The organism is Nonomuraea antri, assembly GCF_013283785.1.
Taxonomy (GTDB): domain Bacteria; phylum Actinomycetota; class Actinomycetes; order Streptosporangiales; family Streptosporangiaceae; genus Nonomuraea; species Nonomuraea antri.
Map to the genome: position 1 here is coordinate 1 of NZ_JABCPZ010000072.1, position 43,774 is coordinate 43,774.

Here is a 43,774-nt window from a genome sequence, read left to right on the forward strand (position 1 = left end):
CGCGCCTCCCTGGCCTACAGCGCACCCCCCGGACCCTCGCAGCCCGCCTCCCGGTGGCCGGGCGCCGACCGCATTGCGCCGACCCCCACCGCACACCACCTCGCCGACCCGGCGCCCGAAACCCCGGCGGGGCGCTGCACCCGGAACCTCAGCGCGTCCCCCGGAACTCGCCCCCGGGATCCGCAGCGCCCCTGGGACCCACAGCGCGCCTTCCGGGACCCCGCAGCACGTCTCCCTGGCCCGCAGCACCCCCGGACCCCGCAGTACGCCCCTTGGGAGCCCGTTCAGGCGCACGCCGTCTGAGGCCCGCACACCGGGAGGCGCAGGTCCCCGAAGGCCCGTACCCGATGGGGGCGCAGGTCCTCGGAGGCCGCACGCCCAGGAGGCGCAGGTCCTCAGGGACCCCTCCGAGGGGCGCGACCCGTAGGTGACGCCCCTCTGGCCCCGGAAGGAGCCCCGGTCAGCGGGTGGCGGCGAGGATGTGGGTGGTGGCTTCGGCGAGGGGGATCTCCTGCTTGGTGCCCGCGACCCGATCCCGCAGTTCCACCACCCCCTGCGACAGCCCCCGCCCGATCACCACGATCGTCGGCAGCCCCATCAGCTCGGCGTCCTTGAACTTGACGCCGGGCGACACCCCGGCCCGGTCGTCGACCAGGACGCGCAGGCCCTGCGACTCCAGTTCGGCGGCCAGTTCCAGGGCGGCCTCGATCTGGTTCTCCTTGCCGGTGCCGACGATGTGCACGTCGGCGGGGGCGACCTCGCGCGGCCACACCAGGCCCAGCGAGTCGTGCTGCTGCTCGGCGATCACGGCGACGGCGCGCGAGACGCCGATGCCGTACGAGCCCATCGTGATGCGGATCGGCTTGCCGTCGGGGCCGAGGGCGTCGAGGCCGGCGGCGTCGGCGTATTTGCGGCCGAGCTGGAAGATGTGGCCGATCTCGATGCCGCGGTCGATGGACAGCGCGGACGAGCAGCGCGGGCAGGCGTCGCCCGCCCGGACCTCGGCGGCCTCGATGGTGCCGTCGGGGACGAAGTCGCGCCCGGCCACCACGTGCGCGGCGTGCTTGCCCGCCTCGTTGGCGCCGGTCACCCAGGAGCTGCCGGTGACCACGCGAGGGTCGACCAGGTAGCGGATGCCGAGCTCCTTGAGCACCTGCGGCCCGATGTAGCCGCGCACCAGCCCGGGGTGCTTGGCGAAGTCGCCGGCCTCGAAGATGGCGGGCTCGCCGGGCGCGAGCGAGGCCTCCAGCCGCTTGAAGTCGACCTCGCGGTCGCCGGGCACGCCGACGATCAGGGTCTCGACCTTGTCGGAGCCGGGGGTGGTGACCTTGACCACGACGTTCTTGAGCGTGTCGGCGGCGGTGATCGACAGGCCGTGGTGCTCGTTCACGTACGACACCAGCGACTCGATGGTCGGCGTGTCAGGGGTGTCGAGCACGCGCAGCGGCTCCAGCCCGTCGAGCGGGCGGGCGGCGGGCGCGGGCGTGGTGACGGCCTCGGCGTTGGCGGCGTAGCCGCAGGAGTGGCAGGCCACGAACGTGTCCTCGCCGGTGGGGGTGGGCGCGAGGAACTCCTCGGAGGCCGAGCCGCCCATAGCGCCGGACGTGGCGAACACGATCTTGTAGTCGATGCCCAGCCGGTCGAACGTCTTGATGTAGGTCTCGCGGTGCCGCTCGTAGGAGTGCTTGAGACCGTCGTCGTCGAGGTCGAAGGAGTAGGAGTCCTTCATCAGGAACTCGCGCCCGCGCAGGATGCCCGCCCTGGGCCGGGCCTCGTCGCGGTACTTGGTCTGGATCTGGTAGAGCGTGACCGGGTAGTCCTTGTACGAGGAGTATTCGCCCTTGACCATGTCGGTGAAGAGTTCCTCGTGGGTGGGGCCGAGCAGGTAGTCGGCGCCCTTGCGGTCCTGCAGCCGGAACAGCGTGTCGCCGTATTCGGTCCAGCGGCCGGTGGCCTCGTAGTATTCGCGGGGCAGCAGGGCGGGGAAGAGCACTTCCTGGCCGCCCATCCGGTTCATCTCCTCGCGGACGATCTTGGCCACGTTCTCCAGCACCAGCTTGCCGAGGGGCAGCCACGAGTAGATGCCGGGGGCGACCCTGCGGACGTAGCCGGCGCGGACCAGGAGCTTGTGGCTCGGCACTTCCGCGTCTGCCGGGTCGTCCCGCAGGGTGCGAAGAAACAACGACGACATGCGCAGCAACACGGCTACTCCTTGCTCGGGCCTGGATGTGAAGGACTACAGGCTATCGACTCGGAGCGACCGCCCGCTCGGGCTTAATCCGTCAGGACGGCGGGCGCCGGACGGGTCAAGGCAGCGGGATCGCCGCCGCCGCCTGCGCGGCCAGCGGGATCCATCCGGCGGAGACGCCGGTCATGCCCATCGCGAACAGCCCCGCGAACAGGGCGGTGAGCGCGACGGCGCACACCCGTCCGGCCAGGTTCCTGCGCAGCGCGACCACGAGCGCCACGGACAGCCCGCCCACCACGATCGCGGGCACCGGCCAGAACGCGGGCTCGGTGTTGATCGATCCGGGCGTCGCCCGGTCGAGCACGTCGGCCAGCAGCATCGCGCCGACGGCGCCGGCGGCCAGGTCGCCCCAGCGGTCGTTCCTGCGCGTGACGTAGCCGAGCAGGCCGAGTCCGACGAGCAGGACGAGCGTCCAGTTCAGCCCGGCGGCGCTGCCGCCGATGATGTCGAATCCGACGTCGCCGCGCACCGCGCTCGCGCCCATGGCCGCGACCAGCGTGGTGACGGCCGCCAGGAACGTGGTCAGCAGCGCCCAGCCGAACCCGGACGCGGTCGCGCCCACGGTCAGCGACAGGGCCAGGTAGACGTAGGGGTCGTAGAGCTGGCCGAGCCACTCGGGGCCCTTGCCCGCGGTGAGCATGCCGACGAGTCCGACGACCAGTCCACCGAGGAAGGCCGCCAGCAGGTGACGTTCGATGCCGCGCTGCCGCCTGTCGTATTCGGCGTAGTCGGCATAGTCCATTGTGGTCTTGTTCATCTCCATTCCCTGGTCAACCCCTCCCCCCGAAACCTGTAGGGATGACCACCATCAGATTATGCGAGCCTACAGAAAAGGCAAATTTCGGTCATGCCATATGTAAGGAAGCAATCGCTTGGTTAAGATCGTGCCGTGCCCCATGCCGTAGACGTGCCACTCGCCGACGAGCTGCGTGCCGTCGTCCGCGCCTATCTCGCCGCACATCCCGACGCGTCCTGGCGGGCGCTGGCCAGGGACGTGGGCGTGGCCGGCCTGCTCGTCCCCGAGCGGTACGGCGGCGCCGGCTGCGGCCCGGCGGAGACCGCGGCGGTGGCCGAGGAACTGGGCCGGGTGTTGTCACCGCACCCGTTCCTGCAGACGGCGGTGCTGGCGGTCGAGGCGGTCAAGGCCGCCGACCCGGACACCGCCGCGCGCCTGCTGCCCGCGCTGGCCGAGGGCACGACGACGGCGACCGTGATCCTGCCCGGCGACGGCGATCTCCGCCTGGAGTCGGGCCGGCTGAGCGGGACCGTCCCCTGCGCCCTGCCCGGCGAGCTGGTGCTCGTGTACGCCGGCGGCCTCCTGCTGACGGCCGAGCCGTCGCACCGGGTGCCGCACCGGACCATGGACGAGAGCCGCCCCCTGGCCACGCTGGTCTTCGACGACGTCATCACGCGCCGGGCCGGCGACGGCGGATCCTGGTCGCGGGTGCGCGACCTGGGCGTCGCGGCGCTGGCGGCCGAGCAGGTGGGCGGGGCCGCGCGCTGCCTGGAGATGGCCACCGAGTACGCCAAGCAGCGCCGCCAGTTCGGCCGGCCGATCGGCTCGTTCCAGGCGATCAAGCACAAGCTGGCCGACGTGCTGCTCCAGGTGGAGTCGGCCAGGTCGGCGGCCGGGTCGGCGGCCGAGTCCGAGTCGTACGCGGCGATCGCGGGCTCGTACTGCACCGAGGCCTATCTGGCCGCGGCGGGCGAGAACATCCAGGTGCACGGCGGGATCGGCATCACCTGGGAGCATCCGGCGCACCGCTATCTCAAGCGGGCCACCTCCGACGCGCAGCTGTTCGGGCCGCCGCGGGCGCATCGCGGGCGGCTGGCCGCCCACGTGTTCCCGGACTGATCAACCGCCGAGCAGTTCCTCCCACGGCTGGCGGGCGTTCGTCCTGCGGGTGGTGTCGAGCGCCTCGGCCAGCCGCCAGAACCCCTGCTTGGAGCGCACCTTGGCGGTGCCCATCGGGTCGATGGCCCGCAGCTCGAACCGCACGCCCATCACGTCGAGCACGGCCGAGGCCGCCCCCGCGGGACCCGCCACGACGACGGCGGCGCCGTCGAGCTCTGGGTCTCTCACCTGCCCGGCCAGCAGGTCGGCCACCTCGGAGGCGAACGGCCCGTCGCGCCATTCGAGGTGCCAGCCGTGGTCAGCGCCGCGCCACCAGGTCAGGTCGCGGCACGACTCGATGAAGTCGGCCTGGGTGGCGAGCGCGGCCATCACCCGGCCGAACGCCTCGTACCTGCGTCCGCTCGCGAGCGAGAAGTCGTCGTCGCCCTCGGCAGGGTGCCCGCCGTCCTTGGGCCTTCGCGGCGCGTGCTTTCGCCTCACGAGCATCCACTCTGATCGCGGACGCGCCCTTCCCGCAAGTCTTCCGCGCTGATACTCTCTACCAAGCGAGCGCTTGGTTCACTACTTTCGCCGGAGGCGCGATGACGTCCCTACGGATCAGCCTGGGATATGAACTGGAGGTCCGCGGGCGCACCCGCGAAGTCGAGCAGCAGGCGTTTCAGAACGTGATCGACCAGGTCGTGCTGGGCGACCGGCTGGGTTACGACACGGCCTGGTTCGTCGAACACCACTTCACCAGGGGCTTCTCCCACTCCTCCGCCCCCGATCTGGTGCTGGCCGCCATCTCCCAGCGCACCGAGCGCATCCACCTGGGGCTCGGCGTGGTGCTGCTGCCGTTCCAGTCGCCGATCCGCACCGCCGAGCGGGTGGCCACCCTCGACGTGCTGAGCGGCGGACGGGTTGAGTTCGGCACCGGCAGGGGCGCGTCGCCGCTCGAATACCAGGCGTTCCAGCGGCCGTTCGAGAAGTCACGCCAGATCTGGGAGGACTCGCTGGAGGCCACGCTGGCCATCTGGCGCGCCGACGGCGAGCCGATCAGCCGCTCGAACGAGTTCTTCGAGATCCCGGACGTCGCCGTCTACCCGCGTCCCGCGCAGCGGCCGCACCCGCCGGTCTGGGTGGCCTCCACCTCGCTCGAGGGCTACCTGGCCGCGGCCGGGCACGGCTACAACCTGCTCGGCATGACCATGCTGAAGGGCATCGACGACGTGGCCGCCGACATCGCGCAATACCGACAGTGCCTGGCCGACAGCGGCTTCGACCCCGATTCGCGCAGGGTCGCGCTGATGATCCCGTGGTTCGTGGCGCCCACGCGCGAGGAGGCCAACGCGAGCGCCGCCGACGCCGTCCTGTGGTACATCCGGCGCCAGGTCAACCTGGTCACCCCGCCCGACTACTACGACGCCCGCCACGCCACGCACCGCGTGCTCGGCCAGCTCGCCGCCGGGATGCCGCCGGAGGAGGCGATGGCCACGCTGCGCGAGCACCTGATGGTCGTGGTGGACGACGTGGCCGGCTCACGCAAGGCGCTGGCCAGGATCGCCGAGGCCGGCGCCACGGACCTGATCATCCAGGCCCAGGTCGGCGGCATGGCCCACGAGCGGGTGTGCGAGTCGATGGCCCTGTTCATGAGCGAGGTGGCGAGCTGATGGCCGACCTGCACGGCGCGGCCCCCGCCGGCCGCTGGCTGACCAGGGACGATCTGGCCGCCGCCGCGGGCACGGCCACCGGGCTGCTGCTCGTGCCGCCCGACGTGTCCAGCGTCTTCCCGCTCGGCCCCGAGGACCGGGCGGCGGCGGCCGGGCTGACCGGCGCGGCGCTGCGGGCGGCCGGGATCGGCGCGGCCGACCGGGTCGTGGTGGCGCTGGCCGAGCCCGCCGCCGCGCTCTGGACGTCCGCCGCCGCCGACGTGGCCGGGGCCGCCGCCGCGCTGGGCCCGCGCGGCCGGATGCGCCTGCACCACGCGCTGACCACGCTCGGGGCCACCACCCTGGTCTGCACCCCGACGGGCGCGATGGACCTCCTGGCCCGCCTGCATCTGGAGTTCCTGCTCGACCCGCTGGACCTGGGTCTCAGGCACCTGGTGCTGACCGGCGAGATCGCGTCGAAACGCACGCTCGCCCACCTGGCCGGGGAGTTCGGCGCCCAGGTCACGGAGGTGTTCGCGAGCCCGTTCAGCGGCGGCGCGCTGGCCTGGCGGCGGTCCGAGACCGACCCGCTGACCCCGCTGGTCGACGGCGTGCTCGGCCTGGCCTGGCTGGACAAGGACGAGTTCCTGCCCCTGGACGCGCGCTCCGACGCGCGCTCCGACGTGCCCGCCGAACTGGTCGTCACCCCGTTCGCGCACTCGACGCTGGGCGACGCGGTGCTCAGGACCGGGCACGCGGCCTGGCCCGACGGCTCAGGTCTGCCCGCCCCGGCCCACACGGTCGGCGAGCACGTGCTGGTCAGAGGCGTGTGGCTGGCGCTGCCCCGGCTGGAGAAGGCGCTGGCCAGGATCGACGGCGTGGCCGGCTGGAACCTGACGATCGCCAGGCAGGGCACGCTCGACTCGGCCGCGCTCACGGTCACGTTCAGCAGGCGGAGCCTGGTCGGGAACCCGATGTGGAAGTCCAGGATCCGGCAGGCGATCAGCGGCCTGACCCCCGTGACGATCGCCGTGGAGATCGCCCAGGACATCGCCGAGAGCCCCGTCCCCGGCACCGTGACCGACCTGCGCGGCCAGCACCTCGGCCGGGACCGGGCCCTGATCACCTGAATCCACCCGGGCGAAAGGCGGCGCCACCATCCATGGAACAGATGCCGGACTGGGGGACGCTCCCCCGCATGCTGCGCGACCAGGCCGCCCGGTATCCGGACGCCGTCGCCGTGCGCGACGGCGACGGCGTGATCACCATGTCCGGGCTCAGGGACGCCGCCGCCGAGGTCGCCCGCGGCCTCCTCGCGCTGGGTGTCGAGCCCGGCGACCGGGTGGCGCTGTGGGGGGTGAACGATCCGTCCTGGGTGCGGCACGCGTTCGGCGTCTGGGACGCGGGCGCGGTGCTGGTGCCGCTGTCGGCGCGGTTCAAGGGCATCGAGGCGGCCGAGGTCATGGCCAGGACGGGCGCGAAGGCGCTGATCACCGGCCCGGGGCCGGGCGCGGAGCCGCTGGCCGGGCTGCTGACGCCGGCCGAGCGCCCGCCGCACGTCGTGGCGCACGACGCCGGTCCAGGACTGCCCGCACTCGGCGCCGCGGTGAGCCGCGAGGCCGCCGAGTCCAGGGCGCTCGCCGTCGGGCTCGGCGACCTGTGCGAGATCATGTCCACCTCCGGCACGACGGGCACGCCCAAGGGCGTCATGCTCGACCACGCCCAGGTCCTGCGCGGCTACTGGGACTGGTCCGAGATCGTCACGCTGAACGAGCACGACCGGTATCCGGTCATCGCCCCGTTCAGCCACGGGTTCGGGCTCAACGCCGGGCTGGTCGCCTGCGTGCTGCGGCGGGCCACCATGATGCCGATCCCGGTCTTCACCCCCGACGCGCTGATGTCGCTGGTCGGCCAGGCCCGGGCGACCGTCCTGGCCGGACCGCCCACGCTGTTCCACCGGCTGCTGGACGAGCTGGAGCGCGGCGATCGGGACGTCTCGTCGTTACGGGTGGCGATCTGCGGCGCCGCGTCCGTGCCGGCCGCGCTGATCACCCGGCTGGTCGAACGGGTCGGGCTGGACCGGATGATCAACGCGTACGGGCTGATGGAGGGCACCGTCGTGTCGATGACCAGGGCCGGCGACCCGATCGAGGTGATCGCCACGACCACCGGCAGGGCCGTGCCGGGCATCGAGATCAAGGTCGTGGACGACGCCGGCGAGCCGGTGCCCACCGGCGAGCGCGGCGAGATCCTGCAGCGCGGCTACGGCGTGATGCGCGGCTACTGGAACGAGCCGGACAAGACGGCCGAGGTCATCGACGCCGACGGCTGGCTGCACACCGGCGACATCGGCGTCCTGGACGAATCGGGCAACCTGGCCATCGTCGATCGCAAGAAGGAGCTGTTCATCGTCAACGGGTTCAACGTCGCGCCGGCCGAGGTCGAGTCGCTGCTGTTGCGCGAGGGGTCTCTCGCCCAGGTGGCGGTGATCGGCGTGCCCGATCCGGTGTCGGGCGAGACCGGCTGGGCGTACGCGGTGCCCAGGCCGGGCACGCGCTTCGACCGGGACGGCCTGCTCGCCTGGGCGAAGGAGCACATGTCCCACCACAAGGTGCCGAGACGGGTCATCGTGGTCGACTCCCTGCCCACCAACCCCAACGGCAAGGTGGACAAACAGGCACTCCGAACACGGGCGCGGAAAGAGGCGTGATTCATCAGAGCGTTTGAGGCATCCGGGGAGTAGGTTGGAGTTGCGCCTTCTGCCCCGGGAGCTGCCATGTTGCGCCTATTGGCCGGGGAGGCCGCACGGAGGTTCGGGGAACGCGCGGCTGTCGTCACCGGCTCCGACCTGCTCACCTTCGCCGATCTCGATCGGCTGTCCGACGACGTGGCCGCGGGCCTGGCACACCGCGGCACCCGCATCGGCGATCTCGTCGTGCTGGCACTGCCCGACGGCCCGGAGTTCGTGATCTGCTACGTCGCCGCGGCGAAGATCGGCGCGGTGACCGCGGGCATCGGCACGCAGCGCCTGGAACTCCTGGCCGCCCTGGATCCGGCCCTGATCGTCACCGCGCCCAGCGTCCTGCCGCCGCTGCCCGGGCTCGACGTGGTGACGCTGCCCGTCGACCGGGCCCGCCGCGTCAGGAACGCCTACGACCCGGTGCGGCTGACCGGGCTGCGCCGCACCGAGCCCCCGCCGCCGCCCTTCCCGCCCGATCCCGGCCGTCCCGTGGTGATCGCGTTCACGGCCGGGCGCACCGGCCCGCCCAAGGGCGTGGTGTTCGGCAACCGCCAGCTGGAGGCCATCCGGGCGCACGGCGCCGGCGCGCGATGGGGGACGGGCGACGCCCGGCTGGTGCCGCACCCGCTCGGGCAGCTCGGGTTCGCCACCCGGCTGCCGGTCTTCCTGCAGACCGGGCGCACCTGTCACGTCCTGCGGGAATGGCGTCCCGAGGAGGCGCTGCGGGTGCTGCGCGCCCAGGGGATCGGGGTGCTGCAGGGCACGCCGTACCAGCTCGCGCGCATCCTGGCCGCCGACGTCGATCTGCCGCGGCTGGCGCTCATCCTGATCGGCGGCGCGCCGCCCGACCCCGAACTGGTCAGGGCGCTGCGGGCCAGGTACGGCGTGCCCGTCTGCAACCGGTACGTGTGCACCGAGGCCGGCATCGGCCTCGGCACCCGCCCCGACGACCCGCCCGAGGACGCGGAGGTAAGTGTGGGCAGGCCGCGCGGCGGGGTTGATGTGTCCATCAGGGACGCCGAGGGCCGGGTACTGCCAGATGAGGACCAGGGTGAGGTGTTGCTCCGCTCCGGTGCGGTGATGAGCGGATATGTGGGAAAGATCCGCGGCCGCCGAGTATTCGCCCGCGACGGGTTCATCCGCACCGGCGACCGGGGATACATCGATCACACTGGCCGGCTGCGTCTGGTAGGACGCGTCCCCCGTGATGAGGAATCGCCGGCATAGGGAGGCAGCGTGGCGTTGCGCGTGGCGGTCATCGGTTCGGGCCCCGCCGGGATCTACACGGCCGAGGCCCTGGTCAAGCAGTCTGCTGAGCCCGTCCACGTGGACGTGCTCGAACGGCTGCCCACGCCGTACGGGCTGGTGCGCTACGGCGTCGCGCCCGACCACACCTCGATCAAGTCCATCGCCAACTACCTGCGGCGGGTGCTCGAACTCCCCCAGGTGCGCTTTCTCGGCGGCGTCACGCTGGGCGAGCACGTGTCGGTCGACGACCTGCTCGCCGCCTACGACGCGGTCGTCTACGCCACCGGGGCGATGGTCGACAGGCGGCTCGGCATCCCCGGCGAAGACCTGCCGGGCAGCGTGGCCGCGACCGACTTCGTGAACTGGTACTGCGGGCACCCGGACGTCGATCCGTCCAGGTTCACCCTCGACAGCCCCGAGGTGGCGGTGATCGGCGTCGGGAACGTGGCCGTCGACGTGGTCCGCGTGCTGGCCAAGACCGCCGACGAGCTCAGCTCCACCGACGTGCCGCACGACGTGCTGGAACGCCTCGGTGAGAGCCAGGTCAAGGCCATCCACATGATCGGCAGGCGCGGGCCCGAGCACGCCAAGTTCACCCTCAAGGAGCTGCGCGAGCTGGGCGAGCTGACCAACGCCGACGTGTGCGTGCGCCCGGAGGAGGCCGTGGTGCTCGGCGCGGACTTCCCGCGCCAGATCCGGGGCAACATCGACGTCCTGCAGTCGTGGGCGGCGCGCTCGCCGGTCGGCCGGCCGCGCCGCCTCGACGTGCGGTTCTGGCTGCGCCCGGTGGAGATCCTGGGCACGGACCGGGTCGAAGGGCTCAAGCTCGAACGCACCAGGCTCTCGCCCGAGGGCCGCGTGGTGGGCACGGGCGAGTACGAGACGCTCCCGGTCGGGATGGTGCTGCGCTCGGTCGGCTACCAGAGCGTGCCGCTGCCCGGGGTGCCGTTCTCCGAGGACACGATGACCGTCCCGAACCAGGCCGGACGGGTACGCGAGCGCGAATACGTGGCGGGCTGGCTCAAACGCGGTCCGACCGGGGTGATCGGCACGAACAAGTCGGACGCCGCGGAGACCGTCCGCACGCTGCTCGCCGACCTGGCCGGGCGCGAGCCCGGGGCCACGACGTCCATCGACGCGCTGCTCACCTCGCGCGGCGTGCGGGCGGTGACCTACGACGAGTGGCTGGCCATCGAGGCCGCCGAGGGCGAGCTGGCCAAGACGCTCGGCCGGGGCGACCGCGTCAAGCTGGTCGGGCTGGAGGCGATGCTGCGCGCCTGCCGCCCCTAGGCTTGTCCGCATGCGTGTCACCGTGGGCGATGAGAGCGTGCCCGGCTTCGCCGATGTTCACCGGGTCCAGCAGGCCCGCTATCCCCTGAGCGAGCCGGGATGGCAGCCGGTTCACACCGTCTACGTGCCCGCCGACCGCTTCCACGCCGGCACGGTCGCCGAGTGGGGCGATCGGGCCGCGACGCTGGCCAAGGCGCATCTGGCCGGCCCGGCCGAGCTGGCCGAGGTGTTCGGCGTCCCCGCCGGGCTGGCCGCCGACGTGCACGACCGGGTGCTGCGCAAGCTCGGCCGCGAGCCCGTCGAGGACGTCCGCGTCGACTTCGAGGACGGCTACGGCGTGCGCCCCGGCGACGAGGACGGCCACGTGGCGCAGGCGGCCGCCGCGGTGGCCGAGCTGCACGCGGCCGGGGCACTGCCGCGACGCTGGGGGCTGCGGGTCAAGTCGTTCGCTGACGGCGACCCCGGGCGCTCGGTGCGCACCCTCGACGGCTTCCTGACGGGAGTGGTCGACCGGGCCGGCGAGCTGCCCGCCGGGTTCACGGTGACGTTCCCGAAGGTGCTGATGGAGGAGTACCTGGGCCAGTTCGCCGGCTTCCTGGAGCGGCTGGAGCGCGGGCTCGGGGTGCGGCTGCGGTTCGAGATCCAGGTGGAGGCGCCGCAGACCCTGCCGTTCCTGCGTGCCGAGCTGGCCGGGTCGTTCGGCGGCCGGCTGGCGGCGGCGCATTTCGGCGTCTTCGACTACACCGCCGCGATCGGGCTGCCGCCGCACGAGCAGCGCCTGGACCACCCGGCGTGCGACCACGCCAGGCACGTGATGCAGACGGCGTTCGCGGGCACCGGGGTGGAGCTGTCGGACGGCTCGCTGGCCGCCGCGCCCGCCTCCGAGGCCGCGTCCGACGTGCACGCGCTGTGGCGGCGGCACGCCGAGCTGGTGCGCCACTCGCTGGCGCACGGCTTCCACCAGGGCTGGGACATGCATCCGGCGCACCTGGTGAGCCGCTACGCCACCGTCTACGCCTTCCACCTGGCCCGCTACGACTCCTACCGGGAGCGGGTGCGCGCCTGGGAGGAGCAGCGACAGGCCGGGGGCGGAGTCATGGACGAACCGGCCACGATCAAGACCATGGCCGCCGCGCTGCGCCGCGCGGACCTCGCCCTGTCGTAGGGCTAGTCGCGCTCGATCATGGTGCGCCACTGGCGCACCAGGCGGGCCTCGACCGGGTCCGACCAGCTCTCCCGCACGGCCGAGCCGACGTGGAAGGCGCGGATGCCGTAGTCGAGCAGCGTCGGCACGTGCGGCGGCTTCAGCCCGCCGCCGGCCAGGATGATGGAGCCGTCGCCGGCCTCGGCGCGGGCCTTGAGCACCGGCAGGCCGGCGCCGACGCCGTCGGGCGAGCCCGAGGTCAGCACGGTCGCCAGGTTGGGCAGCAGCCGCACGGCCCGCCAGGACGCCTGCACGTCGGCGGCGTGGTCCACGGCCCGGTGGAAGGTCCAGGGCAGCGGCGAGACCGCGTGGATGAGCGCCTCCGTGGCCGCCAGGTCGACCGTGCCCTGATCGTCGAGGAACCCGAACACGAATCCGGCCGCGCCCGCCTGGGCCAGCGCCTTGGCGTCGCGCCGCAGCCGGTCGAGCACGTCGGGGTCGGCGGTGAATCCGGCGGCGGGGCGGAGCATCACCATCTGCGGCAACGGGCACTCCGCGGCGATGGCGGCGACCGTTTCCGGCGCGGGGGTGAGTCCGTCGGCCGCCATGTCGGCGACGACCTCGAGACGGTCGGCGCCGCCCTGTTCAGCGGCCACGGCGTCGCGCACGTTCAGCGCGATCACCTCGAGGAGGGATCCGGTCATGCAGGAGAGGTTATATGGTGTTCTGTCCCTTTGGGCCGTAGATCACCACACCCTCTGCGCCGCGCGGCCCGGCCCGGGGCCCGAACGGGTCGGGTGAGGCCCCGGGCGAGGGCGTTCTCGCGGGTCAGGCCGCCTGAGCGCTGATCAGCTCGGCGGCGGTGAGGTCGCGGAAGGCCGTGGTCGGCACGTCCGCGCTGGGCCGTTCGAAGAGCGCGCCCGAGGCGCGGTGCGCCAGGTCCACGGTCCGGACGTGCCTGAACCCGCGGCCGCGGTAGTAGTCCTGCAGCCGCGGGTTGGCCTTGGCGCAGTCCAGGCGCAGCCAGGGAAGGCCGGCCGAGTGCGCGGTGGCGCAGGCCCAGTCGAGCAGCGCGTCACCGAGCCCGCTGCCGGACCAGGGCCGGGCGACGGCGAGTTTGTGCACGTAGAGGGCGGCGCCCGGGTCGTCGTCGAGGGTCCAGAACTCCGGGTCCGCGTGGTCGTCGAGCGCTATGGTGGCCACCGGAGGGGCGTCCTCGTCGGGGTCGAGATACCGGAGTTCGTCGTCCAGGAGGAACAGCACGCGCTCCTCGATCAGCGGCACGATCCTTTCGGCTCCGAAGCCGCGGCGCGGCCACTGCCGCACCCCCTGCGAATAGAGCCATTCAGCGGTGTCCGCGAGCAGTTTGATGATGCCCGGAAGGTCCGCTGGCTCCGCTCGTCTGAGTGCGAGCGGATGAAGCAGGGTGTTTGTGTGCATGATTAAGCCCTTCGTTGCCGATGGTATCCGCATTGACACATAGCGTGATGACGCAATGTCGCGGAGGGGCTGAATGGGTCCCTAACCCGATATATATGGATAAATTGGGATTTAGGGGAGTATGCACGAACTCCCCTAGGCCAGCGAGGCGGCTTTCTCGCTGCACCCGGCCGGCGGGATCACCCCTTCAACCGAGCCCGTCAGCGGCGATCGAGCTCGTATCTGATCAAATGCTTGTCGGCGGGTAGCACCGACACCGCGACACGCACAGGCATGTCAGCCCCGTCGAAGCCGACTCGGACGTACACCATGACCGGTGTGCCGAGTTCGAGTTGGAGGCGCTCGGCCTCCTCCTGGTTGGGCATCCTCGCCCAGATGTCGTCGACGACGCGCACCTGAGCGTGCCCGAGCTCCTCCAGGACCCGGTTCGCCCCTCGGGCGATGTCGCCGGGCCTGGCGATCTCGGAGTCCGCGACCAGGTCACGGGGAAAGTAGGAATCGTTGGTGTTGTACGGCTGGCCGTCCACGAACCGCAGACGCCGGCGCACAACGGCCAACTCCCCGTCGGCCAACTCCAACCTGCTGGCGATCTCCTCGACGGGAGAAACCGTCAGCACTTCGATGTATTGAGAAGGAGCGCGGCCTTCCTGCGTCACGGCGAAGGCGAAGGCCTCCCGAAGCTCCCCTGTTGGTTGCGGCTCTAGCTCCCGCTGCGGATAGATCAGCAGCGGTCTACGGTCTCTGACCACGGTACCGCGCCGCGGCGTGCGCGTAACGAGCCCTTCATTGACGAGCTCTCCCAGGGCCAGTCTTACTGTGTTCCTGCTTACCCCATGGTCTTCCATGAGTTGCGCCTCGGTCGGCAGCTGCGCCCCGGGGCCGAGGACACCCGAGTAGATGGCTCGTCTCAATTCCGAAGCCACCTGCTGATACAGCACCGACCTTGCCACTTTCACCCCTTTTGTTCCAACAATTTAGACGATCTGGTTCTAGCAGGCCACAACCCCTTGACCGAACCCCCTCGGCCGGAGCACCATCCATTCGTTGGTACAAATCCATCTAAAGGCCGGTGAGGGGGTGAGAGCCAGGTGTTGCCGGTCCGCACGGGTACGCCATACCTGCCCTGGCATGACCCTCGTGAAGCAACACGTTTACTGCGTTACGCGTTGCGACGCCAGGGATTCACCCACACCTTCCAGAGCAATGGCAACGGCATGTCCGTGCTATCGGTGTTGACTGAGCTGACCGTGTGGTGCAAGGACGGATCCTTTGTCTGGAACGAGGAGGGCGCCCCCGTCATGCACCCCAGCGATGACCCGGTTGGTGCAGCTCAACGCATCGCCGCACGTTACCGGCGCCCGGAGCTCTCCCGCTCCCCCACCGTCTCCGTGCGCGAACCAACGGTCTAGGACTCCATCCCTCGCCGGAGTCCTGGAGTCGCCGCGCACGGGGCAGGAAGCGCGTCCTGGCGGGTCCCCCACGCCCGCCAGGGCGCGCCTTCCTCCATCGCGATCCCCTGCTCAGGGCGGGCTTCTCGCCGCGAACGGCCAATTCGCGCACACCGCGGACTCGCCGGCCCGCGATGGTCTCACGGCCGAACCTGTCGCCACGTCGGTACCGCTCACGTCTGCCGCCAATGTCCGGGTGCCCGCGAGGCACCCACAGTCACATCATCGACCCATTGCGCCCAACCAGTGGGCCGCTTCGTGAGGGTGGGACAATTGGGTTTACGCCGTCCATCCTTACTCTTCTTGAGCATGGTCGAGCGGCCGCCAGTTCACCAGCGTCAGGTCATCACCGGCATCGGTGAAGCAGGCCCGCACCCGCCCGCCGTAGCGGGGCTCACCCTCGCCGAGCCAGTTCCCGTGGACCAGCGCGCCGGGCACGGCGGCCAGGCGGACCATCACCACCACGTACGGCCCGCCGGCGCCCGGCAGGAACGCCTGGTGGCTGACGATCCAGCTCTCCACGACCCCCTCGGGCTCGACCGGCTCCCACCGCCACGCCTCGCCGCGGCAGGCGGCGCAGAACGCCCGCGCGGGAAAGCGGCGCAGCCCGCAGGACGCGCAGCGCTGGACGGCGAACTCGTGCCCGGCCACGCGCTCCCACCAGGCGGCGGAATCACGGTCGGGCACCGGGCGGATCACGGCCATGGGCTAGGACCTCTTGAGGATCAGCGCCGAGGTGGCGGGCAGGATGTAGCCGGGCTGGGCGGTCGACAGCGCCACTTCGGCGCCGGGCACCTGGCGGTCCCCGGCCTCGCCCCTGAGCTGCGCGACCGCCTCGGCGATGTGGTTGATGCCGTGGACGTAGCCCTCCGACAGGAAGCCGCCGTGCGTGTTGACCGGGAGCGTTCCGTCCAGCGCGGTGGCGCCCGAGGCGACGAACGGCCCGCCTTCGCCCTTGGCGCAGAACCCGTAGTCCTCCAGCTGGACCACCACCGAGTAGGTGAAGCAGTCGTAGATCTCGGCCACGTCGATCTCGCCGGGGCCGAGCCCGGCCTGGGCGTACAGGCGGGGGGCCAGGGCGGCGGCGGCCGTGGTGGTGGGGTCGGAGCGCGCGGACGACAGGTGCGAGGTGCCGCCGCCCCAGGCCGCGGCGCTGATCGTCACCGGCGGACGGCGCAGCGCGCGGGCCCGCTCGGCCGTGGTGACGACCACCGCGCACGCCCCGTCGGTCTCCAGGCAGCAGTCGAGCAGCCGGAACGGCTCGGCGATCCAGCGGCTGCCGAGATAGTCGTCGAGCGTGATCGGCGTGCGCATGAGCGCGCGGGGATTCTTCGCGGCATTCGCCCGCTGCGTCACGGCCAATTGCCCGAAATGCTCCGCTTTAGTGCCATATTTCAACATGTGGGCGCGGGCGTACATCGCATATTGCTGCGGCGGCGCGAAATATCCGTACGGCGCCTGATATTGGATCTCCGGGCTGACCGGCAGCCCGCGCCCGGTGCCGCCCATCCGGAACTCCGAGCGGGCGTTGATGGCCCGGTAGCAGACCACGGTCTCGGCCACCCCGGCCGCCACGGCCAGCGCCGCCTGCCCGACCACGGCGTGCGAGACGCTGCCGCCGCCGAACTGGTCCAGGTGCCAGGTCAGGTCGTCCAGGCCGAGCGCGGGCGCGACCAGCGAGGGCGCCGCGGAGTCGCCGACTCGGTGGGTGGCCAGGCCGTCCACGTCGTCCGGGGCGAGCCCGGCGTCGGCCAGCGCGGCGAGGATCGCGCGGCAGGCCAGGGTGAGGGTGCTGACGCCGGAGTCCTTGGTGAACGGGGTGTAGCCGACGCCGGCGATGGCGGTCCTGTCGCGAAAATCAAGCAAGCGCTTGGCCACATCGTCACGGTAGGCGGCGGCTTCGCGTCACGTCAACGGATCCGGCATATGGCTTGACACGGTTTCCGGGATCCGCCTACCGTCCAAGCAAGCGCTTGGTAAGATACGGAGCACCCGGTGGATGAGGAGCCGACCATGAGCACACACGCTGCCCGGCTGATAGCGCTGGAAGCCTGCCGTGGCCTCCCCAAGCCCCATCAGCGCAGAACTCTCAACGGAGCCGCCATGCCGACCGGCCCGACCCACCAGAGCGCCAACGGCCACACGGACGGCCAAGGGGTCGACAGCCGGCGATTCAGGCAGGTGCTGGGCAGATTCGCCACCGGCGTGGTGGCGATCACGGCACTCGACCCGGTCGACGGCCGGCCCTGCGGCCTGGCCGCCAACTCCTTCACCTCGGTGTCGCTCAGCCCGCCGCTGGTGGCGTTCTGCGTAGCGCACACGAGCACGAGCTGGCCCCGGGTCCGCGGCGCCGCGGTCGTCACCGTGAACGTGCTGGCCGAGCACCAGCAGCAGGTGTGCGCGCAACTGGCGAGCAAGGGCGGCGACAAGTTCCGCGACCTGGACTGGACCGGCTCGCCCGGCGGCAACCCGGTGCTCGACGGCGCGCTGGCCTGGATCGACTGCGCGGTGGAGGCCGAGCACCCGGCCGGCGACCACGTGATCGTGGTGGCCCGGGTGCTCCAGCTCGACACGTACGCCGACGGCGGCCCGCTGGTGTTCTTCCGCGGCGGGTACGGCGGCTTCGTCGAACCCTCAGGAGACGTCGTTGAGCCTGCGTGAGCAGGCGCGGGCCTGGCTGGAGGAGAGCCTGTCCGGCGAGTTCGCGCACGCGCGCGGCCTCGGCGGGCCCGGCCGCGAGCACGAGGGCCACGAGATCAGGCACGCGTGGGAACGCCACCTGGGCCGGGCAGGCTGGACCTGCCTGGGCTGGCCGGAGAAGTACGGCGGCCGCGCCGCCTCGCTCGACGACCAGGTCGCCTTCCACGAGGAGTACGCCAGGGCCGACGCCCCCGCCAGGGTCGGCCACATCGGCGAGGGGCTGATCGGCCCGACCATCCTGGAGTTCGGCACCGAGGAGCAGAAGGACCGCTTCCTGCCGCCGATCCAGCGCGGCGACGAGCTGTGGTGCCAGGGCTACTCCGAGCCCGAGGCCGGCTCAGACCTGGCGAACGTGCAGACCAAGGCCCACCTGTCCGGGGACGAGTGGGTGATCACCGGGCAGAAGGTGTGGACGTCCCTGGCGCACGTGGCCGACTGGTGTTTCGTGCTCTGCCGTACCGGCCGGGACCGTTACCGGGGGCTGTCGTACCTGCTGGTGCCGATGCGCCAGCCGGGCGTTCAGGTGCGGCCGATCGTCCAGCTCACCGGGACCTCGGAGTTCAACGAGGTGTTCTTCGACGGCGCGCGCACGGCGGCGGGCCACATCCTGGGCGCGCCGGGCGAGGGCTGGCGGGTGGCGATGGCGACGCTCGGCCACGAGCGCGGCGTCTCGACGCTGGGCCAGCAGATCGGGTTCAGGCGCGAGCTGGACCGGGTGATCGAGACGGCCAGGCGCACCGGCGCGGCCGACGATCCCGTCCTGCGCGACAGGCTCGTGCGGGCCTGGCTGGAACTGGAGATCATGCGGCTCAACGCGCTCAGGATGTTGCGCGAACGCGGCCCCGAGGTGTCGATCGCCAAGCTGTACTGGTCGGAGTGGCACCGGCGGCTGGGCGAGCTGGCGCAGGCCGTGCAGGGCAGGGCCGGGCTCGTGACGGACGACGGGCTCAACGACCTGCAACGGCTCTACCTGTTCAGCCGGGCCGACACGATCTATGCCGGATCCAGCGAGATCCAGCGCAACATCATCGCCGAGCGCACCCTGGGACTGCCACGCTGAGCAAGGCCACGCTGAGCCGAGGCCGCCGAGTCTCAGTTCCCGCTGATTGGAGCACGGATGCCCCCGTCCTACCCGAAGGCGCACGGCCTGCTCGACGGCAAGGTCACGCTGGTGACCGCGGCCGCGGGCGCCGGCATCGGCTACGCCACCGCCAAGCGTTGCGCCGAGGAAGGCGCCACGATCGTCGTCTCGGACCGGCACGAGCGCCGGCTGAGCGAGGCCGCCGAGTCGCTGACCGAGCTCACCGGCGTCAAGCCGCTGGCCGTCCCGTGCGACGTGACGTCAGAGGCGCAGGTGCTCGCGCTGTTCGACGCGGTGGTCGAGGCGCACGGGCGGCTCGACGTGGTGGTCAACAACGCCGGTCTGGGCGGCACGGCCGAGCTGGCCGACATGACGGACGAGCAGTGGCACGCGGTCGTCGACGTGACGCTCAACGGCACCATGCGCTGCACCAGGGCCGCGCTCCGGCACATGATCGGCCAGGGCTCCGGCGTCATCGTGAACAACGCCTCGGTGGTCGGCTGGCGGGCGCAGCGCGGCCAGGCGCACTACGCCGCGGCCAAGGCCGGGGTGATGGCGCTGACCAGGTGCGTCGCGCTGGAGGCCGCCGAGCACGGCGTCCGGGTCAACGCGGTCGCGCCGTCGCTGGCCGTGCATCCGTTCCTGGCCAGGGTGACCAGCGAGGAGCTGCTGGCCGAGCTGGCCGCGCGTGAGGCGTTCGGCCGGTCCGCCGAGCCGTGGGAGATCGCGAACGTGATCGTCTTCCTGGCCAGCGACTACTCCTCGTACATGACCGGCGAGGTCGTGTCGGTCTCGTCACAGCACCCCTGATATCTTGGCCGCCAAGATATAGTGGAGTCGTGAATATAACGGAGCCCATGTTCCTGGCGCTCACCGCGCTGGTGGACGAGCCTCGCCATGGCTACGGGATCGTCCAGGAGGTCGACCGGCTCTCCCAGGGCCGCGTGCAGCTCAAGATCGGCACCCTGTACGGCGCGCTCGACCGCCTCGCCGCCGAGGGGCTGGTCGAGCTGGACCGCGAGGAGGTGCAGCAGGGCCGGCTGCGCCGCTACTACCGGCTGACCGACGCCGGCGCGGGAGCCCTGCGCGAGGAGGCCGAGCACCTGGTCGCCAACGCGGCGGCCGCCACCGCCCGGCTGAGTGCCAGGGCCGCGGGCGGCGCCGCGGCCACCCGCCCGGGCCGCGGCGGCGCCGGACGCCCGCTCTTGAGAGGTCTGCTGGGAGGCACCGCGTGACCATGTCTCTTCTCGAGCGGCGTTACCGCTCGGTGCTGCGCCTGCTGCCCGCCGCCTACCGCGCCGAGCGGGAGGAGGAGATGGTGGCCGCGTTCATGGAGATGTCCGGCGACGCGCCGGACGAGGAGAACCTCCGGCCGCGCTGGGGCGAGATCGCCAGCGTGGTGGCGCTGGCCACGCGGGTGCGCCTGGGCGGCGCGGGCTCCGCGCCGCGCTCCTTCGCCTGGGGCGCGACGGTCCGCCTGATCGCGCTGCTCGGCCTGGCCTTCCAGAGCGTCTACGCCGTGTTCACGATCGCCGACCTGATCCGCGCGGGTGCGCTGCGAGCCGGTTCCGAGGCCGTGCTCACGCCGGGCTCCACGGTGGTGCTGCTCAACTTCGGCAAGATCACGCAGCTCGGCGGCGGGGCGTTGATCTGCTCGGCGGTGGCCTTCATCGCGATCATGCGTGGTCGCGTCCGGGTGGCCAGGATCGCCGCGCTGCTCGGCCTGCTCCCCGCGCTGATCCATCCCTTCACCCAGCCCGGCTGGCCGTGGATCGACCCGTTCTGGCCGTCCGACCTGGGCTATCTGCTGAGCGTCGCGGTGCCGGCGATCGCCCTGCTGCTCGGCTTCCACGCCGACGTGCCGCCGCTGCGCAGCCCGTGGTGGCTGACGCTGCTGCCGGTCGCGATCGGCGTGGTGTTCGACGTGGTCACGCGGACGATCCTCTCGTCGCACTGGGCGCTGTCCGACCTGCTCACCCGCTGGACCGGCGACCCGGAGGCGATCGCCTGGTCCTATCTCTGGCTGGATCCGCAGGGCCTGGCGATCGTCGGCCTCGTGGTCACCGGGGTGGTGGTGCTCGCCCGGCGGTGCGGGCCGTCCTGGGCGCTGGCGCTGGCCGTGCTGGGGGTGCCGCTGCTGACGTTCCGGCTGTCGCTGATCGTGGCCACGGCCCCCGAGGGGCCGAACGCGGTCCTGTGGACGACGGCGCTCGCGCAGTCCGTCCTGGTCGCCGCGCTGATCGCGCTGCTGACGGCGACGGGGCTCAAGGCGCTGCCAGGCAAGGTGCGGCCGGGTGCGGCGGTCAGCGGGCCCGCACCGGTGCCCTGACCGGCGGTCAAGGGGAGAACCCTCTGGTCCGGAGGAGCGTGACGACTTACTGTCCCGGGTATGGGCACACGCTCCTCCTTTCTGCTCGACGTCCTGATGACCGAGTTCGGCGAGTCGATCAAACGTGACCCCGCCTCCTTCAGGCGGAAGTTCCGGAAGATGGCGGCCTCGCCGTTCGCCTTCTACCGGGGCAGTGCCTGCCTGTTCTACGCGGACCTGAGCGGCGCCTTCGCCGACCGCTCCTACCTGGACGAGCGCACCAGCCGGGTCTGGATCCACGGTGACCTACACGCGGAGAACTTCGGCACCTACATGAACGCCTCAGGCGTGCTGGTGTTCAACGTCAACGACTTCGACGAGGCCTACGTCGGCCCCTACATCTGGGACCTCAAGCGCTTCGCCGCCAGCGTCGCGCTCATCGGCTACGCCAAGGCCCTGTCCGACGACACGATCGGCGACCTGGTGCGCGACTTCGCCGGGGCGTACCTGGCCGAACTGACCGGGCTCGCGCACGGCGGGGACGACGCGATCGGCTCGCTCACGCTCGGCACCACCGGCGGCGTGCTGCACCGGGTGTTGCAGACCGCGCGGCTGAACACGCGGGTGGCGATGCTGGACGTCGAGACCGTGATCGACGACTACGACCGGCGGTTCGCGCTGATGGAGGGCCGCGAGCCGGTGGACGACGACACCCGGCGGGCCGTGACCGCCGCGTTCGAGGACTACCTGACGACGTTGCCGACGCCGTCCAACCCGGTGGAACACGTGATCAAGGACGTGGCGCTGCGCAAGGGCGTGGGCATCGGCTCCGCCGGGCTGCCGTCGTACAACCTGCTGCTCGAAGGGCGCTCGCAGGCGCTGGAGAACGACGTCATCCTGTACATGAAGCAGGCGCAGGCGCCCGCCGTAGCGCGGCACGTCGCCGACGAGCGGGTGGCCGGGTACTTCCTGCACCAGGGGCACCGCACGGCCGAGTCGCAGCGGGCGCTGCAGGCGTACGCCGACCCGTGGCTCGGGTACACGACCCTGCACGGGATCGGGCAGCTGGTGGCGGAGGTGTCGCCGTACTCGGCCGACCTCGACTGGGACGACGTCAACGAGCCGGACGAGCTGCGCTCGATCGTGCGCGACCTGGGCCGCGCGGTGGCCCGCATGCACTCCGTGGCCGACGACGAGTCCAGCCACGACCTGGTGGACTTCTCAACCGAGGAGGCGATCGTGGCGGTGATCGGCGGCGACCGGGCCAGCTTCACCGGGATGCTGGTGGACTTCGCGCACCGCTACGGCCTGCGGGCCCGTGAAGACCACCAGCGTTTCGTCGACCTGTTCCGCAACGGCGGCCTGCCCGGGGTCTGACACGCGGATAGAAGGACGGCCGGGTGGGCAGCGGAGGGGGGTCTTGGAAGGAGGACCACCGTGAAACGCCATCTCCTGGGGTTATTGCTGGGCACCGAGGAGGACTGGCCGTCGGCGTTCGAGACCGTGCTGCGGCGGCTCGGGCCGATCGAGGGGGTGGGCCGGTTCGACGTGGAGCGCATCACGATCGAGCCGTTCGACCTGCGTGACCGGCCACGGCACGACCTGGTGATCGACCGGCTGGCGTACTGGTACTACCACCCGCGCGAGTGGCTGAAGAAGATCGCCATGATGGACGACGTGTACGTGCTGAACAGCCCGTTCACGTTCCAGTCCATGGAGAAGCACACCGCCTACTGCGCGATGATGCGGCTCGGACTGAAGGTCCCGGAGACGGTGCTGGTGCCGTACAAGAACCCGGTCGACAACGCGCGTTACGCCTACACCGCGACGCGCTACAACCGCTCGTTCGACCTGGACGCGGTCGCCGAGCGCATCGGCTATCCGCTGTTCATGAAGCCGTACGACGGCGGGGCGTGGCGCGGGGTGTCGCTGGTGCGCGACCGCGACGAGCTGCACCGGGCCTACGACCAGAGCGGCGAGATGCTCATGCACCTGCAGCGGGCGGTCGAGGGATACGACGCGTTCGCCCGTTCACTGACGATCGGCGCGGAGACGATGGTCATGCGCTTCCGCCCGGACGAGCCGATGCACGCCCGCTACGCCGTGGACCACCAGTTCCTCAGCCCGTCGGTGGGTGAAGAGGTGGTGACGATCGGACGGCTGGTGAACGCGTTCTTCCGATGGGAGTTCAACTCCTGCGAGACGCTGATCAAGGGCGCCGACGTCCATCCGATCGACTACGCCAACGCCTGCCCCGACGTCGCGCTGACCAGCCTGCACTACTACTTCCCCTGGGCGATCAAGGCGCTGGTGCGCTGGAGCGTCTTCTGCGTGGCCACCGGCCGCCGGCCCAGGATCGACCTCGACACGCGCGACTACTTCGCGGTCACCGGCTCGTACGAGGAACGGCTGGCGGAGTACCGGCGGCTGGCGGACAAGTACTTCGAGACCGACCGGTACCGGGAGTTCTGCGCCGAGCGGCTGTCCCATCTGGACGAGGTGGTGCTGGAGTGGGTGGCCGGGCCGGACTTCGACCGGCTGCTGGTGGAGACGGTGACCGGGATGTATCCGCCGCACGAGCGGGAGCTGTTCATCGAGCACTTCCGCGGCCTGCTGCGGCTGTGGGTGAAGGACAACGGCTACTGACGTGACGGCGGGCCGGACCGATCGGCCGAGGCCGCCGCCGTGACGACCGACCGGTTGGTATGGCATGCTTCCGGAACATGACTCTGTTCTCGGTGGAAGGCAAGACCGTCGTCGTCACCGGTGGCTCGCGGGGCATCGGCCGCATGATCGCGTCGGGGTTCGTGGCCGCGGGCGCGAACGTGTACATCTCCGCGCGTAAAACGGCCGAGGTCGAGAAGACCGCCGCCGAGCTGGGCTGCGTCGCCGTGCCGGCGGACCTGTCGACGTCCGACGGCGTCGCGGCGCTGGTCGACGCGGTCGGCGGGCCGCTGCACGTGCTGGTGAACAACGCGGGCGCGACCTGGGGCGCGCCGCTGGAGGAGTACCCGGAGCACGCCTTCGACAAGCTCTGGGACATCAACGTCAAGGGCGTGTTCCACCTGACGCGGCAGTTCCTGCCCCGGCTGCGCGAGGCGGCGAGCGCCGACGACCCGGCCCGGGTGATCAACATCGGGTCGATCGACGGGCTCAGGGTGCCCGCGCTGCCCAGCTACGCCTACTCGTCCACCAAGTCGGCGGTGCACATGCTCACCCGGCATCTGGCCAGGCACCTGGCCGACCAGCACATCACGGTCAACGCCATCGCGCCGGGGCCGTTCGAGTCGAAGATGATGGCCTTCGCGCTGGACGACCCGGACACCCGGCAGATCATCGCCTCGAACGTGCCGCTCGGGCGCATCGGCCGCCCCGACGACATGGCCGGGGCGGCGATCTTCCTGGCCTCGCGGGCCGGCGCCTACCTGACCGGGACGATCATCCCGGTCGACGGCGGCATCTCCTGCTGACGCGCTGTCGGCTGCCGGTCGAGAGCCGACCCGTCAGCCGAGGAGTTCGCCCAGGGCGCGGGCGAAGTTGGCGGGGGCGTGCGGCTCGTAGCGCAGGAACAGGTACGGCTCGGTCAGCTCCACCTCGATCACCACCGGAGTCCCGTCCGGCAGCCTGACCAGGTCGATCCTGGCGTACAGCAGTTCACGCGGAATGGTCGCGAGCACCTTCTCGGCCAGCTCGACCTGGTCGGGCGCGGGCGGGCGGAGCTGGGCGCGGGCGTTGTCCTCGTAGGTCATGCCGGGCGCGAGCATGGGGTTGCGGCGCACGGCGTGGCTGAAGCGGCGGTTGAAGTACAGCAGCGAGGTCTCGCCCTCCGACTCGACCATGTCGAGGTACGGCTGGACCATCGGCGTGCGCCCGGCCGCCTCCAGCGCGGCGGCCCTGGCCCGGGCCTCGTCGCGCGAGGTGGTGCGGGTGGTGTCGCGGGCGCCGGCCGAGATGGCGGGCTTGACGACGTACTCGTCCCAGGACGGCAGCCCGTCGGACGACCAGTGCGTCGGCACGGTCGGCACGCCGAGGTCTCGCAGATACGTCTTGTCCGTGTTGGTCTCGATCACCGAGACCGGGTTGAGCAGCCGCGTGCGCGACTCCACCGAGCGGGCCCAGTCGAGGAACTCGGCACGCCGGTCGATGTAGTCCCAGACCGATCGGACGACCACGGCGTCGTAACCGCTCCAGTCGACCGCGGGGTCGTCCCAGCGCTCGATCCGCCCCGCGATGCCGGCCGCAGCCCAGGCGGCGAGCGCGTGGTCCCGCTCGTCGTCACTGCCATCACGGTCATCGAACGTCACATATGCACAGATAGCCATCCAGAGATGCTAATACGCCGCGAGCCAGGCCAATTCGGCCTGGCTCGCGTCATCCGCTGACCAATCGTGGGCGATCGTCCGGCGGGTCCTCGGGGGCGCGTCCGTGCTCTGGCGGATCACGGCGCGCCGGGGTGCGGCCTAGTCGAGCCAGGCCGAGACGTCGATGTCGCTGCCGTCGGCGGCCGTGGTGGCGTTGCCGTTGACGTTGTTCACGTTGGTCGCGCCGTGCCCGCCGACGTTGCTCAGGACGACCTCGCTGATGTTGTTGCCCGACTGCGAGGACTCGTGGTTCGAGCCGGCGTTGCCCGCGTGCGTGTCGGCGTGGGCCGGCGCGGCCAGGAGCGTGACACCGGCGGCGGCGACGACGATACCGGTCGCGCAGAGCTTCTTGATCATTTCGAGGTCCTTTCGATGAGGGTTGCGATCGAACTTCTGACTGATGGGAAGGTCCTGGTCGTCAGTAGAAGATGTAGGTCACCGCGAAACCGCCGTCGGCGGCGGTGGTGGCGACCCCGTTGACGTTGTTCAGGTTGGTCGAACCGTCGTCGCCCTCGTTGTCGAGGACGATGTCCGACAGGTTGTTTCCGGACTGCCAGGATTCGCTGTTTCCGCTCCAGTTGCCGGACCAGTCATCGGCCCGGACATCGGCATGGGCGGGCGCGGCGAACAGTGCGACACCGGCTGCCGTTGCCACGACGGCCGCCGTTCCGCACAGCTTCTTGATCATTCCGCTCCTTCGCCAGGCGGGGTACCTGTGAGACGACCGGACACCGGGGCCCCTTGGTGCTCAGCCGTCCCTGTGACCTTATAACTAAGAGTTGTCGATCGATAGCTCTAAGTAATTAGAATTTTGTTCCGCCTTTGTCGCTGACAGACCCTGTCAGTGAAAGGGGTCTACCGTCCGGGCATGATCTATGAGTTGCGCCGCTACACGCTGCACCCGGGACGACGTGAGACGCTGATCGAGCTGTTCGAGCGCGAGTTCGTGGAGCCGCAGGAGGCGGTGGGCATGCGCATCGCCGGCACCTTCCGGGATCCGGACGCGCCGGACACGTTCCCCTGGATCCGCGGATTTCCGGACATGGCCACTCGGCACGCCGCGCTGACCGCGTTCTACTCCGGCCCGGTCTGGCGGGCGCACCGGGACGCCGCCAACGCCACGATGATCGACTCCGACGACGTCCTGCTGCTGCGCTCGGCCATCCCGATCCCCGCCTGGGACCGTCCGCCCGTCGGCGCGAACGAGACGCCGGCCGCCCGCTACGTCGCCACGATCTACCACGTCGAACCAGGGCACGTGCCCGGCTTCGCCGAGTTCTTCGCCAAGACCGCCGTGCCGGTGCTGACCGAGGCGGGCGTGCCTCCGTTCGCCTGCCTGGAGACCGAGCACGCGGAGAACACCTTCTCCGCGCTCCCCGTCAGGGCCGGCGAGAACGTGTTCGTCTGGCTCGCCCGCTTCGCCGACCCGGGCGACGAGCGGGAGATCGAGCTGCCGGGATTGGAGTCCCGCCTCACCGCTCCCCCGCGCCGCCTGCGCCTCGCCCCGACCGCTCGCTCGTCGATGCGCTGAATCGCTACGCTTTCCAACCTCGCACGGGCTCGCGGAGTTATTCCAGTACATGGACCGATATGAGGGGTTCCACGAGTTCGTGCGGGCCCGCCAGCAGTCGCTGATGCGCACGGCGTATCTGCTCACCGGGACTCCCATCTCGCCGAGGACCTGCTCCAGACCGTCCTCACCCGGGTCGCCGGGCACTGGCGCAAGCTCGCCGACGGCGGCAACCCCGAGGCGTACGCGCGCAAGGCGCTGGTCAACCAGACCATCTCCTGGCGCAGGCGCCGGCGGCCCGAGCTGGCCGGCGCCGGGCTGCCCGAGCTCACCGAACTGGCCGAGCCCGGGCAGCCGCACGACGAGGCCACCGTGCGCCGGCTGGCCCTGCGCCACGCGCTGGCCGAGCTCACCCCGAAGCAGCGCGCGGTGATCGTGCTGCGCTTCTACGAGGACCGCACCGAGCAGGAGACGGCCGAGCTCATGGGCGTCGCGGTCGGCACGGTCAAGAGCCAGACGAACTACGCGCTGGCCAAGCTGCGCGCGCTGACCCCGCAGGAGGCGTACCGATGAACAGCACGCTGCGTGACGATCTGCGCGACCTGGCCGAGCAGGCGCCGGCGGTGAACCTGGCCGAGCGGGCCGTCAAGGGCGCGCGCAGGAGGCGCGCGGTGCGGCTGGCGGTGTCCGCGGCGGCGGCCACCGCGCTGCTGGCCGGCGGCGGCGGCGTGCTCGTCGCCGAGCTGCGGGCCGAGCCGCCGATCGTCATGATCCCGCCGGAGACCACCGCGCCGCCGCTGCCCGCCGAGGGCGTCGGCCCGCTGCGGCACCTGTACCGGACGCAGCGCGGTGACCGCGTGCCGCCGGAGAAGCCCTCGTGGCGGCTCGTGACGCGCGCGGGCGAGACCTACGAGCTGCGGGTGGACGACGGGCCGCTCCAGGTGACCGCGGACGGCCGCAGGATCGCCTACTACAGCGGGGAACGCCGCGCCGTGGTCGTGCGCGACCTGGCCAGCGGCCGGATCTGGACCTCGCCCAGGCGCGGCGCCCCGGACGTCACGCGGGAGCCCGTCCTGCGGCTGTCACCCGACGGGCTGCGGTTCGTCGCCACCGGCTGGAGCGGCGCCGAGCCGGACGCGCTGGTGGACGTGGAACGCGGCACCACGACCAGGCTCAAGCGCGGCTGGTGGCCGGTGAGCGTGGCCGACGGCGCCGGTCCCGTCGTGCTGGCCAGGCCCTTCGACAGCACCACGCGCGTCCAGGTGCTCGGCCACGACCCGATCACCGTCGACGCGTTCACCTACGAGTTCAGCGCGCTCGCCCCCGACGGGCGCACGCTGGCCCGGCTCGGCCAGTCCTACGACCGCGACCGGACCCCGATGATCCAGAAGGACGGGACCGTCGTCACGTTCGACGCGCTGTCCGGCGGCGGCGAGACCCGGGTGCCGATCTCCGGACTGGCGGAGGGGCTGCGCCCGACCTGGCTGGGCGCGTGGCTGAACGACGCCGAGCTGACCGTGGTGGCCACGTCTCCCGAGCCGGTCCGGCGGGCGGAGCGGCCCCGGGCGTACGCGCTGAACGTGCGGACGGGCGCGACCAGGGAGCTGTTCACGCTGCCCGCGGAGAGCGGGGTGGTGATGCCCGGCCTGGTGCGGTAGCGGCAGACTGGGACCCATGGACGTGGTGATTCTGTCGGGGCCGCCGGGGGCGGGGAAGTCCACGGTGGCCCGGTTGCTGGTCGATCGGGCCGAGCGCGGGGTGCACCTGCACACCGACGACTTCTACCGCTACATCCGCAAGGGCTACGTCGAGCCGTACCTGCCGGAGGCCCGGGTGCAGAACGAGACGGTCGTCGACGTCCTGGCCGGGGCCGCGGCCGGGTACGCGGGTGGCGGCTACCACGTGGTGGTCGACGGCGTGATCGGCCCGTGGTTCGTCGGGGCGTTCCTGTCGCACGCCCGCGGGCGGCTGCGCTACGTCGTGCTGCGGCCCGACGAGGAGACCACACTGGCCAGGGCGACCGCCAGGAGCGCGGACGAGCTCACCGACCCGATGCCGGTGCTGCACATGTACCGCCAGTTCGCCGAGTTGGGCGCGCTGGAGCCGCACGTCTTCGACTCGACCGGGCTGACGCCCGAGGAGACCGCGGCGCGGCTGTCGGAACGGCTGGCGGCCGGCGACTTCGTGCTCGACCGCGTGCCCCAGCCGTAGGGGTTCGCGGGCCTTAGGGGTTCGCACGCCGCAGGGACCACAGGTCGTGGCGTTCAGGCGCCGTAGACCGGTTCCGGGTGCGGGGCGGCCCGGAGCAGACCGTCGACGGCGGCGCCGACGTCCGCGGGCGACCAGCGTTCCGCGCGTTCGGCGCGCGGGCCGTGCCGCCAGCCGGTGGCCAGCGCGATCGTGCCGCCCTCGACCTCGAAGACGCGGCCCGTCACGTGCCCCGAGCCGGCCGAGCCGAGCCAGACGACCAGCGGCGCCACGTTCGCCGGGTGCATCGGGTCGAAGCCGGTCGGCGGCCGTTCCATGGTGGCGGCGAAGACCTCCTCGGTCATGCGGGTGCGCGCGGCGGGGGCGATGGCGTTGACGCGCACGCCGTACCTGGCCAGTTCGGCGGCGGCGACCTGGGTGAGCGCGACGATCCCGGCCTTGGCGGCGGCGTAGTTGGCCTGGCCGACGCTGCCCATCAGGCCGGCGCCGGAGGAGGTGTTGATCACCCGGGCGTCGACCCGCTCGCCGGCCTTGCTGCGCTCGCGCCAGTGCCCGGCCGCGTGGCGCAGCGGCAGGAAGTGGCCTTTCATGTGCACTCTGACGACGTCGTCCCAGTCCTGTTCCGTCATGGAGACGAGCATCCTGTCGCGCAGGAATCCGGCGTTGTTCACCAGGGTGTCGAGCCTGCCGTAGGCGCTGAGCGCGGTCTTGACCAGGCGGGCGGCGCCGGCCCAGTCGGCCACGTCGTCGCTGTTGGCGACCGCCTGGCCGCCGAGGTCGCGGATCTCCTCGGCCACCTCCAGCGCGGGGTCGCCGCTGGCGCCTTCGCCGGTTCGTCCGGTGCCGAGGTCGTTGACCACGACCTTGGCGCCCTGTCTGGCGAATTCGAGCGCGTGTTCCCTTCCGATGCCGCGTCCGGCGCCTGTCACGATCACTACTCGGCCATCGCAGATTCCCACACAGACCTCCCGGAAAGGGCCAAGCAGCAGGATCATGCAGAAATATCAGGAATCGGCGTGGGAAACCAGGTGTTGCCAGGCGGGGATTTCGCCGCCGCCGTCCACGGTCACCTGAGCGCCGGTGATGTAGCGGGGGGCGGCCGCCAGCCACAGGCACGCCTCGGCCACGTCGGCGGGGGTGGCGATCCGGCCGGCCGGGACGCAGGCGCCCATCCCGTCGCCTTCGCCGTAGTGCGGCGCGGCGGTCTCGGTGGCCGCCAGGCCGACCACGAGCGTGTTGACGCGGACGTCCGGCGCCCACTCCGCGGCCAGGCAGCGGGCCAGATGGTGCAGCCCGGCCTTGGCCGCGCCGTAGGCGGAGGTGCCGGGCGACGGTCGGGCGCCACTGGCGCTGCCGATCATCACGATCGACCCGCCCGAGGCGGCGAGCAGCGGGTACGCGCGCTGCGCGACCAGCAGCGGCGCGGTGAGGTTGAGCTCGACGACCCGGGCGTGCAGCCGGGGCGAGGTGGACGCCAGGGGCGCGGGCGGCGAGCCGCCGGCGTTGTTGACCACGACGTCCAGCCGGTCCAGGCCGGCGAACAGCCGCTCGACGTCCTGCGGGTCGCGCACGTCGGCCTGGACGAACCTGGTGCCGTCCACCGCCGCCGGGCCGCGGGCGCAGATCACGACCTCGGCCCCGGCCGCGTGGAAGGCGCGGGCGATGCCGGCGCCCAGCCCCTTGGTGCCGCCGGTCACCAGCACGGTCTTGCCGGCGTAGTCGTAAGTCACGGTCACGGGTGCTACCGTACCAAGCAAGCGTTAGGTGCATCTAGGGGGTCCGGTGGGAATCACCCTGCGAGCAGGCCCGGTGGCCGAGATCGTGATGGACGTGCCGCCGGTCAACGCGCTGACCGTCGCCGGATGGCGTGAGCTGGCGCGGACGGTCGAGCGGGCCGGGCGCGACCCGGCCACCCGCGCGGTCGTGCTGCGGGCCGAGGGACGCGGGTTCAACGCGGGCGTGGACATCAAGGAGATGCAGGCGAGCGCCGGGTTCGAGGCGCTGGTCGGGGCCAACAGGGAGTGTTACGCGGCGTTCGCGGCGGTCTACGAGTGCGCGGTGCCGGTGATCGCCGCGGTGCACGGGTTCTGCCTGGGCGGCGGCGTGGGCCTGGCCGGCACCGCCGACATCGTGCTGGCCAGCGACGACGCCTACTTCGGCCTGCCCGAGGTGGACCGGGGCGCGCTCGGCGCGGCCACCCACCTGAGCCGGCTGGTGCCCCAGCAGCTCATGCGGGCGATGGTCTACACCTGCAGGAACGTGACGGCGGCCGAGCTGCACGCGTTCGGCACGGTGCTGGAGGTGGTGCCGCGCGACAAGCTGCGCGACGCGGCGCTGGAGGTGGCCGGGCAGATCGCGGCCAAGGACCCGTACGTGATCAGGCGGGCCAAGGAGTCGCTGAACGGCATCGACCCCATCGACGTCAAGCGCAGCTACCGCTTCGAGCAGGGCTTCACGTTCGAGCTGAACCTGATGGGCGCCGGCGACGAGCACCGTGACCGCTTCGTGGAGGGCCGTTGAGCAGTGGAGGGCTGTTGAGCATCGTGGAGGGCCGTTGAGCTTCGTGGAGGGCCAGTGGGCGACAAGGTCATGACCGTGGCGGAGGTCGCCGCCACGGTGGAGAGCGGGATGACGGTCGGGATCGGCGGCTGGGGCTCGCGGCGCAAGCCGATGGCGCTGGTGCACGGCCTGCTGCGCTCCCCCGTCAGGGACCTGACGATCGTCTCGTACGGCGGCGCGGACGTCGGCATGTTGTGCGCGGCCAAGAAGGTGCGCCGGGTGGTGGCCCCGTTCGTCACGCTCGACAGCATCCCGCTCGAACCCCACTTCAGGGCGGCCAGGCAGGCGGGCGAGATCGAGTTCACCGAGTACGACGAGGGCATGTTCATGTTCGGCCTGCTCGCCGGGGCGCACCGGCTGCCGTTCCTGCCGACCAGGGCCGGGCTGGGCTCGGACGTGCTGCGGATCAACCCGGAGCTGCGTACCGTGCGCTCGCCGTACGCCGGCGGCGAGGAGCTGATCGCGGTGCCCGCGCTGACCATGGACGTGGCCCTGGTGCACGTCAACCGGGCCGACCGCCGGGGCAACGCCCAGTACCTGGGGCCCGATCCGTACTTCGACGACCTGTACGCCAAGGCCGCGACCCGCTGCTACGTCTCGTGCGAGCGGCTGGTGGACACCGCGGACCTGCTGAAGGAGGGCCCGGTCCAGTCGCTGCTGATCAGCAGGTCGATGGTGACGGGCGTGGTGGAGGCCCCCGGCGGGGCGTCCTTCACCTCGTGCGAGCCGGACTACGGGCGCGACGAGGAGCTGCAGCGGCGTTACGTCGAGACCCCCTGGGAGGAGTTCCATGAGCAGGGCTGACGTGTGCGTGGTGGCGTGCGCGGAGGCGTTCAGGGGCGACGGCGAGATCGTCGCGGCCGGCATCGGCGGCGCGATCACGGTGCTGGCGGCCCGGCTGGCCAGGCTGACGTTCGAGCCGGACCTCCTCACGCACGACGGCACCTGCCTGCTCACCGCGGACGTGCCCGCGCTGGGCGCGGCGCCGGCTGCGGTGGAGGGCTGGCTGCCGTTCCGCGACCACCTGTGGCTGGTGCTGAACGGCCGCCGCCACGTGATGCTGGGCGCGAGCCAGATCGACAGGTACGGCAACACGAACATCTCGTGCATCGGCGACTGGGCGCGGCCCAAGGCGCAGCTGCTCGGGGTGCGCGGCGCGCCGGGCAACACGCGCTGCGACCCGACGAGCTACTGGATCCCGCGCCACTCCCCCCGCGTGTTCGTGCCGGAGGTGGACGTGGTCAGCGGCGTCGGCACCGACCGGGGCGCGTACGACCTGCGCCGGGTGGTGACGAACCTGGCCGTGCTGGACTTCGGCGGCCCCGGCGGCACGATGCGGCTGGTGTCGGCGCATCCGGGGGTGAGCGTGGCCGAGGTGGTCGCCGCCACCGGGTTCGAGCTGCACGTGCCCGCGCACGTCCCGGAGACCAGGGAACCGACCGAGGAGGAGCGGCGGCTGCTCGACGAGGTGCTCGACCCGGCAGGCGCGCGGCTGCGCGAGGTGGCCGCGTGAGGACCGCGCTGACCGAGCTGGTCGGCTGCCGGCACCCGATCGTGCAGACCGGCATGGGGTACGTGGCCGGCGCCCGGCTGGCGGCGGCCACGTCCGAGGCGGGCGGCCTCGGGATCATCGCGGCGGCGACCATGTCCGTGCCCGAGATGACCGAGGCGATCAGGCGGGTCAAGCGGCGCACGGACCGGCCGTTCGGGGTGAACCTGCGCGCCGACGCCGCCGACGCCGCCGAGCGGGCCGAGGTGCTGGTCAGGGAGGGCGTGCGGGTGGCGTCGTTCGCGCTGGCGCCCAGGCGGGAGCTGATCGCCAGGCTCAAGGACGCCGGGGTGGTGACGATCCCGTCCGTCGGGGCGCGCAGGCACGCCGAGAAGGTGGCCGCCTGGGGCGCGGACGCGGTCATCGTGCAGGGCGGCGAGGGCGGCGGGCACACCGGGCCGCTGGCCACCACGCTGCTGCTGCCCCAGGTGGTGGACGCGGTGGACCTCCCGGTGATCGCGGCTGGCGGCTTCTTCGACGGCCGCGGGCTGGTGGCCGCGCTGGCGTACGGGGCCTGCGGGATCGCGATGGGCACCAGGTTCCTGCTGACCAGCGACTCGCCGGTGCCCGACGCCGTCAAACGGGTCTACCTGGACGCCGCGGAGACCGTGGTCACCACCCGCGTCGACGGCGTGCCGCACCGGGTGATCAAGACCCCGTTCGTGGCCGGGCTCGAACGCACCAGGCTGCTGCGGGCCGTGGTGAACGGCGCCAGGTTCAAGCGGCTGTCCGGCCTGTCGTGGGCGCGGCTGATCGGCGAGGGCCGCAGGATGCGCCGCGGCAGGGAGCTGACCTGGGCCCAGGTGCTGCAGGCGGCCAACACGCCGATGTTGCTGCGCGCCGCCATGGTCGACGGCCGGGCGGACCTGGGGGTGCTGGCGGCCGGCCAGGTGGTGGGCGTGCTCGGCGACCTGCCGTCGTGCCGCGAGCTGATCGAGCGGATCATGGCGGAGGCCGAGACCACGCTCGCCCGCCTGCCGGGCGACCGGGTCACACCACGCTGATCCCCCTGGCGGCAAGGATGGCCGCCGCCTGGGCCTGGTTGACGGTCGCGCCGGCCAGCGCGCGCAGCCGGGCGTCGTCGAGCTCGCCGAGGTCGGCGCCGCGCAGGTCGGCGCCGGTGAACACGGTCCTGAGCAGCTTCGACTCGCGCAGCCTGCAGTCGCTGAACGCCGTCTCGGTGAAGTCGCAGCCGGACAGGTCGGCCTCGTCGAAGCGCACGCCCTCGATCAGCTCGCCGCGGAACGAGCAGCCGCCCAGGTTCGCCATGGTGAGGTTCGAGCGCGCGAGCTTGAACCCGGTGCCCCGCGAGGCGGTGAACGACGCGCCGATCAGCCGGCAGCCGGTGAACGACGCGTCGGTCAGCAGCGCGCCGCCGAACTGGGCCGACGACAGGTCCACGTCCGTGAACACGGCGTCGATCAGGTCGGCGTCGCTGAACCTGACCCGCATCCCGCCGCCGCCGGTGAACACCGCGCCGTCGAGGTCGGCCTTGCGGAAGTCGGTCTGGTCGAGCACACACGACTCGAACCTGGCCCCGGCCAGCGCGGCGCCCCACAGGTCGGCCTCGGTGAGGTCGCAGCCGCGGAAGACGTGCGGCTCGTCACCGGAGAGCCGGTCCGTCAGCGCCGCGTGTGAGAGATCCTCGCCGTCGAAGTCCACGACGTCACAGGGTACCGGTGATCACCTCGGCCGCCGCCTGGCCGCACACGGCGGCCGAGCCGTACGTGGCGATGTGCACCGCGCCCAGGTCGGAGCGGGCGGGCAGGCCCATCTCCACCACGACCGCGTCGGGACGGGCGCTGAGCAGGTGGCGCAGCGCCTCGCTCTGCCAGGCGTAGCGGTGCACGTCGCGCACCACGACCACGAGCGGACGCCGGGCGGCCTCGCTGATCAGCCCCTCCAGCCTGGCGCCCGTCGTCTCGCCGGCCGCGAGCCTGGTGACCTCGGTGCCCGGCAGCAGCTTGCCCAGCGGCTCGCCGACGCCCCACGGGGTGCCCTTGTCGATGGCCAGGTTCATCTCCGGCGCCAGCTCGATCACGTGCGCGGCCGCGGTGAACGGCAGCACCGGCGCGGTGGACCTGCGGGTGATCCGGACCGCGCGGCGCGCGGCGGCGAGGCCGATGTGGCCGTTCCGGTCGGCGATGCTGCCCGAGGAGCCGGCCCAGTCGGCCAGCTCGCGGACCCTGCGAGCGGCGTCGGCCAGCCGCTCCTCGGGCAGCAGTCCTGAGATGACGGCGTCCACGATGGCGTCACGCACGCTGATCGCGGTGGCCTCGTCGGAGTTCTCGCCGCCGATGCAGACCGCGTCGGCCCCGGCGGCGATGGCGCGGGCGGAGGCCCCGCCGATCCCGTACGCGCCGGAGACGGCGGCCATCTCGATGCCGTCAGTGATGATCATTCCTTGGAAGCCGAGCTCTTCGCGCAGCAGCCCGGTGAGCACCTTGGGGCTCAGCGTGGCCGGCAGCTCGGCGTCGTACGTGGGCACCAGGAGATGGCCGGTCATGATGGACTTGACCCCCTCCTTGATCGCTTCGCGGAAAGGGCGGAGCGCTTCCTCGATGCCCTCGCTGGCCACCACGGGGACACCGTGGTGCGAGTCGACCGAGGTGTCGCCGTGACCGGGGAAGTGCTTGGCGCAGGCCGCCACGCCGGTGGACTGCAGGCCGCGGATGAACGCCCTGGTGTGCCGGGCGACCAGCGCGGGGTCGGCGCCGAAGGCCCGCAGTCCGATGACCGGGTTGTCCGGGTTGGAGTTGACGTCGGCCGAGGGGGCGAAGTCGATGGTGATGCCGGCCGCGGCCAGGTCCGTGCCGAGGTCGCAGGCCAGGGCCTCGGTCAGCGCCACGTCGTCCACGACGCCGAGCGCGTAGCCGCCTGGGCGGGTGCTGCCCGTGCTCACCTCCAGCCTGGTGACCTCGCCCGATTCCTCGTCGGTTCCGACGAGTACCGCGGGGTTCTCCGCGCGCAGCGCGGCGGTCAGCCGGGCGACCTGCGCGGGATCGGCGATGTTGCGGGAGAAGAGCACCACTCCTGCGAGTCCTTCGCCGAGCCGTCGGCGGAGCCAGTCAGGGGGCGTCTTTCCCACGAAGCCTGGGAAAAGTACGGCGTCGGCCAGGCGAAGCAGGTCAGCGCTCTTGGGCATGACCCGAAATCTAATAGGAAAGTTTCCTATTTGCTAGAGGCATTTTCGAACGTCAGCCCACTTCCTTCGGTGACGAATTCAGCGGCCGTCCGCAATGGGGCCCCCGGGACGTCCACGAAGTCGACCGCCCGGTACGCCACCCGCAGATCCGTGGGACCGGCGGTGCAGGAGAGGTAGCCGCGACGGCCGTCGAAGAAGCGCAGATGCGGGTTGGCCGACAGCACGGCGGGCACGTCCGTGGCGGGCGGAAGACTGCTGATCGCGCTGGCCACGAACTCGACGCCGACCGTCGCGGCGGCCGGATCGAGGAAGTCGGACTTGAGCTCGGCCGCCCAGGCGTTGTGCACGTCGCCGCTGAACACCACCAGGCCGGGCGCCCCCGCGGCGAGGATGCGGGCGCGTTGCTCCGGGTGGCCGTCCCAGGAGTCGCGGCGCAGGTTCGGCGGCGGCCCGGGCACGAACCTGCGGGCGAAGAACAGCGGCTGGATGAGGATCCGCCACCTGACCGGGCTGGTGCGCAGCCGGGTCAGCAGCCACTCCTCCTGCGCCGGGCCGAGCATGTGGGTGGCGTCGCGGTGCTGGCGCGTGTCGAGCGCCAGGAAGTCGGCGATCATCCCGTAGGTGCGCCTGCGGTACATCTGCAGCGCCCCGTCGCGCGGGCGCACCCGCAGCGGCATGTGCTCGTAGTACGCCTGGTAGGCCGCGCCCCTGCGCTTGAGGAAGGCCGCCGAGCCGTCGCCCCTGCCCCGGTAGTTGTCGAGCACCTCGTGGTCGTCCCAGACCGGCACCCAGGGCGCGGCGGCGTGCGCGGCCTGCAGGTCGGGGTCGCTCTTGTAGCGGGCGTGGCGGTTGCGGTACTCGTGCAGGGTGACGGTCTCGCGCCTGGGCGGTTCGAGCCTGCGCACGGTGCGTGCCGACTCGCGCAGCTCGTAGATGTAGTCGCCGACGTGGAAGACCACGTCGGGCCGCTCGCCCGCCAGGTGGCGGTAGGCGGTGTAGAGGCCGTGCTCGTAACGCTGGCAGTCGGCGACGGCGAAGCGCACCGGGCGGGTCGAGTCGGGGTCGTCGGCGGTCCTGGTGCGCCCGGTGGGGCTGTGCTGGTTGCCTGTCCTGAACCGGTAGAAGTAGTCGGCGCCCGGCCGCAGCCCGGCCGCCCTGACGTGCACGCTGTGCGCCCAGACCGGCAGCGCCTGGATGGAGCCCTGGCGCAGGTTCCTGGTGAAGCGCTCGTCCTCGGCCAGTTGCCAGCGCACCTCGACGGCCCTGGGCGCCATGCCGCCCGGGCGCTTGGGGTCGGGGTGTACCGGGTCGACGGCTAATCGCGTCCAGAGCATGACGCCGTCGGGCAGTGGCTCACCCGAGGCGACGCCCAGTGTGAAGGGGTTGGCCATACGTCATGGTGTACCCCCGAGCCGCTCGATGATGGTGACGTTCGCCTGCCCGCCGCCTTCGCACATGGTCTGCAGCCCGTAGCGGCCGCCGACGCGGTCCAGCTCGTGCAGCAGCTTGACGGCCAGCACCGCGCCGGTGGCGCCGAGCGGGTGGCCGAGCGCGATCGCGCCGCCGTTGGGGTTGACCGTGGCCGGGTCGGCGCCGGTCTCCTTCAGCCAGGCCAGCACGACCGGGGCGAACGCCTCGTTGATCTCGACGGCGTCGAGGTCGGCGATGTCCATCCCGGTCCTGCCCAGCGCGTGCGCGGTGGCCGGGATGGGCGCGGCGAGCATCATGATCGGGTCGGCGGCGCGTACCGACAGGTGGTGCACCCGGGCGCGCGGGGTGAAGCCGTGGTCGCGTACCGCCCGCTCGGAGGCGACGAGCAGCGCGGCGGCGCCGTCGGAGATCTGGGAGGCCAGGGCCGCGGTGAGCCTGCCGCCGGGCACCAGGGGCTGGAGCCCGGCCATCCGCTCGGGCGTGGTGTCCCTGCGCGGCCCCTCGTCGACGGCGACCCCTTCGTACGGGGTGATCTCGCGCTCGAAGCGCCCGGTGTCGACGGCGTGGATCGCCCGGCGGTGCGACTCGTACGCGTACGCCTCCATCTCCTCGCGCGACAGTTCCCAGCGCGCGGCGATCTGCTCGGCGCCGGCGAACTGGGAGACCTCCTGGGCGCCGTACCTGGCGGCCCAGCCCTTGGAGCCGGAGAACGGGGTCTCGTGCCCGAGCGGGCGGCCGGCCAGCATCGCCGCCGAGATCGGCACCATGGACATGTTCTGCACGCCCCCGGCCACCACCAGGTCGCTGGTGCCGGACATCACCGCCTGGGCGGCGAAGTGCAGGGCCTGCTGGGAGGAGCCGCACTGGCGGTCGATCGTGACGCCGGGCACGTGCTCGGGCAGTCCGGCCGCCAGCCAGCAGGTACGGGCGATGTCGCCGGCCTGCGGGCCGATGGTGTCGACGCAGCCGAAGATGACGTCCTCGACCGCGCCCGGGTCGGCGTCGGTGCGCGTCATCAGCTCGCTGAGCACGTGCGCGCCCAGGTCGGCGGGGTGGGCGCGGGCCAGGCCGCCGTTCCTGCGCCCGACGGGGGTCCTGACGGCACCGATGATGTACGCCTCGCTCATCCGCGCATTGTAGCAAGCGCTTGGTTACATCTGGAGTGCCTGATGAGCTGGGCAAGTTAGGTGAACAAGCGATTGCCCGTGGGCTCATAATGGTTACGTGACAACGCGAAAGAACTCCGGCAGCACGGCCACACCGGCTAAGCGGCAGCGCGCGACCTCATCGGGGTCGGCGTCAGAGCGCCGCGACCACCTTGTCAAGCTCGCGGCGGAGCTCTTCGCACGCAAGGGCTTCCAGGCCACGACCGTACGCGAGATCGCCGACGAGGCGGGCATCCTCTCCGGAAGTCTCTACCACCACTTCGATTCCAAGGAGACGATCGTCGACGAGGTCCTGTCGACCTTCCTCGACGACCTGATCGCCCGCTACCGCGCCGCCGTCGACACCAGCGCCGACCCGCGCACCGTGCTGTCGGAGATGGTGCGCATCGGCTTCGGCACGCTGGAGCCGCACCGCGCGGCGATCACCGTGATGCAGAACGACTGGAACTACCTGCGCCAGTTCGAGCGCTTCAACTACCTCGTCAAGGCCGAGGACGAGGTGGAGCAGATCTGGGTGCGGCAGATCAAGGCCGGCCAGGCGGCCGGGCTGTTCCGCTCCGACGTCGACCCGAAGCTCACCTACCGCATGATCCGCGACACGATCTGGGTCGCGGTGCGCTGGTTCCGCCCCGGCGGCAGGCTCAACACCAACGGCCTGGCCGAGCACTACATCACCGTCCTGTTCGACGGCCTGGCCACGGGCGAGCGCACCACCCAGAAGGCATGAGCCTGGCCAAGGCCGTCCGGATCGCGCTGCGGGAAGCGGCCGAGCCGGAGAAGGCCGAGGTGATGCGGGCGTACATGAAGTCCGACATGCCTTTTCTCGGCGTGCAGGCCGGGCCCAGGCGCAGCGCGCTCAAGCGCGTCTTCGCCGAGCACCGCTTCGAGACCGCGCCCGAGTGGCGGCGCGGGGTGCTGGCGCTGTGGCGCGAGGCCGAATACCGCGAGGAGCGCTACGCCGCGATCGAGCTGTCCGGCCACCACCTCTACCGCGACTTCCAGACCCTCTACACCGTCCCCATGTACGAGGAGATGATCGTCAGCGGCGCCTGGTGGGACCTGGTCGACGACCTGGCCACGCACCGCATCGGCACCCTGCTGACGGCGTTCCCCGACTCGATGCGCCCGCTCATGCTGGAGTGGGCGCACGCCGGCGACCTGTGGAAGCGGCGCACGTCCATCCTGTGCCAGAACCGCTTCAAGGAACGCACCGACACCGCGCTGCTCTACGCGTGCATCGAGCCGAGCCTGTCCGACAACGACTTCTTCGCGCGCAAGGCCATCGGCTGGGCGTTACGCGAATACGCCAAGACGAACCCGGACGAGGTCGTCCGCTACGTGCGGGCCAAGGGCCTGACCGGGCTCAGCCGCCGCGAGGCGCTCAAGAACGTGCCGGTCACCTGACCGTCAGCGGGTCCACAACGCGTCCTGCACCGCCTGCACCAGCGCCATCAGCTCGGGCGTGACCCGCTCCCTCGACCAGGCCAGCGCGTACGTGATCCGCAGCTCCCCCGCCTCCAGCGGCACGAAAGTGACGTCGTCCCGCCGGATCGTCCTGACCAGGAGCTGCGGGATCGGCAGCAGCCCGGCCCCGGCCGCCACCAGGTCGAGCGCGGCGGCGAAGTCGTCGTCGGCCACCAGCCTGGCGCGCCCGGGCAGCGGCCACGGCCGGGTGCCCGGCGTGAGCAGCACCTGCCCGGCCAGGTCGGCGCCGGTGACGCGCGGCCACGACGCCCACGCGTGCCCCGCGGGCACGGCCAGGTGGTCCACCGTGACGTGGAACCTGGCCGCAGTGACGAACTGCGCCGGGGCCGGCGTGGCCAGGATGGCCGCCGAGATCTGCCCGTCGGCCAGCGCCTGCGCCGCCGCCCCGCGCCCGGCCGCGCTCAGCTCCACCCCGATGGACGGGCTGCGCGCCGCCAGCCGCCTGGCCGCCCGCGCGGCCAGACCACCGATCAACGGTGGATAAGCCAGATGAATGATAGGCCGGGCGAGCCGGGATGCTTCGCCGGCGAACGCGCCCACGGACTCCAGCACCTGCTCGGCGTAGGGCAGCAGCCCCTTGCCCGCGGCGGTGAGCCGCACCTCGCGGGCCGTGCGCTCGAAGAGCCTGACTCCGGTGGCCCGCTCCAGCCTGGTGATGGCCTGGCTCATGGCGGGCTGGGACATCCCCAGGTCGGCGGCGGCGGCCGAGAAGCTCAGCCGGGCGGCGACGCGCGCGAAGCAGTGGATCTCCTTGAGCATAAGCAGCACCAATACATGGTGCATCAGATCCGGTGGGTAGGAAGGATTCCCAGCGTCCTGATCCGACGTTCTCTCAGGGAGTCACGAAGATGTCCCCATTCCCTCAGTCCACCGTGCTCGGCTATCCGAGGATCGGGCCGCGGCGCGAGCTCAAGCGGGCGCTGGAGTCGTACTGGGAGGGGCGATCCACCCGCGCGGAGCTGGAGCGGGCCGGCGCCGAGCTGCGGGAGCTGACCTGGCGCCGGCTGGCCGGGCTCGGGCTCGCCGGGCTGCCCTCGAACACGTTCTCGCTGTACGACCACGTGCTCGACACGGCCGTGCTGCTCGGCGCGGTGCCCGAGCGCTACCGCGAGGCCGCCGACCCCTACTTCGCCATGGCCAGGGGCACCGAGGGGCTCGCGCCGCTGCGGATGACCAAGTGGTTCGACACGAACTACCACTACATCGTGCCGGAGATCGGCCCCGACACCGTCTTCAAGCTGGACGCCGCCAAGCCGCTGGCCGAGGTGCGCGAGGCGCGGGCGCTCGGCTTCGAGACGCGGCCCGTGGTGGTCGGTCCCGTGACGTTCCTGCTGCTGGCCGGGGCGCTGGACCGGCTGGACGACGTGCTCGGCCCCTACGAGGAACTGCTGGCCGCGCTGGCCGCCGAGGGGGTCGAGTGGGTGCAGCTCGACGAGCCCGCGCTGGTCGCCGACCGGACGCCGGAGGAACTGGCGGCGGTCAGGTCCGCCTACGACCGGCTGGGCTCGCTGACGACGCGGCCGTCGATCTTCGTCGCGTCCTACTTCGGCGACCTCGGCGAGGCGCTGCCCGCGCTGGCGGCCACGCCGGTGGAGGCCATCGGGCTCGACCTGGTCCGCGGGGCGGTGCCGGGCGCCGTACCCGGCCTCGCCGGTAAGACCGTGGTGGCCGGGGTGGTGTCCGGGCGCGACGTGTGGCGCACCTCCAGGGATCGGGCGCTGGCCACGCTGTCCGCGCTGTCGGCCGCCGGGGCCGGGCGGGTGGTGGTGAGCACGTCCTGCTCGCTGCTGCACGTGCCCTACGACGTGGACGCCGAGCCCGACCTGGACCCGGCGCTGTGGGCCCGGCTGGCGTTCGCCGAGCAGAAGGTGGCCGAGGTCGTCGACCTGGCCGGGGCGTCCGCCGCGGGCTTCGACGCGCCGCCGCCCGCCGAGCCGTCGGTGGCGCTGCGCGAGCCCGTCGTGCTGGAGGAGCGCGCACCGTACCCGGTCCGGGCCGCGGCGCAGGCCGCGCACCTGCGCCTGCCCGCGCTGCCGATCACCACGATCGGCTCGTTCCCGCAGACCGGCGCGCTGCGCGCGGCCCGCGCCGCCGTCGCCGCGGGCACGCTCGCGCTCCCCGACTACGAGCGCCAGGTCGAGGCCGAGATCGAGCACGCCGTACGGGTGCAGGAACGCCTCGGGCTGGACGTGCTCGTGCACGGCGAACCCGAACGCAACGACATGGTCCAGTACTTCGCCGAGCACCTGGACGGATTCGCCGTCACCAGGAACGGGTGGGTCCAGTCGTACGGCTCGCGCTGCACCCGGCCGCCGATCCTGCACGGCGACGTCGGCCGTCCTTCGCCGATCACCGTCCGCTGGGCCGGCTACGCCCAGTCGCTGACCGACAAGCCGGTCAAGGGCATGCTGACCGGCCCCGTCACGATCGTGGCCTGGTCGTTCGTCCGCGCCGACCTGCCGCTGCGCGACGTGGTCCTCCAGGTGGCGGACGCGGTCCGCGAGGAGGTGCGCGACCTGGAGGCGGCCGGTGTGTCCATCATCCAGGTGGACGAGCCCGCCCTGCGCGAACTGCTGCCCCTGCGCCGGGCCGCCCAGACCGACTACCTGGAGTGGGCGGTGGCCGCCTACCGGCGGGCGACGTCCGGGGCGAGCGAACGTACCCAGATCCACACCCACCTGTGCTACTCGGACGCCGACCAGATCCTGGCCGCCATCGACGGACTCGACGCCGACGTGACCACGATCGAGTCCGCCCGCTCCGGGGCCAGGATCCTGGGCGCGGTACGGTCGTTCGGCCGCGGGCTGGGACCGGGTGTCTACGACATCCACTCACCCCGGGTGCCCTCGGCCGGGGAGGTCGAGCAACTGCTGCGCCGGACGTTGGCGGCGTTGCCGGTGGAACGGGTGTGGGTGAACCCGGACTGCGGGCTCAAGACTCGGACGTATGAGCAGGTGGAGGCGGCGTTGACGAACGTGGTGTCGGCCGCTCGCCGCGTCCGGGAAACCCTCTAAGCGCGAGGGGCTGCTAAGGGCGAGGGCCACTAAAGGCGAGGGCTTCTAAGGGCAAGGGCTTCGCCCTGGGGGCGCTGCGCGCCGAGGTCGGCTCAGGCAGCGTCTCCCAGGGGGCTTCGCCCCCTTCGACCCCCTAAAGGGCTTCGCCCGAGGCGCGCTGCGCGCGGGGGGAGCTCAGGCTGCGTCCTGTGGGGGCACGCCCCCACACCCCCGGCG

At 71.9% G+C, this 43,774-nt stretch carries 44 protein-coding genes; 26 read left to right on the forward strand and 18 right to left on the reverse strand.

The genetic code is table 11. From position 1 onward, the window contains the following. Window positions 1-460: 460 nt before the first annotated feature. Both HII36_RS23560 and HII36_RS23565 read right to left on the reverse strand, forming a co-directional pair. Entirely contained in the window at window positions 461-2,203 is a 1,743-nt protein-coding gene (locus tag HII36_RS23560) for a proline--tRNA ligase (RefSeq protein WP_173525407.1), read from the reverse strand. A gap of 103 nt (window positions 2,204-2,306) precedes the next feature. After that, window positions 2,307-3,005 (reverse strand): hypothetical protein, encoded by a 699-nt coding sequence (locus HII36_RS23565; RefSeq protein ID WP_173525408.1) that lies wholly within the window; start codon window positions 3,003-3,005, stop codon window positions 2,307-2,309. A 132-nt stretch (window positions 3,006-3,137) separates the two neighbouring features. Here HII36_RS23565 and HII36_RS23570 point away from each other — a divergent pair, with 132 nt between their 5' ends. After that, the gene (locus HII36_RS23570) at window positions 3,138-4,103 is read left to right on the forward strand and encodes an acyl-CoA dehydrogenase family protein (RefSeq protein WP_328807843.1); all 966 of its coding nucleotides are present in this window, start codon (window positions 3,138-3,140) and stop codon (window positions 4,101-4,103) included. On the opposite strand, the gene HII36_RS23575 is transcribed toward HII36_RS23570, so the two are convergent. Further along, on the reverse strand, window positions 4,104-4,589 hold the full coding sequence (locus tag HII36_RS23575; protein WP_173525409.1) for a hypothetical protein: 486 nt from the start codon (window positions 4,587-4,589) through the stop codon (window positions 4,104-4,106). Between the two features lie 95 nt (window positions 4,590-4,684). Here HII36_RS23575 and HII36_RS23580 point away from each other — a divergent pair, with 95 nt between their 5' ends. The 6 genes from HII36_RS23580 to HII36_RS23605 all read left to right on the forward strand — a co-directional run bounded on the left by HII36_RS23580 (window position 4,685) and on the right by HII36_RS23605 (window position 12,174). Next, window positions 4,685-5,752, forward strand: coding sequence for an LLM class flavin-dependent oxidoreductase (locus HII36_RS23580; RefSeq protein WP_173525410.1), 1,068 nt, complete (start codon window positions 4,685-4,687; stop codon window positions 5,750-5,752). Then, window positions 5,752-6,861: a hypothetical protein gene (locus HII36_RS23585; RefSeq protein WP_173525411.1), complete on the forward strand. Its 1,110-nt coding sequence runs from the start codon at window positions 5,752-5,754 to the stop codon at window positions 6,859-6,861. The genes HII36_RS23580 and HII36_RS23585 overlap by 1 nt, the downstream gene beginning before the upstream one ends. Window positions 6,862-6,893: 32 nt before the next feature. Further along, the gene (locus tag HII36_RS23590) at window positions 6,894-8,441 is read left to right on the forward strand and encodes an AMP-binding protein (RefSeq protein ID WP_236003798.1); all 1,548 of its coding nucleotides are present in this window, start codon (window positions 6,894-6,896) and stop codon (window positions 8,439-8,441) included. A 66-nt stretch (window positions 8,442-8,507) separates the two neighbouring features. Next, window positions 8,508-9,698 carry a class I adenylate-forming enzyme family protein gene (locus HII36_RS23595; protein WP_173525412.1) on the forward strand — a complete coding sequence of 397 codons (1,191 nt, stop codon included), beginning with the start codon at window positions 8,508-8,510 and terminating at the stop codon, window positions 9,696-9,698. A gap of 9 nt (window positions 9,699-9,707) precedes the next feature. Further along, the gene (locus HII36_RS23600) at window positions 9,708-11,009 is read left to right on the forward strand and encodes an FAD-dependent oxidoreductase (protein ID WP_328807844.1); all 1,302 of its coding nucleotides are present in this window, start codon (window positions 9,708-9,710) and stop codon (window positions 11,007-11,009) included. 10 nt (window positions 11,010-11,019) lie between these two features. Continuing rightward, window positions 11,020-12,174, forward strand: coding sequence for a DUF6986 family protein (locus tag HII36_RS23605; protein WP_173525413.1), 1,155 nt, complete (start codon window positions 11,020-11,022; stop codon window positions 12,172-12,174). 2 nt (window positions 12,175-12,176) lie between these two features. On the opposite strand, the gene HII36_RS23610 is transcribed toward HII36_RS23605, so the two are convergent. The 5 genes from HII36_RS23610 to HII36_RS23630 all read right to left on the reverse strand — a co-directional run bounded on the left by HII36_RS23610 (window position 12,177) and on the right by HII36_RS23630 (window position 16,919). Then, window positions 12,177-12,857 carry a copper homeostasis protein CutC gene (locus HII36_RS23610; RefSeq protein WP_173525414.1) on the reverse strand — a complete coding sequence of 227 codons (681 nt, stop codon included), beginning with the start codon at window positions 12,855-12,857 and terminating at the stop codon, window positions 12,177-12,179. 124 nt (window positions 12,858-12,981) lie between these two features. Beyond that, the gene (locus HII36_RS23615; RefSeq protein ID WP_328807845.1) at window positions 12,982-13,437 is read right to left on the reverse strand and encodes a GNAT family N-acetyltransferase; all 456 of its coding nucleotides are present in this window, start codon (window positions 13,435-13,437) and stop codon (window positions 12,982-12,984) included. A 356-nt stretch (window positions 13,438-13,793) separates the two neighbouring features. Next, window positions 13,794-14,531: a GntR family transcriptional regulator gene (locus HII36_RS23620; RefSeq protein WP_328807846.1), complete on the reverse strand. Its 738-nt coding sequence runs from the start codon at window positions 14,529-14,531 to the stop codon at window positions 13,794-13,796. Between the two features lie 804 nt (window positions 14,532-15,335). Further along, window positions 15,336-15,746, reverse strand: coding sequence for a Zn-ribbon domain-containing OB-fold protein (locus HII36_RS23625; RefSeq protein WP_173525417.1), 411 nt, complete (start codon window positions 15,744-15,746; stop codon window positions 15,336-15,338). A 3-nt stretch (window positions 15,747-15,749) separates the two neighbouring features. Beyond that, a complete protein-coding gene (locus HII36_RS23630; protein ID WP_328807847.1) occupies window positions 15,750-16,919 on the reverse strand; it encodes a thiolase C-terminal domain-containing protein in 1,170 nt (389 codons plus the stop codon). 225 nt (window positions 16,920-17,144) lie between these two features. Between HII36_RS23630 and HII36_RS23635 the strand changes: the two genes are divergently transcribed. The 8 genes from HII36_RS23635 (at window position 17,145) to HII36_RS23670 (ending at window position 24,600) form a co-directional block, all read left to right on the forward strand. Continuing rightward, entirely contained in the window at window positions 17,145-17,702 is a 558-nt protein-coding gene (locus tag HII36_RS23635; protein WP_173525418.1) for a flavin reductase family protein, read from the forward strand. Next, window positions 17,689-18,801, forward strand: coding sequence for an acyl-CoA dehydrogenase family protein (locus HII36_RS23640; protein WP_173525419.1), 1,113 nt, complete (start codon window positions 17,689-17,691; stop codon window positions 18,799-18,801). The genes HII36_RS23635 and HII36_RS23640 overlap by 14 nt, the downstream gene beginning before the upstream one ends. Window positions 18,802-18,858: 57 nt before the next feature. After that, window positions 18,859-19,632: an SDR family oxidoreductase gene (locus HII36_RS23645; protein ID WP_173525420.1), complete on the forward strand. Its 774-nt coding sequence runs from the start codon at window positions 18,859-18,861 to the stop codon at window positions 19,630-19,632. Window positions 19,633-19,661: 29 nt separating this feature from the next. Beyond that, window positions 19,662-20,057, forward strand: coding sequence for a PadR family transcriptional regulator (locus HII36_RS23650; RefSeq protein ID WP_328807848.1), 396 nt, complete (start codon window positions 19,662-19,664; stop codon window positions 20,055-20,057). A gap of 2 nt (window positions 20,058-20,059) precedes the next feature. After that, complete coding sequence (locus tag HII36_RS23655; RefSeq protein WP_173525421.1) at window positions 20,060-21,151, forward strand: hypothetical protein; 1,092 nt, start codon at window positions 20,060-20,062, stop codon at window positions 21,149-21,151. Between the two features lie 60 nt (window positions 21,152-21,211). Continuing rightward, window positions 21,212-22,507, forward strand: a complete 1,296-nt coding sequence (locus HII36_RS23660) for a DUF2252 domain-containing protein (protein WP_173525422.1) — start codon at window positions 21,212-21,214, stop codon at window positions 22,505-22,507. A 60-nt stretch (window positions 22,508-22,567) separates the two neighbouring features. After that, complete coding sequence (locus tag HII36_RS23665) at window positions 22,568-23,776, forward strand: ATP-grasp domain-containing protein (RefSeq protein WP_173525423.1); 1,209 nt, start codon at window positions 22,568-22,570, stop codon at window positions 23,774-23,776. A gap of 77 nt (window positions 23,777-23,853) precedes the next feature. Beyond that, a complete protein-coding gene (locus tag HII36_RS23670; protein WP_173525424.1) occupies window positions 23,854-24,600 on the forward strand; it encodes an SDR family oxidoreductase in 747 nt (248 codons plus the stop codon). Window positions 24,601-24,633: 33 nt separating this feature from the next. On the opposite strand, the gene HII36_RS23675 is transcribed toward HII36_RS23670, so the two are convergent. The 3 genes from HII36_RS23675 to HII36_RS23685 form a co-directional block, all read right to left on the reverse strand. Next, window positions 24,634-25,452: an ATP-grasp domain-containing protein gene (locus HII36_RS23675; protein WP_173525425.1), complete on the reverse strand. Its 819-nt coding sequence runs from the start codon at window positions 25,450-25,452 to the stop codon at window positions 24,634-24,636. Between the two features lie 138 nt (window positions 25,453-25,590). Next, complete coding sequence (locus HII36_RS23680) at window positions 25,591-25,848, reverse strand: hypothetical protein (protein WP_173525426.1); 258 nt, start codon at window positions 25,846-25,848, stop codon at window positions 25,591-25,593. Between the two features lie 61 nt (window positions 25,849-25,909). Continuing rightward, window positions 25,910-26,179: a hypothetical protein gene (locus HII36_RS23685; RefSeq protein WP_173525427.1), complete on the reverse strand. Its 270-nt coding sequence runs from the start codon at window positions 26,177-26,179 to the stop codon at window positions 25,910-25,912. A gap of 180 nt (window positions 26,180-26,359) precedes the next feature. Here HII36_RS23685 and HII36_RS23690 point away from each other — a divergent pair, with 180 nt between their 5' ends. From HII36_RS23690 to HII36_RS23705, 4 genes are all read left to right on the forward strand, one after another. Beyond that, complete coding sequence (locus HII36_RS23690; RefSeq protein WP_173525428.1) at window positions 26,360-27,022, forward strand: NIPSNAP family protein; 663 nt, start codon at window positions 26,360-26,362, stop codon at window positions 27,020-27,022. A gap of 150 nt (window positions 27,023-27,172) precedes the next feature. Further along, window positions 27,173-27,574 carry a sigma-70 family RNA polymerase sigma factor gene (locus HII36_RS23695; protein ID WP_328807849.1) on the forward strand — a complete coding sequence of 134 codons (402 nt, stop codon included), beginning with the start codon at window positions 27,173-27,175 and terminating at the stop codon, window positions 27,572-27,574. Beyond that, on the forward strand, window positions 27,571-28,659 hold the full coding sequence (locus HII36_RS23700; RefSeq protein ID WP_173525429.1) for a TolB-like translocation protein: 1,089 nt from the start codon (window positions 27,571-27,573) through the stop codon (window positions 28,657-28,659). The genes HII36_RS23695 and HII36_RS23700 overlap by 4 nt, the downstream gene beginning before the upstream one ends. 16 nt (window positions 28,660-28,675) lie before the next feature. Beyond that, window positions 28,676-29,212, forward strand: a complete 537-nt coding sequence (locus HII36_RS23705) for an AAA family ATPase (RefSeq protein ID WP_173525430.1) — start codon at window positions 28,676-28,678, stop codon at window positions 29,210-29,212. A 53-nt stretch (window positions 29,213-29,265) separates the two neighbouring features. On the opposite strand, the gene HII36_RS23710 is transcribed toward HII36_RS23705, so the two are convergent. Together HII36_RS23710 and HII36_RS23715 are read right to left on the reverse strand one after the other, a co-directional pair. After that, window positions 29,266-30,204 carry an SDR family oxidoreductase gene (locus HII36_RS23710; RefSeq protein ID WP_173525431.1) on the reverse strand — a complete coding sequence of 313 codons (939 nt, stop codon included), beginning with the start codon at window positions 30,202-30,204 and terminating at the stop codon, window positions 29,266-29,268. Window positions 30,205-30,213: 9 nt separating this feature from the next. Next, the gene (locus HII36_RS23715) at window positions 30,214-30,945 is read right to left on the reverse strand and encodes an SDR family oxidoreductase (protein ID WP_173525432.1); all 732 of its coding nucleotides are present in this window, start codon (window positions 30,943-30,945) and stop codon (window positions 30,214-30,216) included. A 46-nt stretch (window positions 30,946-30,991) separates the two neighbouring features. Here HII36_RS23715 and HII36_RS23720 point away from each other — a divergent pair, with 46 nt between their 5' ends. The 4 genes from HII36_RS23720 to HII36_RS23735 all read left to right on the forward strand — a co-directional run bounded on the left by HII36_RS23720 (window position 30,992) and on the right by HII36_RS23735 (window position 34,321). Next, complete coding sequence (locus HII36_RS23720) at window positions 30,992-31,729, forward strand: enoyl-CoA hydratase family protein (protein WP_173525433.1); 738 nt, start codon at window positions 30,992-30,994, stop codon at window positions 31,727-31,729. 69 nt (window positions 31,730-31,798) lie between these two features. Beyond that, on the forward strand, window positions 31,799-32,572 hold the full coding sequence (locus HII36_RS23725; protein ID WP_217369875.1) for a CoA transferase subunit A: 774 nt from the start codon (window positions 31,799-31,801) through the stop codon (window positions 32,570-32,572). After that, window positions 32,559-33,281 (forward strand): CoA-transferase subunit beta, encoded by a 723-nt coding sequence (locus HII36_RS23730; RefSeq protein WP_173525435.1) that lies wholly within the window; start codon window positions 32,559-32,561, stop codon window positions 33,279-33,281. The genes HII36_RS23725 and HII36_RS23730 overlap by 14 nt, the downstream gene beginning before the upstream one ends. Then, window positions 33,278-34,321 (forward strand): NAD(P)H-dependent flavin oxidoreductase, encoded by a 1,044-nt coding sequence (locus HII36_RS23735; RefSeq protein WP_173525436.1) that lies wholly within the window; start codon window positions 33,278-33,280, stop codon window positions 34,319-34,321. The genes HII36_RS23730 and HII36_RS23735 overlap by 4 nt, the downstream gene beginning before the upstream one ends. On the opposite strand, the gene HII36_RS23740 is transcribed toward HII36_RS23735, so the two are convergent. From HII36_RS23740 to HII36_RS23755, 4 genes are read right to left on the reverse strand one after another with little or no spacing between them, the layout of a single operon-like run. Then, a complete protein-coding gene (locus HII36_RS23740) occupies window positions 34,308-34,979 on the reverse strand; it encodes a pentapeptide repeat-containing protein (RefSeq protein WP_173525437.1) in 672 nt (223 codons plus the stop codon). The genes HII36_RS23735 and HII36_RS23740 overlap by 14 nt on opposite strands. A gap of 4 nt (window positions 34,980-34,983) precedes the next feature. Next, window positions 34,984-36,462, reverse strand: coding sequence for a glycoside hydrolase family 3 protein (locus HII36_RS23745; RefSeq protein ID WP_173525438.1), 1,479 nt, complete (start codon window positions 36,460-36,462; stop codon window positions 34,984-34,986). A gap of 26 nt (window positions 36,463-36,488) precedes the next feature. Next, the gene (locus HII36_RS23750; protein WP_173525439.1) at window positions 36,489-37,853 is read right to left on the reverse strand and encodes an alkaline phosphatase D family protein; all 1,365 of its coding nucleotides are present in this window, start codon (window positions 37,851-37,853) and stop codon (window positions 36,489-36,491) included. A 3-nt stretch (window positions 37,854-37,856) separates the two neighbouring features. Beyond that, window positions 37,857-39,020, reverse strand: a complete 1,164-nt coding sequence (locus HII36_RS23755; protein WP_173525440.1) for an acetyl-CoA C-acetyltransferase — start codon at window positions 39,018-39,020, stop codon at window positions 37,857-37,859. Between the two features lie 97 nt (window positions 39,021-39,117). On the opposite strand from HII36_RS23755, the gene HII36_RS23760 reads away from it, so the two are divergent. Together HII36_RS23760 and HII36_RS23765 are read left to right on the forward strand one after the other, a co-directional pair. Beyond that, on the forward strand, window positions 39,118-39,786 hold the full coding sequence (locus HII36_RS23760) for a TetR/AcrR family transcriptional regulator (protein ID WP_173525441.1): 669 nt from the start codon (window positions 39,118-39,120) through the stop codon (window positions 39,784-39,786). Continuing rightward, on the forward strand, window positions 39,783-40,463 hold the full coding sequence (locus HII36_RS23765) for a DNA alkylation repair protein (RefSeq protein ID WP_173525442.1): 681 nt from the start codon (window positions 39,783-39,785) through the stop codon (window positions 40,461-40,463). Before HII36_RS23760 ends, HII36_RS23765 begins: the two co-directional genes overlap by 4 nt. Window positions 40,464-40,466: 3 nt before the next feature. Here HII36_RS23765 and HII36_RS23770 read toward each other — a convergent pair whose 3' ends face one another. Beyond that, window positions 40,467-41,303 (reverse strand): LysR family transcriptional regulator, encoded by an 837-nt coding sequence (locus HII36_RS23770; RefSeq protein WP_236003803.1) that lies wholly within the window; start codon window positions 41,301-41,303, stop codon window positions 40,467-40,469. Window positions 41,304-41,392: 89 nt separating this feature from the next. On the opposite strand from HII36_RS23770, the gene metE reads away from it, so the two are divergent. Next, window positions 41,393-43,558 (forward strand): 5-methyltetrahydropteroyltriglutamate--homocysteine S-methyltransferase, encoded by a 2,166-nt coding sequence (gene metE, locus HII36_RS23775; protein WP_173525444.1) that lies wholly within the window; start codon window positions 41,393-41,395, stop codon window positions 43,556-43,558. Window positions 43,559-43,774: the final 216 nt, after the last annotated feature.

What these genes read in the sequence shown, in the direction of transcription:
- HII36_RS23565 (WP_173525408.1), bottom strand. Translation starts at nt 3,005, where the DNA reads ATGAACAAGACCACAATGGACTATGCCGACTACGCCGAATACGACAGG.
- HII36_RS23575 (WP_173525409.1), bottom strand. Translation starts at nt 4,589, where the DNA reads ATGCTCGTGAGGCGAAAGCACGCGCCGCGAAGGCCCAAGGACGGCGGG.
- HII36_RS23580 (WP_173525410.1), top strand. Translation starts at nt 4,685, where the DNA reads ATGACGTCCCTACGGATCAGCCTGGGATATGAACTGGAGGTCCGCGGG.
- HII36_RS23585 (WP_173525411.1), top strand. Translation starts at nt 5,752, where the DNA reads ATGGCCGACCTGCACGGCGCGGCCCCCGCCGGCCGCTGGCTGACCAGG.
- HII36_RS23590 (WP_236003798.1), top strand. Translation starts at nt 6,894, where the DNA reads ATGGAACAGATGCCGGACTGGGGGACGCTCCCCCGCATGCTGCGCGAC.
- HII36_RS23595 (WP_173525412.1), top strand. Translation starts at nt 8,508, where the DNA reads ATGTTGCGCCTATTGGCCGGGGAGGCCGCACGGAGGTTCGGGGAACGC.
- HII36_RS23605 (WP_173525413.1), top strand. Translation starts at nt 11,020, where the DNA reads ATGCGTGTCACCGTGGGCGATGAGAGCGTGCCCGGCTTCGCCGATGTT.
- HII36_RS23610 (WP_173525414.1), bottom strand. Translation starts at nt 12,857, where the DNA reads ATGACCGGATCCCTCCTCGAGGTGATCGCGCTGAACGTGCGCGACGCC.
- HII36_RS23625 (WP_173525417.1), bottom strand. Translation starts at nt 15,746, where the DNA reads ATGGCCGTGATCCGCCCGGTGCCCGACCGTGATTCCGCCGCCTGGTGG.
- HII36_RS23635 (WP_173525418.1), top strand. Translation starts at nt 17,145, where the DNA reads ATGCCGACCGGCCCGACCCACCAGAGCGCCAACGGCCACACGGACGGC.
- HII36_RS23645 (WP_173525420.1), top strand. Translation starts at nt 18,859, where the DNA reads ATGCCCCCGTCCTACCCGAAGGCGCACGGCCTGCTCGACGGCAAGGTC.
- HII36_RS23655 (WP_173525421.1), top strand. Translation starts at nt 20,060, where the DNA reads ATGTCTCTTCTCGAGCGGCGTTACCGCTCGGTGCTGCGCCTGCTGCCC.
- HII36_RS23660 (WP_173525422.1), top strand. Translation starts at nt 21,212, where the DNA reads ATGGGCACACGCTCCTCCTTTCTGCTCGACGTCCTGATGACCGAGTTC.
- HII36_RS23670 (WP_173525424.1), top strand. Translation starts at nt 23,854, where the DNA reads ATGACTCTGTTCTCGGTGGAAGGCAAGACCGTCGTCGTCACCGGTGGC.
- HII36_RS23675 (WP_173525425.1), bottom strand. Translation starts at nt 25,452, where the DNA reads ATGGCTATCTGTGCATATGTGACGTTCGATGACCGTGATGGCAGTGAC.
- HII36_RS23680 (WP_173525426.1), bottom strand. Translation starts at nt 25,848, where the DNA reads ATGATCAAGAAGCTCTGCGCGACCGGTATCGTCGTCGCCGCCGCCGGT.
- HII36_RS23685 (WP_173525427.1), bottom strand. Translation starts at nt 26,179, where the DNA reads ATGATCAAGAAGCTGTGCGGAACGGCGGCCGTCGTGGCAACGGCAGCC.
- HII36_RS23690 (WP_173525428.1), top strand. Translation starts at nt 26,360, where the DNA reads ATGATCTATGAGTTGCGCCGCTACACGCTGCACCCGGGACGACGTGAG.
- HII36_RS23700 (WP_173525429.1), top strand. Translation starts at nt 27,571, where the DNA reads ATGAACAGCACGCTGCGTGACGATCTGCGCGACCTGGCCGAGCAGGCG.
- HII36_RS23705 (WP_173525430.1), top strand. Translation starts at nt 28,676, where the DNA reads ATGGACGTGGTGATTCTGTCGGGGCCGCCGGGGGCGGGGAAGTCCACG.
- HII36_RS23710 (WP_173525431.1), bottom strand. Translation starts at nt 30,204, where the DNA reads ATGATCCTGCTGCTTGGCCCTTTCCGGGAGGTCTGTGTGGGAATCTGC.
- HII36_RS23725 (WP_217369875.1), top strand. Translation starts at nt 31,799, where the DNA reads ATGACCGTGGCGGAGGTCGCCGCCACGGTGGAGAGCGGGATGACGGTC.
- HII36_RS23730 (WP_173525435.1), top strand. Translation starts at nt 32,559, where the DNA reads ATGAGCAGGGCTGACGTGTGCGTGGTGGCGTGCGCGGAGGCGTTCAGG.
- HII36_RS23745 (WP_173525438.1), bottom strand. Translation starts at nt 36,462, where the DNA reads ATGCCCAAGAGCGCTGACCTGCTTCGCCTGGCCGACGCCGTACTTTTC.
- HII36_RS23750 (WP_173525439.1), bottom strand. Translation starts at nt 37,853, where the DNA reads ATGGCCAACCCCTTCACACTGGGCGTCGCCTCGGGTGAGCCACTGCCC.
- HII36_RS23755 (WP_173525440.1), bottom strand. Translation starts at nt 39,020, where the DNA reads ATGAGCGAGGCGTACATCATCGGTGCCGTCAGGACCCCCGTCGGGCGC.
- HII36_RS23765 (WP_173525442.1), top strand. Translation starts at nt 39,783, where the DNA reads ATGAGCCTGGCCAAGGCCGTCCGGATCGCGCTGCGGGAAGCGGCCGAG.
- HII36_RS23770 (WP_236003803.1), bottom strand. Translation starts at nt 41,303, where the DNA reads ATGCTCAAGGAGATCCACTGCTTCGCGCGCGTCGCCGCCCGGCTGAGC.
- metE (WP_173525444.1), top strand. Translation starts at nt 41,393, where the DNA reads ATGTCCCCATTCCCTCAGTCCACCGTGCTCGGCTATCCGAGGATCGGG.